At 71.0% G+C, this 57671-nt stretch carries 46 protein-coding genes (1 of these 46 only partly in view); 35 read left to right on the forward strand and 11 right to left on the reverse strand.

The window, feature by feature from the left end; genetic code table 11:
- Positions 1–529: PQQ-dependent sugar dehydrogenase (locus tag EAO72_RS34470; RefSeq protein WP_148022205.1), on the reverse strand; the 529-nt coding region annotated here is incomplete at its 3' end.
- 217 nt (positions 530–746) lie between these two features.
- Positions 747–1703 (reverse strand): aldo/keto reductase, encoded by a 957-nt coding sequence (locus EAO72_RS34475; RefSeq protein WP_187285414.1) that lies wholly within the window; start codon positions 1701–1703, stop codon positions 747–749.
- A gap of 113 nt (positions 1704–1816) precedes the next feature.
- Between EAO72_RS34475 and EAO72_RS34480 the strand changes: the two genes are divergently transcribed.
- The 7 genes from EAO72_RS34480 (at position 1817) to EAO72_RS34510 (ending at position 12192) form a co-directional block, all read left to right on the forward strand.
- Positions 1817–2779: a 2-hydroxyacid dehydrogenase gene (locus tag EAO72_RS34480; RefSeq protein ID WP_148020969.1), complete on the forward strand. Its 963-nt coding sequence runs from the start codon at positions 1817–1819 to the stop codon at positions 2777–2779.
- 185 nt (positions 2780–2964) lie between these two features.
- Positions 2965–5895 carry a putative bifunctional diguanylate cyclase/phosphodiesterase gene (locus EAO72_RS34485; RefSeq protein WP_148020970.1) on the forward strand — a complete coding sequence of 977 codons (2931 nt, stop codon included), beginning with the start codon at positions 2965–2967 and terminating at the stop codon, positions 5893–5895.
- 217 nt (positions 5896–6112) lie between these two features.
- Positions 6113–7969, forward strand: a complete 1857-nt coding sequence (locus EAO72_RS34490; protein WP_148020971.1) for an acetolactate synthase large subunit — start codon at positions 6113–6115, stop codon at positions 7967–7969.
- Positions 7970–7992: 23 nt separating this feature from the next.
- Entirely contained in the window at positions 7993–8520 is a 528-nt protein-coding gene (gene ilvN, locus EAO72_RS34495) for an acetolactate synthase small subunit (protein WP_148020972.1), read from the forward strand.
- Positions 8521–8628: 108 nt separating this feature from the next.
- Positions 8629–9630, forward strand: a complete 1002-nt coding sequence (ilvC, locus tag EAO72_RS34500) for a ketol-acid reductoisomerase (RefSeq protein WP_148020973.1) — start codon at positions 8629–8631, stop codon at positions 9628–9630.
- Between the two features lie 276 nt (positions 9631–9906).
- Positions 9907–11499 (forward strand): phosphoglycerate dehydrogenase, encoded by a 1593-nt coding sequence (gene serA, locus EAO72_RS34505; RefSeq protein WP_148020974.1) that lies wholly within the window; start codon positions 9907–9909, stop codon positions 11497–11499.
- Positions 11500–11577: 78 nt separating this feature from the next.
- Complete coding sequence (locus EAO72_RS34510) at positions 11578–12192, forward strand: TetR/AcrR family transcriptional regulator (RefSeq protein ID WP_148020975.1); 615 nt, start codon at positions 11578–11580, stop codon at positions 12190–12192.
- 91 nt (positions 12193–12283) lie between these two features.
- Here EAO72_RS34510 and EAO72_RS34515 read toward each other — a convergent pair whose 3' ends face one another.
- A complete protein-coding gene (locus EAO72_RS34515) occupies positions 12284–13426 on the reverse strand; it encodes a PucR family transcriptional regulator (RefSeq protein WP_148020976.1) in 1143 nt (380 codons plus the stop codon).
- A 189-nt stretch (positions 13427–13615) separates the two neighbouring features.
- Here EAO72_RS34515 and EAO72_RS34520 point away from each other — a divergent pair, with 189 nt between their 5' ends.
- Entirely contained in the window at positions 13616–14542 is a 927-nt protein-coding gene (locus tag EAO72_RS34520) for a proline dehydrogenase family protein (protein ID WP_148020977.1), read from the forward strand.
- A gap of 40 nt (positions 14543–14582) precedes the next feature.
- Positions 14583–16214: an L-glutamate gamma-semialdehyde dehydrogenase gene (gene pruA, locus EAO72_RS34525; protein ID WP_148020978.1), complete on the forward strand. Its 1632-nt coding sequence runs from the start codon at positions 14583–14585 to the stop codon at positions 16212–16214.
- A gap of 139 nt (positions 16215–16353) precedes the next feature.
- Here pruA and EAO72_RS34530 read toward each other — a convergent pair whose 3' ends face one another.
- From EAO72_RS34530 to EAO72_RS34540, 3 genes are read right to left on the reverse strand one after another with little or no spacing between them, the layout of a single operon-like run.
- A complete protein-coding gene (locus EAO72_RS34530; protein ID WP_148020979.1) occupies positions 16354–17559 on the reverse strand; it encodes a lysophospholipid acyltransferase family protein in 1206 nt (401 codons plus the stop codon).
- Positions 17556–18419, reverse strand: coding sequence for a phosphatidate cytidylyltransferase (locus EAO72_RS34535; RefSeq protein WP_148020980.1), 864 nt, complete (start codon positions 18417–18419; stop codon positions 17556–17558). The genes EAO72_RS34530 and EAO72_RS34535 overlap by 4 nt, the downstream gene beginning before the upstream one ends.
- Positions 18416–18988 (reverse strand): CDP-alcohol phosphatidyltransferase family protein, encoded by a 573-nt coding sequence (locus EAO72_RS34540; RefSeq protein WP_148020981.1) that lies wholly within the window; start codon positions 18986–18988, stop codon positions 18416–18418. The genes EAO72_RS34535 and EAO72_RS34540 overlap by 4 nt, the downstream gene beginning before the upstream one ends.
- A 521-nt stretch (positions 18989–19509) precedes the next feature.
- On the opposite strand from EAO72_RS34540, the gene EAO72_RS43505 reads away from it, so the two are divergent.
- Positions 19510–19641, forward strand: coding sequence for a hypothetical protein (locus EAO72_RS43505; protein ID WP_261991728.1), 132 nt, complete (start codon positions 19510–19512; stop codon positions 19639–19641).
- 26 nt (positions 19642–19667) lie between these two features.
- Here the strand turns inward: EAO72_RS43505 and EAO72_RS34545 are convergent, their stop codons facing one another.
- The gene (locus tag EAO72_RS34545; RefSeq protein ID WP_148020982.1) at positions 19668–21239 is read right to left on the reverse strand and encodes a purple acid phosphatase family protein; all 1572 of its coding nucleotides are present in this window, start codon (positions 21237–21239) and stop codon (positions 19668–19670) included.
- A gap of 130 nt (positions 21240–21369) precedes the next feature.
- Here EAO72_RS34545 and EAO72_RS34550 point away from each other — a divergent pair, with 130 nt between their 5' ends.
- From EAO72_RS34550 to cimA, 8 genes are all read left to right on the forward strand, one after another.
- Positions 21370–22410 carry a 3-isopropylmalate dehydrogenase gene (locus EAO72_RS34550; RefSeq protein WP_148020983.1) on the forward strand — a complete coding sequence of 347 codons (1041 nt, stop codon included), beginning with the start codon at positions 21370–21372 and terminating at the stop codon, positions 22408–22410.
- A 245-nt stretch (positions 22411–22655) separates the two neighbouring features.
- Positions 22656–23744 (forward strand): branched-chain amino acid aminotransferase, encoded by a 1089-nt coding sequence (locus EAO72_RS34555; RefSeq protein ID WP_148020984.1) that lies wholly within the window; start codon positions 22656–22658, stop codon positions 23742–23744.
- 180 nt (positions 23745–23924) lie between these two features.
- Complete coding sequence (ureA, locus tag EAO72_RS34560; RefSeq protein ID WP_148020985.1) at positions 23925–24605, forward strand: urease subunit gamma; 681 nt, start codon at positions 23925–23927, stop codon at positions 24603–24605.
- Positions 24602–26290 (forward strand): urease subunit alpha, encoded by a 1689-nt coding sequence (locus tag EAO72_RS34565; RefSeq protein ID WP_148020986.1) that lies wholly within the window; start codon positions 24602–24604, stop codon positions 26288–26290. The genes ureA and EAO72_RS34565 overlap by 4 nt, the downstream gene beginning before the upstream one ends.
- A 26-nt stretch (positions 26291–26316) precedes the next feature.
- Positions 26317–27318, forward strand: a complete 1002-nt coding sequence (locus tag EAO72_RS34570; RefSeq protein WP_187285415.1) for an agmatine deiminase family protein — start codon at positions 26317–26319, stop codon at positions 27316–27318.
- A gap of 3 nt (positions 27319–27321) precedes the next feature.
- Entirely contained in the window at positions 27322–27930 is a 609-nt protein-coding gene (locus tag EAO72_RS34575; RefSeq protein ID WP_148020988.1) for a TetR/AcrR family transcriptional regulator, read from the forward strand.
- A 97-nt stretch (positions 27931–28027) separates the two neighbouring features.
- The gene (locus tag EAO72_RS34580) at positions 28028–29359 is read left to right on the forward strand and encodes an MFS transporter (RefSeq protein ID WP_148020989.1); all 1332 of its coding nucleotides are present in this window, start codon (positions 28028–28030) and stop codon (positions 29357–29359) included.
- A gap of 277 nt (positions 29360–29636) precedes the next feature.
- Entirely contained in the window at positions 29637–31244 is a 1608-nt protein-coding gene (cimA, locus tag EAO72_RS34590; RefSeq protein WP_148020991.1) for a citramalate synthase, read from the forward strand.
- 57 nt (positions 31245–31301) lie between these two features.
- On the opposite strand, the gene EAO72_RS34595 is transcribed toward cimA, so the two are convergent.
- Positions 31302–33170 carry a lectin gene (locus tag EAO72_RS34595; protein ID WP_148020992.1) on the reverse strand — a complete coding sequence of 623 codons (1869 nt, stop codon included), beginning with the start codon at positions 33168–33170 and terminating at the stop codon, positions 31302–31304.
- Between the two features lie 291 nt (positions 33171–33461).
- Between EAO72_RS34595 and EAO72_RS34600 the strand changes: the two genes are divergently transcribed.
- The 10 genes from EAO72_RS34600 to EAO72_RS34645 all read left to right on the forward strand — a co-directional run bounded on the left by EAO72_RS34600 (position 33462) and on the right by EAO72_RS34645 (position 48494).
- Positions 33462–34436 (forward strand): LacI family DNA-binding transcriptional regulator, encoded by a 975-nt coding sequence (locus EAO72_RS34600; RefSeq protein ID WP_148020993.1) that lies wholly within the window; start codon positions 33462–33464, stop codon positions 34434–34436.
- Positions 34437–34598: 162 nt separating this feature from the next.
- Positions 34599–36275 carry an ABC transporter substrate-binding protein gene (locus EAO72_RS34605; protein WP_148020994.1) on the forward strand — a complete coding sequence of 559 codons (1677 nt, stop codon included), beginning with the start codon at positions 34599–34601 and terminating at the stop codon, positions 36273–36275.
- A gap of 34 nt (positions 36276–36309) precedes the next feature.
- Positions 36310–37377, forward strand: a complete 1068-nt coding sequence (locus tag EAO72_RS34610) for an ABC transporter ATP-binding protein (protein ID WP_148020995.1) — start codon at positions 36310–36312, stop codon at positions 37375–37377.
- Positions 37374–38354: an ABC transporter permease gene (locus EAO72_RS34615; RefSeq protein ID WP_148020996.1), complete on the forward strand. Its 981-nt coding sequence runs from the start codon at positions 37374–37376 to the stop codon at positions 38352–38354. The genes EAO72_RS34610 and EAO72_RS34615 overlap by 4 nt, the downstream gene beginning before the upstream one ends.
- A 5-nt stretch (positions 38355–38359) precedes the next feature.
- A complete protein-coding gene (locus tag EAO72_RS34620) occupies positions 38360–39337 on the forward strand; it encodes an ABC transporter permease (RefSeq protein ID WP_148020997.1) in 978 nt (325 codons plus the stop codon).
- Positions 39334–40347 carry an ABC transporter ATP-binding protein gene (locus tag EAO72_RS34625; protein ID WP_148020998.1) on the forward strand — a complete coding sequence of 338 codons (1014 nt, stop codon included), beginning with the start codon at positions 39334–39336 and terminating at the stop codon, positions 40345–40347. The genes EAO72_RS34620 and EAO72_RS34625 overlap by 4 nt, the downstream gene beginning before the upstream one ends.
- A 31-nt stretch (positions 40348–40378) precedes the next feature.
- Positions 40379–41797 (forward strand): GH1 family beta-glucosidase, encoded by a 1419-nt coding sequence (locus tag EAO72_RS34630; RefSeq protein WP_148020999.1) that lies wholly within the window; start codon positions 40379–40381, stop codon positions 41795–41797.
- A gap of 114 nt (positions 41798–41911) precedes the next feature.
- Positions 41912–43786: a discoidin domain-containing protein gene (locus tag EAO72_RS34635; protein WP_148021000.1), complete on the forward strand. Its 1875-nt coding sequence runs from the start codon at positions 41912–41914 to the stop codon at positions 43784–43786.
- 124 nt (positions 43787–43910) lie between these two features.
- A complete protein-coding gene (locus EAO72_RS34640) occupies positions 43911–46991 on the forward strand; it encodes a glycoside hydrolase family 3 protein (protein WP_148021001.1) in 3081 nt (1026 codons plus the stop codon).
- Positions 46992–47060: 69 nt separating this feature from the next.
- Positions 47061–48494: a hypothetical protein gene (locus EAO72_RS34645; protein WP_148021002.1), complete on the forward strand. Its 1434-nt coding sequence runs from the start codon at positions 47061–47063 to the stop codon at positions 48492–48494.
- Between the two features lie 203 nt (positions 48495–48697).
- Here the strand turns inward: EAO72_RS34645 and EAO72_RS34650 are convergent, their stop codons facing one another.
- Positions 48698–49498 carry an ALF repeat-containing protein gene (locus EAO72_RS34650; protein WP_148021003.1) on the reverse strand — a complete coding sequence of 267 codons (801 nt, stop codon included), beginning with the start codon at positions 49496–49498 and terminating at the stop codon, positions 48698–48700.
- A gap of 241 nt (positions 49499–49739) precedes the next feature.
- Here EAO72_RS34650 and EAO72_RS34655 point away from each other — a divergent pair, with 241 nt between their 5' ends.
- Entirely contained in the window at positions 49740–50339 is a 600-nt protein-coding gene (locus tag EAO72_RS34655; RefSeq protein WP_148021004.1) for a dihydrofolate reductase family protein, read from the forward strand.
- Between the two features lie 64 nt (positions 50340–50403).
- On the opposite strand, the gene EAO72_RS34660 is transcribed toward EAO72_RS34655, so the two are convergent.
- Positions 50404–52020 carry an adenosine deaminase family protein gene (locus EAO72_RS34660; RefSeq protein ID WP_148021005.1) on the reverse strand — a complete coding sequence of 539 codons (1617 nt, stop codon included), beginning with the start codon at positions 52018–52020 and terminating at the stop codon, positions 50404–50406.
- A gap of 254 nt (positions 52021–52274) precedes the next feature.
- On the opposite strand from EAO72_RS34660, the gene EAO72_RS34665 reads away from it, so the two are divergent.
- From EAO72_RS34665 to EAO72_RS34675, 3 genes are all read left to right on the forward strand, one after another.
- Positions 52275–52484 carry a hypothetical protein gene (locus tag EAO72_RS34665; RefSeq protein ID WP_187285310.1) on the forward strand — a complete coding sequence of 70 codons (210 nt, stop codon included), beginning with the start codon at positions 52275–52277 and terminating at the stop codon, positions 52482–52484.
- Positions 52485–52695: 211 nt separating this feature from the next.
- Complete coding sequence (locus EAO72_RS34670) at positions 52696–53571, forward strand: GH25 family lysozyme (protein ID WP_148021006.1); 876 nt, start codon at positions 52696–52698, stop codon at positions 53569–53571.
- Between the two features lie 143 nt (positions 53572–53714).
- Positions 53715–54851 carry a glycoside hydrolase family 3 N-terminal domain-containing protein gene (locus EAO72_RS34675; RefSeq protein WP_148021007.1) on the forward strand — a complete coding sequence of 379 codons (1137 nt, stop codon included), beginning with the start codon at positions 53715–53717 and terminating at the stop codon, positions 54849–54851.
- 180 nt (positions 54852–55031) lie between these two features.
- Here the strand turns inward: EAO72_RS34675 and EAO72_RS34680 are convergent, their stop codons facing one another.
- Positions 55032–55403 (reverse strand): winged helix-turn-helix transcriptional regulator, encoded by a 372-nt coding sequence (locus EAO72_RS34680; RefSeq protein ID WP_148021008.1) that lies wholly within the window; start codon positions 55401–55403, stop codon positions 55032–55034.
- Between the two features lie 96 nt (positions 55404–55499).
- On the opposite strand from EAO72_RS34680, the gene EAO72_RS34685 reads away from it, so the two are divergent.
- From EAO72_RS34685 to EAO72_RS34695, 3 genes are all read left to right on the forward strand, one after another.
- On the forward strand, positions 55500–56381 hold the full coding sequence (locus tag EAO72_RS34685) for an NAD(P)-dependent oxidoreductase (RefSeq protein ID WP_148021009.1): 882 nt from the start codon (positions 55500–55502) through the stop codon (positions 56379–56381).
- A gap of 122 nt (positions 56382–56503) precedes the next feature.
- Positions 56504–57547: an NAD(P)/FAD-dependent oxidoreductase gene (locus EAO72_RS34690; protein WP_148021010.1), complete on the forward strand. Its 1044-nt coding sequence runs from the start codon at positions 56504–56506 to the stop codon at positions 57545–57547.
- Positions 57544–57671 carry the 5' portion of an SAM-dependent methyltransferase gene (locus EAO72_RS34695; RefSeq protein ID WP_148021011.1) on the forward strand. Its footprint extends 511 nt past the window's final position, so 128 of the gene's 639 nt are visible here — the first part of the coding sequence; the start codon lies at positions 57544–57546; its stop codon lies off the right edge, out of view. Before EAO72_RS34690 ends, EAO72_RS34695 begins: the two co-directional genes overlap by 4 nt.

Below are 57671 nucleotides of genomic sequence, written 5' to 3' on the forward strand. Positions count from 1 at the left end.
GGATCGTGTCCGGGGCGCCCAGCAGCTGGCCCGGCGTCGTCCCGTCCTCGTCGTAGAGCATGCGGGCGATGCGGTTGTCCGACGCCGTGGTGAAGTACGCGTACACCAGGTGGTCCGTGCCGTAGTCGGGGGAGACCGCGAGGCCCAGCAGTCCGCCCTCGCCGGCCGGCGCCACCCCTGGGACGGTGCCCAGCAGCGTCTTCTTGCCGCTCTTCGCGTTGATCCGGGTGATCGTCCCCTTGTCGCGCGAGCCCACCAGCAGATCGCCGTCCGGCAGCTTCGCGAGACCCCACGGCGATTCCAGACCCTCCGTGAGGGTCGAGACCACCTTCACCGAGCCCTTGGCGGGCGGCAGACCGGCCGCGGGGCGCGAGGCGGACGGAGACGTGGACGGCGAGGCGGCCCGGCTGGAGGGGGCCGCGGGGGAGGCGGGCGGTGAACTCGCGCCCTGGCCCGCCGTGCTCTCGGCACCCTCCTGCGAGGAGCACCCCGCGGTGAGGATCAGGGCGCCGGCCGCCAGCACGGCCACCGCGCCCCGCCGCGCACCCCGGCCATTCCCGCGGGGCGTCGCGCGACGCCCCGCCGGTTCCCGCACAGATCCGAACCTCGCACCGCGCACAGCACCGACCCCTTCGACGACCGCCTGTCCCCTGTTCTTACACCGCGGCCGCACCCAGGGTTCCCGAAGCCCGGGTACTTTCTCGCTCGGCGATCAAACTTCACACGCCGACGCGGTGTACGGGCGCTCAGTCCCACGACTCCCGTGCGGCCGGGAGCCGTTCGATCTCGTCGAGGTCCCGGTCCGTCAGCGTCAGCCCGGCCGCCCCCGCGTTCTCGACGGCCCACCGCTCCTGCTTGGTCCCCGGCACGGGCACGATGTGGGGCCCCTGCCGCAGCACCCAGGCCAGCGCCACCTGCGCCGGTGTCGCCCCGTGCCGCTCCGCGATCCGCCGCAGCCCCACGACCACCGGCTGGTTCGCGGCCATCATCTCGGCGGTGAACCGCGGATGCCTGGCCCGCAGATCCTCCGGCTCGAAACCCTGCCCCGGAGTGAGCGTGCCCGTCAGATAGCCGCTGCCCAGCGGCATCGCGGCCAGCACCCCGACCCCGCGCGCCGCACACCACGGCACCAGCGCCTCCAGCGCCTGCGGGGACCACACGGAGAGCTCCGCCTGCACGGCGCTCACGGGAAAGACCTGCTGGACCCGCTCCAGCTGCCGGATCGTTTCGTCGTGCGTCCGCGCTCCCCGCCGGCGAGCGGCCCTGGCCCCGACCGCGGACAGCCCGAGCGCCCGGACCTTGCCCGCGTTCACGAGCTCCGCCATCGCGCCCCAGGTCTCCTCGACGGGCACCTCGGGATCGGCCCGGTGGAGCTGGTACAGATCGATCACATCCGTCTGCAGCCGCCGCAGCGAGGCGTCGCAGGCCCGCCGCACATAGCCGGGACGGCCGTTGGCCACGATGTGCTGATCACCCACCAGCAGACCGCACTTGGTAGAGAGGAAGGCCTGCTCACGGCGGCCCTTCAACGCCCGCCCCACCAGCAGCTCATTGGTGAACGGCCCGTACATGTCGGCGGTGTCGAACAGGTCGACACCCGCGTCGAGCGCCGCGTGCACCGCGCGCAGCGCCTCGTCACCACGCTGCCGCGAGGCGCTGTACGCCCAGCTCATCGGCATACAGCCGAGACCGACGGCGCCCACGGCGAGCGCCGCCGCACCGAGACTTCTGCGCTCCAACTCCCCGAACCCTCCCTCGCACCGCACCCCCAAAACTAACCTCTGCGCCCAGCCGGGCTTCGCATAGCCTCCTGACCATGACTTCCACCACGCGAACCGCCCCTGCCCCCGACGTATGGCTGCCCTTCCGGGCCGACGAGATCGAGGGACTGCCCGAGGGCCTCAACTACCGCTTCTGGGACGGGGGACCGGACTTCCCCGCCGACCCCGCCCACTGCGCCTTCTACGTCGTCCCCTACATGAAGGGACCGACGGTCGCGGTCCGCCCGCTCGACGGCATGAGCGGCGTCCAGGTCGTGCAGACGCTCTCCGCGGGCATCGACCATGTGGAGCCGGGCCTCGGGCTGTTGCCCGCGGGCGTACGGCTGTGCAACGCCAAGGGGGTCCACGAGGCGTCCACCGCCGAACTGACCCTCGCGCTGGTCCTCGCCTCGCTGCGCGGGTTCCCCGGATTCGTGCACGGCCAGGACAAGGAGGAGTGGCGGTCCGGCTTCTACCCCGCCCTGGCCGACAAGTCCGTGCTGATCGTGGGCTACGGATCGATCGGCTCCGCCATCGAGGACCGGCTCGCGCCCTTCGAGTGCGCGCGGGTGGCGCGCGTCGCGCGCTCCGCACGGACAACCGCACGCGGCCCCGTACACACACTCGACGACCTGCCCGCGCTGCTGCCAGAGTCCGATGTCGTCATCCTGTCCACCCCGCTGAACCCGTCCACACAGGGGCTGGTCGGCGCGGACTTCCTCGCCGCGATGCCGGACGGAGCGCTGCTCGTGAACGTGGCCCGCGGCGGTGTCGTCGACACCAAGGCCCTGTTGTCCGAACTCGAGTCCGGCCGGCTGCGCGCCGCCCTCGACGTCACGGACCCGGAACCGCTCCCTTCCGGCCATCCCCTCTGGCATGCTCCGAACGTCCTCATCACTCCGCATGTGGGCGGCAGCACCTCGGCGTTCCTGCCGCGCGCCAAGCGCCTGCTGGCCGGACAGCTCAGCCGTTTCGCCGCGGGAGAGCCGGTGCACAACGTCGTGCGCACCACCGGCTGAACACGCCACGGGCACCTTCCGTACCCCTGTGTGCCGACAACTCCGCAGGTCGTTACGGAGAGTAGAGGAACTATGTCCCTGCGTGACGAGTCTGGTGTATCGTCCCGAAAGGGGGGCTGCGCCGTGGAAGGGGCGGCGCCGGGGAGGAAGCCACACGCGAGGGGGGCGAGGGCGATGTACGGCCGATGGGCGAACGATCCGACACGGCAGGGCGGCCGACGGCGGCCGACGGTGCGTCCGGTGCGCCGGCGCCGCGGTCGTCCGGCGGCATCGGGGGCACCCCGGTGAGCGCGCCGGCGAGCGCCCGCGCGGCATTCCTGGCCCGTCGGCCTGCCGTCGGCCGGGCGCCCGCGATCATCCCGCGGCTCCTTCTCGGACTCGTCTGCGCCGCTTACGGGGTGGGTGCGGCCGTGGGCTGGGGCTCGGCGCGACTCGCCCTGTTCATGGGGGACTTCGGCCTGAGCGCGGCCGCCCTGGTCGCCGCCGTCTCCTGTTTCCTGTTCGCGCGTTCGGCCGACAACAGGTTCCGGCCGGCCTGGCTGCTGTTCTCGCTCTCCTCCCTGATGGCCGCGGCGGGCAACGCGGTCTGGGGCTGGTACGAGTGCGTGCGCGAGGCCGAGGTGCCCAGCCCCTCCCTGGCCGACCTCTTCTTCCTGTGCTTCGCGCCGCCCGCCATCGTGGGGCTGCTGGTCCTCGCCAAACGCCCCGTCACCCGGGCCGGCTGGGTCTGTCTGGTTCTCGACGCCTGGCTGATCGGCGGATCGCTGCTCACACTGTCCTGGAGCCTCGCCCTCGCCCACACCGCGCACCTCGCGGACGTGGAGGGCGCCAGCGTGGCCCGCGCGGCCCTCTCGCTGGCCTACCCGCTGCTCGACATCGTGCTGGTCTCCATGGTGCTCGCCCTGCACTTCCGGCGCTCCAGCGTCAACCGTGCCGCCGTGAACACCGCCATCGCCGCGCTGGCCCTCACGGTCCTGTGCGACGCGCTGTTCACCTCACCGCTGCTGCGCCAGACCTACCAGTCCGGCCAGTTGCTCGACGCCGGCTGGTTCGCCGGTTCGCTGCTCCTCGCGTACGCCCCCTGGGGCGTCGCCCGCGACGACGCCGAAGCCGACCGGCCCGTGTCCCGTACCGCCAGCCGCCCCATCTCCGGTTCGCTGGCCGCGCTCACGCCGTATCTGGCCGCCGCCGTCTGCACGCTGGGCATTCTCTACAACGTCATCGAGGGCCGCCGGGTGGACCGTGTCGTGGTCTTCACCGGGTGCACGGTGGTGCTCGCACTGGTCGTCCGGCAGGGCATCATGCTCGTCGACAACATCGCCCTCACCCAGGAACTGGCCCAGAAGGAGAACCACTTCCGCTCCCTGGTGCAGGGCTCCAGCGACGTCATCATGATCGCCGCCCCGACCGGCATACTCCGCTACGTCAGCCCCGCCGCCGCCGGTGTCTACGGGCGCGAGGCGGAAGACCTCGTCGGCGCCGAGCTCTCCTCGATCATCCATCCCGAGGACCTCGGCCGGGTGGTCCACGAAGTGCGGAAGTTCCTCGCCGCCCCGCCCGAGGAGGAACCCACCACCCGCATCGAATGCCGCTTCCGCGCCGGCACGGGCGAATGGCTGAACGTCGAGTCCACCGTCAACCGCCACCAGGGCGGCCTGATCCTCAACAGCCGCGACGTGACCGAACGGGTCCGCCTGCAGGCCCAGTTACAGCACAACGCGGAGCACGACCCGCTCACCGACCTGCCCAACCGCGCGCTGTTCACCGCCCGGGTCCGCCGGGCCCTCGGCGGCCGGCGCGCGGGCGACGCGGGAACCGCCGTGCTCTTCATCGACCTGGACGGCTTCAAGGCGGCCAACGACCGTTTCGGCCACCAGGCCGGCGACGAGCTCCTGATCCAGGCCGCCCGCCGCCTCCAGGAATCCGTCCGGTCGGGGGACACCGCCGCCCGCCTCGGCGGCGACGAGTTCGCCGCCCTCATCGTCGGCGACGGCGGACGCGACCAGACGGCCCGTGAGTACCAGGTCCACGAGATCGCCGACCGGCTGCGCCTCACGCTCTCCCAGCCCTACCGCATCGGCGCCGGCGAGGTCCGGGTCACCGCGTCCATCGGCGTCGCCTTCGCCGAGCCCGGCATCGCCCCCAACGACCTCATGCGCAACGCCGACCTGGCCATGTACCGCGCCAAGGCGGGCGGCAAGGACCGCGTCGAGCTGTACGCCCCGCAGATGCAGGCCGAGGTGGTGCGCCGCTCCGAGCTGGCGGCCCGGCTGCGCACCGCCCTGCGGGACGGCGAGTTCGCGCTGCTGCACCAGCCCGTGGTCCATCTGGCCAGCGGCACCGTTGCCGCCGTCGCCGCCCAGGCCCGCTGGCGCTCCGCCCAGGGCATCCTCTTCACACCCGCCGAGTTCCTCCGCGTCGCCGAGGACAGCGACCGCACCGCGGAACTGGGCCGCTGGCTCCTCGAAGAGGCCGTCGAGCAGGCCGCCGACCGGTCCAGGGCCGGCCACCAGGTCTCCGTCGCCGTCAGGCTCTCGGCCCGCCGACTGCTCGACAAGGGCCTGCCGTTCGGCTCCGTCGAGGCGCTGCTGACGCGGTACGGGCTGCCGTCCGGGGCCCTGATGATCGAGGTCGCCGACAGCGACCCCCGGGTCTCCTTCGACGAACTGGAACAGCGCCTGGTCGCCCTCCGGCGCCTCGGCGTGCGCATCGCGCTCGACGGCTTCGGCAGCGGGTACGCCGCGATCAACGCCCTGCGCCGGCTCCCCATCGACGTACTGAAACTGGACCGGGGCCTGGTGGAGGGCGTCGTCGAGTCCGCCCGGCTGCACAAGATCACCAGCGGGCTGCTGCGGATCGCCTGCGACCTCGGTATGCAGTCCGTGGCCGACGGTGTCGACGTCCCCGAACAGGTACTCGCCCTGCGCGCCATGGGCTGTACGCACGGCCAGGGAATGGCCTTCTCCGGGCCGCTGGACGAGTACCGGCTGCGCCGCGCCCTGGTCCGCGGCGAGTTCCCGGTGCCCGGCAACCCGGCCGTTCAGCCGGTCCTCGCGGGCGGCTCCGTCCCCCTCCTGACCGGCTCACATGCTGAGACGCCCGTCCCACCCACTTGACACGTCGAGTGCGTCGGAGAGAGGGTCAATGCCATGCGCACCCGAATTCTCGTACTTGGAAAGCGCGTCGGCTGAAGCAGAGTTCCTCGATGACACTCTGCAGACCGCACCGACGCGCTCCCCTCGCTTGCCTCACGGCACGAGGGGTTTTTTGTTGCACCGGCACCACGCAAACCATCGCAAAACACTCGCAAAAACCCTCAGCTTCGAGAAGAGAATGCCGATGACCGAGCAGGCCACCGGGGCCCACCATCCCCAGCCGCGGGCCCGTAACGGCGGATCGTCGTCCGCCACCGTTGAGCACGTCACGGGCGCGCAGTCCCTCATCCGTTCTCTCGAGGAAGTCGGGGCCGACACCGTATTCGGCCTCCCTGGCGGTTGCATCCTTCCGGCGTACGACCCGCTGATGGACTCCACCCGGGTCCGCCACATCCTGGTCCGCCACGAGCAGGGCGCGGGTCACGCGGCCACCGGTTACGCGCAGGCCACCGGCAAGGTCGGTGTGTGCATGGTCACCTCGGGGCCGGGCGCCACCAACCTGGTCACCCCCATCGCCGACGCGGCCATGGACTCCGTGCCCATGGTGGCCATCACCGGCCAGGTGGCCTCCGGCGCCATCGGTACGGACGCCTTCCAGGAAGCCGACATCTGCGGCATCACGATGCCGATCACCAAGCACAACTTCCTGGTCACCCGCGCCGAGGACATCGCGCACACGATCGCGGAGGCCTTCCACATCGCCTCCACCGGCCGTCCGGGACCGGTCCTCGTCGACATCGCCAAGGACGCCCTCCAGTCGAAGACCACCTTCAGCTGGCCGCCGGTCATGGACCTGCCGGGCTACCGCCCGGTCACCAAGCCGCACGCCAAGCAGATCCGTGAGGCCGCCAAGCTCATCACCCAGGCCAAGCGCCCGGTGCTGTACGTGGGCGGCGGCGTCATGAAGTCCGGGGCCACCGCAGAACTCAAGGTGCTGGCCGAGCTCACCGGAGCGCCCGTCACCACCACACTGATGGCGCTCGGCTCCTTCCCCGACAGCCACCCGCTGCACGTGGGCATGCCCGGTATGCACGGTTCGGTCACCGCCGTCACCGCGCTGCAGAAGGCCGACCTGATCGTCGCCCTCGGCGCCCGGTTCGACGACCGCGTCACCGGCAAGCTGGACAGCTTCGCCCCGTACGCCAAGATCGTCCACGCCGACATCGACCCGGCGGAGATCGGCAAGAACCGCGCGGCCGACGTCCCGATCGTCGGTGACGCCCGCGAGGTCATCGCCGACCTCGTCCAGGCGGTCCAGGCCGAGCACACCGAGGGCCACACCGGCGACTACGCGGCCTGGTGGAAGGACCTGAACCGCTGGCGCGAGACCTACCCGGTCGGCTACGACCTGCCGGAGGACGGCAGCCTCTCGCCGCAGCAGGTCATCCAGCGGATCGGTGAACTCGCACCCGAGGGCACCATCTTCGCGGCGGGCGTCGGCCAGCACCAGATGTGGGCCTCGCACTTCATCCAGTACGAGCAGCCCGCAACCTGGCTGAACTCCGGCGGCGCCGGAACGATGGGCTACGCGGTCCCGGCCGCGATGGGCGCCAAGGCCGGCATGCCCGATCGCACGGTCTGGGCGGTCGACGGCGACGGCTGCTTCCAGATGACCAACCAGGAACTCACCACCTGCGCGCTCAACAACATCCCGATCAAGGTCGCCATCATCAACAACGGCGCCCTCGGGATGGTCCGCCAGTGGCAGACCCTGTTCTACAACCAGCGGTACTCCAACACCGTGCTGCACTCCGGCGCCGACACCGACGGCAACGCGGCCAAGGGCACCCGGGTGCCCGACTTCGTCAAGCTGTCCGAGGCCATGGGCTGCTACGCGATCCGCTGCGAGGACCCGGCCGACCTGGACAAGGCCATCGCCGAGGCCAACTCGATCAACGACCGCCCGGTGGTCATCGACTTCATCGTCCACGAGGACGCCATGGTGTGGCCGATGGTCGCCGCCGGTACCTCGAACGACGAGGTCATGGCAGCCCGCGGCGTCCGCCCCGACTTCGGCGACAACGAAGACGACTGAGAGACAGAGAGAGACCGACTTCCATGTCCACCAAGCACACGCTCTCCGTCCTGGTCGAGAACAAGCCCGGTGTCCTCGCCCGGATCACCGCCCTGTTCTCCCGCCGCGGCTTCAACATCGACTCGCTCGCGGTCGGTACCACCGAACACCCCGACATCTCGCGCATCACCATCGTCGTGAACGTCGAGGACCTGCCCCTGGAGCAGGTGACCAAGCAGCTCAACAAGCTGGTCAACGTCCTGAAGATCGTCGAACTCGAGCCGGCCGCTGCGATCCAGCGCGAGCTCGTCCTGGTGAAGGTCCGCGCCGACAGCGAGACCCGCTCCCAGATCGTCGAGATCGTCCAGCTGTTCCGCGCCAAGACCGTGGACGTCTCCCCGGAGGCCGTCACGATCGAGGCGACCGGCGGCGCCGACAAGCTGGAGGCGATGCTCAAGATGCTGGAGCAGTACGGCATCAAGGAGCTCGTCCAGTCCGGCACCATCGCCATAGGGCGCGGCGCGCGCTCGATCACCGACCGGTCACTGCGCGCCCTCGACCGCACGGCGTAAATCATTCCGGGTCGCGCCGCGCCGCTCGCATGGCGAGACCCGAAAACGTAACTGACGCACCCCGCCGTACGGTGGGACGCAACACCTGCACACCAAGGAGAAGACCCAGTGGCCGAGCTGTTCTACGACGACGATGCCGACCTGTCCATCATCCAGGGCCGCAAGGTCGCGGTCCTTGGTTACGGCAGCCAGGGCCACGCCCACGCGCTGTCGCTGCGCGACTCGGGTGTCGACGTCCGTGTCGGTCTGCACGAGGGCTCCAAGTCCAAGGCCAAGGCCGAGGAGCAGGGTCTGCGCGTGGTGACCCCGTCCGAGGCCGCCGCCGAGGCCGACGTCATCATGATCCTGGTTCCGGACCCGATCCAGGCCCAGGTCTACGAGGAGTCCGTCAAGGACAACCTCAAGGACGGCGACGCGCTGTTCTTCGGCCACGGCCTGAACATCCGCTTCGGCTTCATCAAGCCGCCGGCCGGCGTCGACGTCTGCATGGTCGCCCCCAAGGGCCCCGGCCACCTGGTCCGCCGCCAGTACGAGGAGGGCCGCGGCGTCCCGTGCATCGTGGCCGTCGAGCAGGACGCCTCGGGCAAGGGCCTGGAGCTCGCCCTCTCGTACGCCAAGGGCATCGGCGGCACCCGCGCCGGCGTCATCAAGACGACCTTCACCGAGGAGACCGAGACCGACCTGTTCGGTGAGCAGGCCGTCCTCTGCGGTGGCACCGCCGCCCTGGTCAAGGCCGGTTTCGAGACCCTGACCGAGGCCGGCTACCAGCCGGAGATCGCGTACTTCGAGTGCCTCCACGAGCTGAAGCTCATCGTGGACCTCATGTACGAGGGCGGCCTGGAGAAGATGCGCTGGTCCATCTCGGAGACCGCCGAGTGGGGCGACTACGTCACCGGCCCGCGGATCATCACGGACGCCACCAAGGCCGAGATGAAGAAGGTCCTCACCGAGATCCAGGACGGCACCTTCGCCAACGCCTGGATGGCCGAGTACCACAACGGTCTGCCCAAGTACAACGAGTACAAGAAGGCCGACAGCGACCACCTGCTGGAGACCACCGGCCGTGAGCTGCGCAAGCTCATGAGCTGGGTCAACGACGAGGACGCGTAACACCGAGGCCCGAAGGGGCGGATCCGCGGATCCGCCCCTTCGGGCTTCCGCCCTGCTTCACCGCTGGAAGAGGCGGCGTCGTACGTGTGTACAAGTCGTCCAGCCTCTTGTGGGTGATCCTTCCAACGGGGCGCAGTATGCGTGCTCGCGCATGACTACACTTCTCCACACATACACGCGTCAGGCCCACAGTGTCGTGCGTCTTCCACGCGGCAAGCCCCTCCACCGCCTGCGGCCGTCGGGACGGCCGTCCGCACTGGATCTGTGAGGACTCACGTGAGCTCGAAACCTGTCGTACTCATCGCTGAAGAGCTGTCGCCCGCCACGGTGGACGCCCTGGGACCGGACTTCGAGATCCGGCACTGCAACGGCGCGGACCGCGCCGAGCTCCTCCCCGCGATCGCCGATGTCGACGCCATCCTGGTGCGCTCCGCCACCAAGGTCGACGCCGAGGCCATCGCCGCCGCGAAGAAGCTGAAGGTCGTGGCCCGCGCGGGCGTCGGTCTGGACAACGTCGACGTCTCCTCGGCCACCAAGGCCGGCGTGATGGTCGTGAACGCACCGACCTCCAACATCGTCACCGCCGCCGAGCTCGCCTGCGGTCTGCTCGTCGCCACGGCGCGCAACATCCCCCAGGCCAACACCGCGCTCAAGAACGGCGAGTGGAAGCGCTCGAAGTACACCGGCGTCGAGCTGAGCGAGAAGACCCTCGGCGTCGTCGGCCTCGGCCGCATCGGCGTCCTGGTCGCCCAGCGCATGTCGGCCTTCGGCATGAAGATCGTCGCGTACGACCCCTACGTCCAGCCCGCGCGCGCCGCGCAGATGGGCGTCAAGCTCCTCTCGCTGGACGAGCTGCTGGAGGTCTCCGACTTCATCACCGTGCACCTCCCCAAGACCCCGGAGACGCTCGGCCTGATCGGCGACGAGGCGCTGCACAAGGTGAAGCCCTCGGTGCGCATCGTCAACGCCGCACGCGGCGGCATCGTCGACGAGGAGGCGCTCGCCTCCGCCCTCAAGGAGGGCCGCGTCGCCGGCGCCGGTCTCGACGTGTACACCAAGGAGCCCTGCACGGACTCCCCGCTGTTCCAGTTCGACCAGGTCGTCTGCACCCCGCACCTCGGCGCGTCCACGGACGAGGCCCAGGAGAAGGCCGGGATCGCGGTCGCCAAGTCGGTGCGCCTCGCGCTCGCCGGTGAGCTCGTGCCGGACGCGGTCAACGTCCAGGGCGGCGTCATCGCCGAGGACGTCCGTCCCGGCCTCCCGCTCGCCGAGAAGCTCGGCCGGATCTTCACCGCGCTCGCGGGCGAGGTCGCGGCCCGACTCGACGTCGAGGTGTACGGCGAGATCACCCAGCACGACGTGAAGGTGCTCGAACTCTCCGCGCTCAAGGGCGTCTTCGAGGACGTCGTCGACGAGACCGTGTCGTACGTGAACGCCCCGCTGTTCGCGCAGGAGCGCGGTGTCGAGGTCCGCCTCACCACCAGCTCCGAGTCGCCCGACCACCGCAACGTGGTCACGGTCCGCGGCACGCTGGCCGACGGCCAGGAGGTCGCGGTGTCCGGCACGCTGGCCGGTCCCAAGCACCTCCAGAAGATCGTCGCGATCGGCGAGCACGACGTGGACCTGGCACTGGCCGACCACATGGTCGTCCTGCGGTACCAGGACCGTCCCGGCGTCGTCGGCGCGGTCGGCAAGATCCTCGGCGAGGCCGGGCTGAACATCGCGGGCATGCAGGTGTCCCGGGCCGACGTGGGCGGCGAGGCGCTGGTCGTCCTCACCGTCGACGACGACGTCCCGGCGTCGGTGCTGACCGAGATCTCGGCCGAGATCGGCGCGGCCTCGGCCCGTTCGGTGAACCTGACCGACTGAGTCCTTCCCGCAGTCTCCGTACCCGGCATCTAGACGCGCGTCTTACACATGCGTCTGCATGCCGGGTACGCTGCTGTCATGGGACATCGTGAGGATCTGCTCGAAGGCGCGAAGCGCTGCCTGCTGGAGAAGGGGTACGCCCGGACGACGGCACGCGACATCGTTGCGGCCTCCGGGACGAACCTCGCGTCCATCGGCTACCACTACGGCTCCAAGGAGGCCCTGCTCAACCTCGCCTTCCTCAAGGTGACGGAGGAGTGGGGCGATGTGCTGACCAAGGACGGCGAGGCGGCCGAGGTCGCCGAGAACGCACCCGCGGCCCCTCTCGACCAGTTCCGCGAGACCTGGGAGCGGGTGATCGGGAGCTATGAGCAGACCCGTGCCGTCTGGCAGCTCCAGATGGAGGTCATCTCCCGGATCGACTCCGACCCCGAGCTCCAGAAGGCACTCGCCGGGCCGCAGCAGGAGGGCCGCAACGGGCTCGCCGAGAACATGCTGGGCATCGACCCCGAGGCCGAACCCGAGAAGGCCCGGGTGGCCGGCCTGTTCTGTCAGGCGCTGCTCGCGGGCGTCATGGTCCAGTGGCTGATGGACAGCGATTCGGCGCCCTCGGCCCAGGACCTCACGGACGGCCTGAAGGCGGTCCTGGCGGGCCGGGCCGACGCCGCCGCCGCGGGCAACACCCCCCACTGACCGCCGCCCGCCGCCGCAAGGCCCTCCGCGGACAGGGGCCCGCCACTGCGAAGGCCCTTCTCCGACCGCCGCCCGCCGCCGGCCCGCCCCTTCAGAGCCGGGCGGCCTTCAGCGCCATGTGGAGCAGCAGCCGGTCCTCGCCGTCGTTCAGATCCAGGCCGGTGAGCTGCTGGACCCGGGAGAGGCGGTAGTACAGCGTCTGCCGGTGGATGCCCAGCTCGCCCGCGGTCCGGGACGCCTGGCCCGCGCAGTCGAGGAACACCTCGGCGGTGCGGGCCAGGTCCCGTTGGGCCGGGGCCAGCAGGGGGCGGACCGTGTGGTCCGGCTGGGTGTCCCGGGCGAGCGCGGTCAGCAAGCGGTACGGGCCGATGGCCGACCATTCGGCGACCGGGCCGAACCGTTTCTCCGCCGCGGCCGCCCGGGCCGCGGCCGATGCCTCGTGCCAGGCGTCCGCCAGCTCCGCCAGGCCGCGGCGGGGGACCGCGATCCCCGCGGTGGCGCCGGGCCCCGCCGAGCCGCGCAGCCGGTCGGCGGCGGTGAGGGCCGGGTCCAGGACGTCGTGCGACCGCAGCCGAACCAGCGCGGCCAGGGCCGGGGCCCCCGCGCCGCCCGGGAAAGGGGCGCCGGACAGGGCCGCCGCCGACGGCACCGTCCGCACCGACGGCGGGTCGTCCGGCCACGGGGTCACGCACACCACGGTGTGCAGCCCCTCCGCGTCCGGCCCGAGCGCCTCGGCGAGCGCGGCCACCGCCATGTCGCGCTGCCAGCCGCGCCCCGCCGTGAGGACCGCCCCGAACTCCCGGGACAGATCCGTGCCCGCCCGCGCCTCGTCGGAGAGCAGCGCACCGATCCGGGCCGCCACGTCCATCGCCGCGTCGAGCTGCTGGTCGGTCGGCCCGGGATCGGCGTCCAGCAGCCAGACGTAACCGAGCACGACGCCCCGATGGCGTACGGGCAGACAGATCCGGCCCCGGTAGACACCGGCCTCCGGGGCGGCCGGGATGCGGACGGGGCCGGTGGCGCGGGTGATGCCGAAGTTCTCGAACCAGGCGCGGACCGCCGGGGTCGAGCGGCGGGTCAGGATCGAACGGGTGCGGACCGGGTCCATCGCCGTGTCGTCGTCGCTGTCGTGGGCCCCGAAGGCGACCAGGCCGAAGTCCCGGTTCTCCAGCGTCGCGGGGACGCCGAGCAGCGCCGAGATCTCGTCGACCAGCTCCTGGTAATCGCCCTTCACCCGGCCATTCTCGCACCCCTTCAGACATATGTCTGAGATCCAGGGCACGGATGCGTGACAGCTGTCGATGGCACAGGATCGGAGGGATCCTTAGATTTCACGGTGGTTCTCCGTGCTGTACCGCTTCTGTTCCCTATCGGGCACTTGTGGCGGTTCGGCCTTCGTCCGTACTTTCCGTGGAGGTGCCCCGTGCTGGGTCCCGTGATTCTCGCCGCGTCACGCAGCGACAAGATGCGCCGTTTCATCTCGGCAGCGCCGGGCACGAAGCAGGTCGTCGACCGGTTCATCGCCGGTGAGACGGTCGCGCAGGTCGTCCCGATCATCGAGGACGCCGCCGACAAGGGCCTCGAAGTCACCCTCGACGTGGTCGGCGAGGACATCACCACCCCCGAGCAGGCCGCCGCCGCGCGCGACGCCTACCTGGAGCTCATCGGCCGCCTGGAGAAGCTCGGCCTGGGCACGAAGGCGGAGATGTCCGTCAAGCTCTCCATGTTCGGCCAGGCGCTGGAGGGCGGCCACGAGCTGGCCCTCGCCAACGTCCGCCCGGTCGTCGAGGCCGCCGCCGCGATCGGCACCACGGTCACCCTGGACGCCGAGGACCACACCACTCTCGACTCGATGTTCGCCATCCACGAGGAGCTGCGGAAGGACTTCCCGCAGACCGGATGCGTCATCCAGGCCTACCTCTTCCGCACCGAGGACGACGCCCGCCGCCTGGCCGCCGCGGGCAGCCGCGTGCGCATCGTCAAGGGCGCCTACAAGGAGCCCGCCTCGGTCGCGTACCAGGACAAGGCCGAGATCGACAAGGCGTACGTCCGCATCCTCAGGACGCTGATGGAGGGCGAGGGCTACCCGATGATCGGGTCCCACGACCCGCGCCTGATCGCCATCGCCCAGGAGCTGGGCCGCAAGGCCGGCCGCAAGCTCGACGAGTACGAGTTCCAGATGCTGTACGGCATCCGCAGCGACGAGCACGTCCGGCTCGCGGCGGAGGGCCACCGGATGCGTGTCTACACCGCGTACGGCACCGACTGGTACGGCTACTTCATGCGCCGCCTCGCGGAGAAGCCGGCCAACCTGCTGTTCTTCGGCCGCTCCATCCTCACCAAGGGCTGAGCCCCCTCCACCCCTCTCTTACTGAAGGAGCACGGTAACCATGGACGCTGTCACCCAGGTCCCCGCGCCGGTCAACGAGCCGGTCCACTCCTACGCCCCGGGCTCCCCGGAGCGCGCCCGCCTGGAGGCGAAGCTCAAGGAGCTCGGCCAGAACCCGATCGACCTGCCGATGACCATCGGCGGAGAGAAGCGGATGGGTGGCGGCGAGCGCTTCGACGTCGTCCAGCCCCACAACCACAAGTCCGTCATCGGCACCTACGCCGCCGCCACCGAGCAGGACGCGCAGGACGCGATCGACGCCGCCCTCGCCGCCGCCCCGGCCTGGCGCGCGATGGCCTTCGACGACCGCGCCGCCATCATCCTGCGCGCCGCCGAGCTGCTCTCCGGCCCGTGGCGCGAGACGCTGGCCGCCTCCACGATGCTCGGCCAGGGCAAGACCGCCCAGCAGGCCGAGATCGACTGCCCCTGTGAGCTCGTCGACTTCTGGCGCTTCAACGTGCACTACGCGCGCCAGATCCTGGCCGAGCAGCCCCCGGCGAACTCCGCCGGCGTGTGGAACCGCATGGACCACCGCCCGCTGGAGGGCTTCGTCTACGCGATCACGCCGTTCAACTTCTCGGCCATCGCGGCCAACCTGCCCACCGCCCCGGCCCTCATGGGCAACGTGGTGGTCTGGAAGCCGTCCCCGACGCAGACCCACGCCGCCGTGCTGCTGATGCAGCTCCTGGAGGAGGCCGGCCTGCCCAAGGGCGTCATCAACCTGGTGACCGGCGACGGCATCGCCGTCTCCGAGGTGGCCCTGAACCACCGCGACCTGGCCGGCATCCACTTCACCGGCTCGACCCCCACCTTCCAGCACCTGTGGAAGACGGTCGGCAACAACATCGCCAACTACCGCACCTACCCGCGGCTCGTCGGCGAGACCGGCGGCAAGGACTTCGTCGTCGCCCACCCGTCGGCCGACCAGGCCGTCCTGAAGACCGCGCTGACCCGTGGCTCCTTCGAGTACCAGGGCCAGAAGTGCTCGGCGTCCTCGCGCGCCTACGTCCCGGCCTCCATCTGGAACTCCGGTTTCAAGGAGAAGTTCGCGGCCGAGGTCGACTCCATCACGATGGGCGACGTCACCGACCTGTCGCACTTCATGGGCGCCGTCATCGACGACCGCTCGTTCGCGAAGAACAAGGCCGCCATCGACCGCGCCGCGGCCGACCCGGCGTGCACGATCATCGCGGGCGGCACCTACGACGACTCGGTGGGCTACTTCGTCCGCCCGACCGTCATCGAGTGCAGCGACCCGTCGAACGAGGTCTTCACGACCGAGTACTTCGGCCCGATCCTCGCGGTCCACGTCTACGAGGACGACAAGTTCGACGAGATGCTGGAGCAGATGGAGTCGGTCTCCGACTACGCCCTGACCGGTTCCGTCATCGCGAACGACCGCGCCGCGGCCGCGTACACGATGGAGAAGCTGCGCTACGCCGCGGGCAACTTCTACATCAACGACAAGTCGACCGGCGCCGTCGTCGGCCAGCAGCCCTTCGGCGGCGGCCGTGCCTCGGGTACGAACGACAAGGCGGGCGCCCCGCAGAACCTCCAGCGCTGGACCCTGACCCGGGCCATCAAGGAGACGCTGGTCCCGCCGACCGAGTACACCTACCCCCACCAGGGCTGAGAGGGCGGCGGGAGGACTCTGACCGGGTCACCCGCCACCTTCCGGGGCGCCGCCCTCCCGGCGCCCCGGCCACGCACTCCGCCTCCCGACCGGTTCCCCTGCCGGCCGGGAGGCGGTTTCCATGTCCGCTGCCGCGGCTTCAGCCCCACCCGTGCACGATCAACGCCAGCCCCGCCGCGAACCCGCCGCCCAGCAGCACCAGGTAGCGGCCGTACTGGCGGCGGTGGCGGCGCAGCAGGAGGCCGAAGCCCGCGAAGGCGAGGCCCACCGTCAGGGTGCGGGAGCCCCGGGCCACCGCCGACGCGGCGAGCCAGTCGAGCGCGGGGACGTCGGCGCGGCCCGCCTCGGCGCCGTACACCTTGAACGGGATCCCGTTCCACGGCTGGTGGCGCACCGCCGACGCACCCTCCAGCGCCAGTTCGTGCCGGACCTCCGCCCGCATCCGGTCCGTCGTCAGCGGCGCGGGCGGATGAACGCCCGCCGAGGCCAGGTGCAGGGCCAGCAGCCCGCCCGCCAGGCTGCCCGCCAGCGCGCCCAGCGACATCTTCAGCGCCGCCCGCGGCACCGCCACGCACACCGCGCCCAGCAGCAGCTCCGGCATCAGCGGCCAGCTCAGCGCCTCCGCGAACGCCCAGCAGAACGCCAGCGGCACGCCCCAGCGCGAGGTGACGACCGCTGCGATCCGGCGTCGCGTCGCGGAGTCCTTCAGCGGCTCGGCGACCGTACGCGCGTGCAGCGCCACCACCGCGTCGCGCGCCTCCTCCGGGGACACGGCGGACGGCAGCGGCTCACCGATCGTCACCCGGACCAGCGACGAGCGCAGCCGCCCGTGCTTGGGCAGCAGCCGGTCCGTGCCCGCGATCCCCACCGGAACCACCGGCACCCCCGCCTCCTCGGCCAGGACCAGCGCGCCCCGGTGGAAGGAGCCCAGGGCGCCGTCCTTCGCCCGGGTGCCCTCGGGGAACAGCACGACCGCGCGGCCCGCCCGCAGCTCACCGGCCATCGTGAGCAGGTCCTCCATACCTCCGCCGCCCCGCCGCACGGGGAAGCCGGACGCCAGCCTGCGGCAGATCCGCCGGCGCCAGGGCGAGGCGAACCAGTAGTCGGCCGCTGCCCCGATCGCCGGGCTGTGCCGGGCGTCGAGCGCCGCGAGGAGGGCCGCGGTGTCCGCGTGCGAGGAGTGGTTGGCGACCACCACACAGCCGCCGTGCGGCAGCCGGCCACGCCGTTCGACCCCGCCGGTGAGGCTGAGCACGCCCCACCACAGTCCGCGCCGGAGCACGGCGCCGAGGCGGGAGCGGCGCGGGAGCACCGCTCGGGCCGGGAGGTTCAGGAGCGTACTCATCGCGTCATCACCGTCGCCAGGAGAAGGGCCACCAGGAGGGAGTCGATCCGGTCGAGCAGGCCGCCGAAGCCGGGCAGCCAGCTGCCCGCGTCCTTGACTCCCGACTCGCGCTTGACCATGGACTCGATCAGATCGCCGAGCACACAGCCACCGATCACCGCCGCCCACAGGGGGAGGCTGAACGCGCCGAGCACCAGCAGGAGTCCGGCCGTCGCGACGGCCGCGCCGAGCACGCCCGCCCAGGTCTTGTTGGGCGAGAGCGGCGACAGCGGCCGGGCGAGCGGACCGCGCCGGCCCAGCGCCGTACCGCCGCACCAGGCGCCGACGTCGCCCAGTGCCACCGCGAGGCCCACGGCCACCGCGGTCTCGCCGAGCGTTACCAGACCGGTCAGCGCGACGGGGATCCACAGCAGCCCGAACGCGGTCCTGGCGGTACGGGTGAAGCCCGCGCGGTCGTCCCCGGCCAGCACGGACGGCAGCGCGGCCGCGACCAGCAGGAGCGCCGCCATCCGCAGGTCGAGGAGGTCCGGCGCCAGCCAGGCCGTCGCGGGCAGGACGACCGCGGCGGCGGCCAGCACGACATGGTCGCCGCGCCTCAGCCCCGCCATCCGGACGAACTCGCTCGCCGCGATCACGCCGAGCCCCGCGGCCAGCGCGTACGTACCGCCGCCGCCCAGGAAGTACGCCCCCAGGAAGACGGGCGCGACCAGGGCCCAGGTCCGCCACCGCCTGCGCAGCTCGGCCCGCATCCGCACCTTCGAGGGAAGGACCGCGACCGCGACCCCGCCCGCACCCAGCACACCCGCGACCAGCGGCACCGCGCGGGCGGCCGCCTCCTCGGCGATCAGGACGGTGCTCATGCCAGTTCCCTCCACAGCCCGGCCAGCCGGAGCGCCGCCGTGAGCAGCGAGCCGGCGGCGATCACGATCAGTACCGGTACGGTCCAGCCGCTCGCCGCGGCGACCACGACCAGCAGGCAGCGCTCGGTCTTGCCGACCGGCCCGCCGTTGCGCCGGGGCGCCCCGGCCGCCGCGCCGGCCAGCGACACCCAGGACGGCAGCGTCGCCGCGAGCGCGGTGACGGCGACCAGCCACAGCGGGGCGAGCGCCAGGAAGCCCGCCAGGACGACCAGGTCCGCGATCCGGTCGCCGAGCTCGTTGAGCACCGCGCCGCGCCGGGTCGTGCGGCCCGTGTCGCGGGCCAGTGCCCCGTCCAGGTTGGCGAAGGCGAGCCGGGCCGCCAGCAGTACGGCGACCGGAAGCGCGGCGATGCCGGTGGGCAGCCAGGCGAGTGCGGCTGCGCCGCCGGCCGCGGCGACGACGCCGGCGGCGGTGAGGGTGTCGGGCGACACCTCACGGCGGACCAGCGAGGCGCGGAGACCGGAGAGCCGGTCCGCGTACCAGGGCTTGAGAGCGTAGAGGCCGTTCATGGGACCAACTCTTGTCCGCCGCACAGTCTTTCGACACGGTCCGGGTACTCACCTGCCGGCTGAGTACCCGGTGGGGAGACCGGTCCGACCCGGCACACCGCGCACACCGGCCGGCCGGCCCCGGTCGCCCGCGACGGCATCCGCGCCCTCGTGGACACCGCGTGCGCGGGCGCGTTCAGCGAGGACGACCGGGACCACGCGCTCCGCGGCCTCCGGGTCCGTCCGGGCACTCGTCAGGGAGCTGAGAGTGAGCGGCGGGCGAGCCGGCGTAAACCTCCGTCTCAGATAGTAGGAAGTCCGAGTAATTGTGGAGACAGACCGGCACGGCTGCCTTAGCTTTGTAGAAGCCGAACGTCTCGCTAGATCAAGCGACTGGCGGTCGTGAGCGCGCGCCCCGAAGCAGGCAACCCCTGCGGCGTCTGCTCCCCGCCCCTTCCGGCACCTCGAAATCCCTGATCTCGACATCACGTTCACGATTTTTCGATCTCGAAATCCTCGCGATCTCAAGGAGTCGATCCACCATGGCCGAGACCACTGTCCGCCGCCGCGTCCGTCACACCCACCGCCCGACCGAGTCGGAGCGGCAGAATGCCGCCGCCGCCCTGCAGCGTGCGCTGGACCGCAGGGACAACGGCGGCTCCACCGGTCACTGAACCGGGCCGCGCCTCCGTCCGGCCGCTCAGCCGCGGCCGATCTCGAAGTGGTCGATGCGCTCGCCCGACTCGGCGAGCGCGGTGACCTTCATCCGTGCGTCGCGTCCGGTCTCCACCTCCACCGCGAGGAACGAGAATCCGGTGTACCGCACCCGCGACCACTCCACGGTCTCGACGGCCTTCCCGCCGCCCTTGACCACGTGGTACGTGTCCACGCTCTCCCGGTCCGCGACATGGCCCTCATAGCTGTCGGGCGCGGGGAAGTCGTACAGCGCCTTGCCCGCGCCGCCCGCGGTGACGTACACGATGCCGTCCCGCGTCGGATCGGTGCGCTCGCCGATCGGGACCTTGCGCTGGACCGCGTTCTTCAGGATGGCGTCGGTGCGCTCGTAGACGTGGTTGTGCCCGTTGATGACCAGGTCCACCTGGTGCTTCTCGAAGAGCGGCACCCAGGCCTCGCGCACCCCGCCGTCCGAGGCGTGCGCGTTCGTCGTGGAGAAGGCGCAGTGGTGGAAGAAGACCACCAGGAAGTCGATGTCGTGGCGGGCCCGCAGCTCGCCGAGGCGCCGGTCAAGCCAGCGGGTCTGCTTGCCGCCGCTGATGCCGAAGTTGGCGGGGATCTCGTACGAGACGTCGTTGGCGTCCAGCGCGATCACGCCCACGTTGCCGTGCACGAAGGAGTAGGCGCCGGGTTGGTTCACCGGGTCCGGGCCGTTGTCCGGCAGGGTCCAGCGGGCGTTCTGCCCGCCGTAGCCGTCCGGCGAGTACCAGGCCTCCATGTCGTGGTTGCCGGTCGTCACCATCCACGGCACGGTCTTGGAGACCGTCTCGGTCTGGGCCAGGAACTGGTCCCAGGTACGCGCGTCGTACGTGTCGCTCGTCCGGCCGGAGCCCGACGGGTCGGCGTAGCAGATGTCGCCCGCGTGCAGGTGGAAGGCCGGGTTCTGGCCCAGGATCAGCTGGTCGTTGCCGAGCGCGTGGTAGCTGACACCCTGGTCGCCGAAGGCGGTGAAGGTGAACTTCGCGGCGCGCGAGGGCGCCGTGGTGAAGGTGCCGAGCGTGCCCAGGTTGCGGGGGTCGGCCGGGTCGAAGCCGTCGTGGCCGACGCCGTAGTAGTACGTCGTGCCGGGCTTCAGCCGCTCCAGGGCCGCGTGTACGTAGAACTGCTCGGCGGCCGCGATCTTGCCGTCGTTCAGCAGCGGTGTGGTGAGGTGGCGCACCTCGGCGTCGATCTTCCGGCTCAGCGCCCACGGCTTGAGGCCGATCCGGATGTACGGGCGGCGCACCGCGAACGGGATCTGCCAGGAGACCGTCATCTGCGTCTTCGGGTCGGCGCCGTACGCCAGGTGCCGGCCGAACGGGGCGACCAGCGAACCGTCGACCCGGGTGGAGCTGTGCGAGGTGATCACCGACGGTGCCGCGTACGCGGGGGAGGAGGCGAGCGAGGTACCGAGGCCCGCGCCGGCCACGGCCGCGGTCGCCACACCCGTACGCAGCACACCGCGTCGCGTCAGCCGGGTGCGGAGGTAGTCGTGCTGCTCGGCCATGCTCATGCGGTCGGCGAGCTTCTCGGGGATACCGAAGCGGGGGATGTCCATGGGCGACAACCTCCACCCGCTCCCTGACGGCATGCCGTCGGGTAGGTGAACGGTACACGTACAGCTGTCCATGTGTCCGTATAGTGGACGCGACATGTCATGGGGTGGGACGCGCAGTATCGTGCCGGACATGGCACCCAGCATCAATCTCGCAGTGATCCCCGGTGACGGCATCGGCCAGGAGGTCGTGGCCCAGGGACTCAAGGTCCTCAACGCTGTCCTCCCGCAGGACGTGAAGCTGGAGACCAAGGAGTACGACCTCGGCGCCCAGCGCTGGCACCGCACCGGTGAAACCCTCCCGGACGCGGAGCTTGAGGCGCTCAAGGGCCACGACGCCATTCTGCTCGGTGCGATCGGCGACCCGTCCGTGCCCTCCGGTGTGCTGGAGCGCGGGCTGCTGCTGAAGCTGCGTTTCGCCTTCGACCACTACATCAACCTGCGGCCGTCGAAGCTGTTCCCGAACACGTCGACCCCGCTGGCGGGCAGCCCGGAGATCGACTTCGTCGTCGTCCGGGAGGGAACCGAGGGCCCGTACACGGGCAACGGCGGTTCGCTGCGGACCGGTACGGAGCACGAGGTCGCCACCGAGGTCAGCCTCAACACCGCCTTCGGTGTCGAGCGCGTCGTCCGTGACGCATTCGAGCGGGCCGCCGCCCGGCCGCGCAAGAAGCTGACGCTGGTCCACAAGAACAACGTCCTCGTCTACGCCGGCCACCTGTGGAAGAACACCTTCGACAAGGTCGCCGCCGAGTACCCCCAGGTCACCACCGACTACCTGCACGTCGACGCCGCGACGATCTTCTTCGTCACCCAGCCGGAGCGCTTCGACGTCATCGTCACCGACAACCTCTTCGGTGACATCCTGACCGACCTCGCCGCCGCCATCTCCGGCGGTATCGGTCTGGCCGCGTCCGGCAACATCAACCCGACGGGTGCCTTCCCGTCGATGTTCGAGCCGGTCCACGGCACCGCGCCCGACATCGCGGGCCAGGGCAAGGCCGACCCGACCGCCACGGTCCTCTCCGTCGCCCTCCTGCTGCGCCACCTCGGCTACGAGGCCGAGGCCGTGCGCATCGAGGAGGCCGTCTCCGCCGACCTCGCGGAGCGCGACGGGACCGCCCGCACCACCGACGAGATCGGCGACGCGCTCGCGGTACGCGTAGCGGGCTGATCCGACGACTCCCTTACGAAGCCGCCGGGTCGCACACGCACCCGGCGGCTTCTCCTGTGCGGCCCCGGGTGTCACCATCGAACCCTGGACCGCATTCACGTCATTTCGTGCACGGCCACCCGCGAGAGATAATCGAACGGGACCGTGGCTTGCCGCGAAGCTCGGACGTCCTAGCACCTGTCGTCCGGCAGGAGACGGCGTGGACGTGGTCCTACACACACAAAACCGGTGAAGGACACGCACTCATGACGACGCCCACGATCGAGCTCAAGCCCTCCTCGAACCCGCTGTCCGACGCGGAGCGCGAGGCGATCCTGGTCAAGCCCGGATTCGGCCGCTACTTCACCGACCACATGGTGACGATCAAGTGGACCGAAGGCCGCGGCTGGCACGACGCCCAGCTCGTCCCGTACGCGCCGCTGTCGATCGACCCCGCCAACATGACGCTGCACTACGGCCAGGAGATCTTCGAAGGTCTCAAGGCCTACCGCCAGCCCGACGGCACGGTCGCCACCTTCCGCCCCGAGGCCAACGCCGAGCGCTTCCAGCGCTCCGCGAACCGGCTCGCCATGCCGGAGCTGCCCGTCGAGACGTTCGTCGAGGCCTGCGACGCGCTGGTCAAGCAGGACGCGGCCTGGGTCCCGGCCCACGGCGGCGAGGAGTCGCTGTACCTGCGGCCCTTCATGATCGCGACGGAGGTCGGGCTCGGTGTCCGTCCGTCCAACGAATACCTCTTCCTGGTCATCGCCTCGCCGGCCGGCGCCTACTTCCCCGGCGGTGTGAAGCCCGTCTCCATCTGGCTCTCCGAGGACCGCGTCCGCGCCGTCCCCGGCGGCATGGGCGACGCCAAGACCGGCGGCAACTACGCCGCGTCCCTCCTGGCCCAGGCCGAGGCCGCCGCCAAGGGCTGCGACCAGGTCGCCTACCTCGACGCCGTCGAGCACAAGTGGGTCGAGGAGCTCGGCGGGATGAACCTGTACTTCGTGTACGGGAACAAGATCGTCACCCCGGCCCTGACCGGCTCCCTGCTCGCGGGCATCACGCGTGACTCGCTGCTCAAGCTCGCCGGCGACCTCGGCTACGAGCCCGAGGAGAGCCGCGTCTCCATCGACCAGTGGCGCGACGACACCGCGAACGGCACCCTCACCGAGGTCTTCGCCTGCGGCACCGCCGCCGTCATCACCCCCGTCGGCGTCGTGAAGAGCGCGGGCGGCGAGTGGACCCAGGGCGACGGCACGCCGGGCCCGGTCACCATGCGGCTGCGCGAGCGCCTGCTGGACATCCAGCGCGGCACCGCCGAGGACGCCCACGGCTGGATGCACCCGCTCGGCTAGGGCGCGTTGTGAGAGTCCCGCAGTCGCCGTAGGCAGAAGGGCCGCGTCCGCCGGGCGCGGCCCTTTTTGTGCGCCGCCTTTAGAGCAGCGCTCAAACTCGTCGGCCGAAAGGGGTTCCTGCTCCTTTGTCAGCCGGTTAGAGTGCTGCTCAAACGCTGCTCGACCTTGAGGTGCCCCGTCATGCGACTGACCCCCACCGAGCGCGATCGGCTGCTGCTGTTCGGCGCCGCCGAGCTGGCGCGCGCCCGCCGGGCCCGCGGTCTGAGGCTGAACGTCCCCGAGGCCACGGCCCTGATCGCGGACACCGTCTGCGAGGCCGCCCGCGACGGGCGCCGGCTCGCCGAGGCGATCGAGGCCGCCCGCGGAGTGCTGGGCCCGGACGACGTGCTGCCCGGGGTCGCCGACATCGTCACCGAAGTCCATGTGGAGGCCGTCTTCGACGACGGATCGCGGCTCGCCGTGGTTACCCGGCCCCTGGGCGAGGGCCTCGGGGACGAGGCGCCCGGAGCCGTGGTCCCCGGACCCGCCACGCCGGAAACGGAGCCCTCCGTGCGCCTGGCCGTCCACAACACCGCGACCGTCCCTGTCTCCGTGACCTCGCACTTCCACTTCTTCGAGGCCAATCCGCGGCTCGACTTCGACCGGGCGGCGGCGTACGGGACGCGGCTGTCCGTGCCCGCGGGCTCCTCGGTCCGCTTCGGGCCCGGCGAGTTCGTCGAGGTGGGCCTGGTGCCCATCGGCGGCGACCGCGTCGCGATCGGGTTCGCCGGGCTGGTCGACGGCCCGCTCGACGCGCCCGGCGCGCGCGAGGAGGCGCTGAGGCGCGCGGTGGCCTGCGGATACCTGGGGGCGGAGCGATGAGCATCGACCCGTACGAGTACGCCGCCGTGCACGGCCCGCGCGCCGGTGACCGGGTCAGGCTCGGCGACTCCGGGCTGACCGTCCGGGTCGAGTCGGACGCCCAGAAGCCGGGCGACGAGTTCCTCGCCGGATTCGGCAAGACCGCCCGCGACGGCCTCCACCTCAAGGCCGCGGCCGTCCGGGAGACCTGCGACGTGGTGATCAGCAACGTGCTGGTCATCGACGCCGTGCAGGGCATCCGGAAGGTGTCGGTCGGTATCCGCGAGGGCCGGATCGCCGCGATCGGCAGGGCCGGGAACCCGGACACCCTCGACGGGGTGGACGTCGTCGTCGGCACGGGCACGTCCATCGTGTCCGGCGAGGGCATGATCGCCACGGCCGGTGCCGTCGACACCCATGTCCACCTGCTCTCGCCGCGCATCATGGAGGCCTCGCTCGCCTCCGGCGTGACCACGGTCATCGGGCAGGAGTTCGGCCCGGTCTGGGGCGTCGGCGTCAACTCGCCCTGGGCGCTGCGCCACGCCTTCAACGCCTTCGACGCCTGGCCGGTCAACATCGGCTTCCTGGGCCGCGGTTCCTCCTCCCACGAGGCACCGCTCGTCGAGGCGCTCGCCGAGGGCGGGGCCTGCGGATTCAAGGTCCACGAGGACATGGGCGCCCACACCCGCGCCCTGGACACCGCGCTGCGCGTCGCCGAGGAGTACGACGTCCAGGTGGCCCTGCACAGCGACGGGCTGAACGAGTGCCTGTCCGTCGAGGACACCCTGCGCGTCCTGGAGGGGCGCACCATCCACGCCTTCCACATCGAGGGCTGCGGCGGCGGCCACGTCCCCAACGTCCTGAAGATGGCGGGCGTGCCGAACGTCATCGGCTCCTCCACCAACCCCACGCTCCCCTTCGGCCGGGACGCGGTCGCCGAGCACTACGGGATGATCGTCTCCGTCCACGACCTGAAGACGGACCTCCCGGGCGACGCCGCCATGGCCCGGGACCGGATCAGGGCCGGCACGATGGGCGCCGAGGACGTGCTGCACGACCTCGGGGCCATCGGGATCACCTCCTCCGACGCCCAGGGCATGGGCCGGGCCGGGGAGACCGTCCGCCGCACCTTCGCCATGGCCGGGAAGATGAAGGCCGAACTCGGCCCGATGGACGGCGACGGGCCGGGCGACGACAACGCCCGCGTGCTGCGCTACATCGCCAAGCTCACCATCAACCCGGCCATCGCCCACGGCCTCGCCCACGAGATCGGCTCCATCGAGACCGGGAAGCTCGCCGACATCGTGCTGTGGCGGCCCGAGTTCTTCGGCGCGAAGCCGCAGCTGGTCCTGAAGTCCGGCTTCCCCGCCTACGGCGTCACCGGCGACCCCAACGCAGCCACCGACACCTGTGAACCCCTCGTCCTGGGACCGCAGTTCGGTGCGTACGGGGCGACCGCCGCCGATCTCTCGGTCGCCTTCGTCGCACAGGCCGCCACCCAGCTGGGCGCGGACGCCATGCCGACCCGCAGACGCCGTGTCGGCGTCCGGGGCACCCGCGGCATCGGCCCCGCCGACCTGCGCCTCAACTCCCGCACCGGAACGGTCGACGTGGACGGACGCAGCGGTCTCGTCACCCTGGACGGCGACCCGCTCAGCTCCGGGCCCGCCGACTCGGTCTCCCTCAACCGGCTCTACTTCCTGTAAGGAACCGCACTCCCGTGACCTTCCGCATGCCGCCCGAATGGGCCCCGCACGAACGCACCTGGATGGCCTGGCCCGGCCCCAACCCCACCTTCGCCTCCGCCGCCGAACTCGACGAGGCCCGCCGCGCCTGGGCCGCCGTCGCCCACGCCGTCCGCCGCTTCGAACCCGTCACGATGGTCGTCGGCCCCGGCCAGGAGGACAGCGCCCGCGCCCTGCTCGGCCCCGGCATCGAGCTCGCGGTGCGCCCGCTCGACGATGCCTGGATGCGCGACATCGGCCCCACCTTCGTCACCGACGGAAGCGAACTCGCCGCCGTCGACTGGACGTTCAACGGCTGGGGCGCCCAGGGCTGGGCCCGCTGGGAGCGCGATCGGCACATCGCCCGTTCCGTCGCCGAGCTCGCCGGCGTCCCCGTGCACGGCTCACCGCTCGTCAACGAGGGCGGCGCGATCCACGTCGACGGCGAGGGCACCGTCCTGCTCACGGAGACCGTCCAGCTCGGCAGGGAACGCAACCCCGGCTGGAGTCGCGCGGACGTCGAGGCCGAGGTGCACGCGCGCCTCGGCACCCGGAAGGCGATCTGGCTGCCCCGCGGCCTGTCCGGCGACTACGGCACGTACGGCACGCTCGGCCACGTCGACATCGTCGCCGCCTTCGCCCGCCCCGGCACCGTCGTCGCCCACGTCCAGCCGGACCCGGCCCACCCGGACCACGCGATCACCCGGGAGACCGTCCGTATCCTGCGCGCCGCCACCGACGCGAAGGGACGCCCGCTGGAGGTCGTGGAGGTCCTGGCGCCCACCGTGCTGCGGGCCGGCGGGGAGTGGGTCGACTACTCCTACATCAACCACTACCTCTGCAACGGCGGCGTCGTCCTGTGCGCGTTCGGCGACCCGCGCGACGAACTCGCCGCCGGAATCTTCCGCCGCCTCTTCCCCACCCGTACGGTGACACTCGTCGACGCCCGCGCGATCTTCGCCGGGGGTGGCGGCATCCACTGCATCACCCAGCAACAGCCCAAGGTCTGAACCATGCCCACCGCCCCGCGCAGCCGCAACACCGCACCGCCCCGCGAGGACGTGCTCGCCGCCGTCATGGCCACCGTCGCCGCACGCGGCCTCGACGGCCTCACGATGGCCGGGCTCGGCCGCGAGGTCGGCATGAGCAGCGGCCACCTCCTCTACTACTTCCGGACCAAGGACGAGCTGCTGCTCCAGACGCTGGAATGGAGCGAGAACCGGCTCGGGGCCGAGCGGCGCGGTCTGCTGTCCCGGCCCGGACCGGCCCGTGAACGCCTCGACGCCTACATCGCCCTCTACCTCCCCGAGGGTCCTCGCGACCCGCACTGGACGCTCTGGCTGGAGGTCTGGAACCGCTCGCGCGACGCCGACGACAGCGCCCGCGCCCGTCAGGCCGCGATCGAGGGCGCCTGGCACCGCGACCTGGTGGCGCTGCTCGCCGAGGGCGGCTCGCGCGGCGAGTTCCGCCGGGTCGACGCCGAGCGCTACGCGACCCGGCTGCGCGCCCTGCTGGACGGCTTCAGCGTCCATGTGGCGGTCGGTCTTCCCGGGACCGGTCGGGACCAAGTGCTGGACCGCGTAGGGGAGTTCATCGAGGAGTCGCTGAACCTGGCCGGTTGACGTCACCCGCGCGTGAACGCAACGTACGTAAGTACGCGCGATCGTTGCGCCCTGCACCCTTGTTGGACTTCCCGCAGTTCGGGCACGGTGTCCCACCATGGGACGAGAGCAGTGGAAGAAAATCTGGGTCGGCTCGGCCGGCAACATGGTCGAGTGGTTCGACTGGTTCGTGTACGCGACCTTCGCGGTGTACTTCGCGGATTCGTTCTTCCCCGAAGGCAACGAGACCGCCAACCTCATGAACACCATGGGCATCTTCGCCGTCGGCTTCTTCATGCGGCCGGTCGGCGGCTGGCTGCTCGGCAGGATCGGTGACCGCAGGGGCCGCAAGGCCGCGCTCACCCTGACCGTCACCCTCATGTCGGCCTCCGCGGTGCTGATCGCGATCGCGCCGACCTACGACGTCGCCGGGTACGGCGGCGTCGCCGTGCTGATGGTGGCCCGGCTGCTCCAAGGACTGTCCGTCGGCGGCGAGTACGCCGCCAGCGCCACCTACCTGACCGAGGCCTCCGCACCCGAGAAGCGGGGCTTCGCCTCCAGCTTCCAGTACGTGTCCATGACCGCCGGACAGCTCGTCGGCCTCGGCCTCCAGATCCTCCTGCAGCGCAACATGTCCGAGGCGGCGCTGCACAGCTGGGGCTGGCGCATCCCGTTCGTCGTCGGCGCGCTCGGCGCGGGCATCGTCTTCTACCTGCGCCGCTCCATGCTGGAGACCGAGGTGTACGCCGAGTCCGGCGCCGCCGAACAGCAGGACCGCGGCACGCTGAAGGTGCTGTGGCAGCACCGGCGCGAGGCCTTCCTCGTGATGGCGCTCACCATGGGCGGCACCGTCGCCTACTACACGTACACGACCTACCTCACGAAGTTCCTCTCCAAGAGCGCCGGCATGGAGAAGTCCACCGCCTCGCTCGTCAGCTTCTGCGCCCTGTTCGTCTTCATGTGCATCCAGCCGCTGGCCGGGATGCTCTCCGACCGGATCGGCCGCCGCCCGCTGCTGATCACCTTCGCGATCGGCTCGACCTTCCTGACCGTACCGATCATGACGATGCTGAAGCATGCGGACACCTTCTGGCCCGCGCTCGGCCTCGCGCTCCTCGCGCTGCTCGTGATCACCGGCTACACCTCCATCAACGCCTGTGTGAAGGCCGAGCTCTTCCCGACCGGCATCCGCGCCCTGGGCGTCGGCCTCTCGTACGCCGTCGCCAACGCGCTGTTCGGCGGGACCGCCGAGTACGTGGCGCTGTGGTTCAAGAACGCCGGCGTCGAGTCCGGCTTCTACTGGTACGTCGCGGGCTGCGCCGCGGTCTCGCTCGTCGTCTACCTGACCATGCGCGAGACCCGGGACATCGATCTGAACCGGGTCGCCGCCGTGCGGGCAGGGGAGAAGGCGTCGACCGCCGGAGCGACGAGCGTCACGCCCGCATCCTGAGACGGGCCGGGCACGGAAGCGGTCCTGTGTCAGACTGCTTCCGTGTCCTCGTTCGTCATGATTATTGGCAACAGGCGCGCCGGTCCGCAGTGACCGTCCCGTACCACCACGTACGGCACGGCCACCGTGCCCCAGACCCGCGCGCAGACCTCTCGCACCCGCGAGGGGTTTTTTGTTTTCCGGCCCTCACCACCGGCCGGGACGAGGCACGCGGGATGATGGGGGCAAGTGGAGTCAGATCGTCCGGATCCACTCATCCGACAGGAGTCAGACCAGCATGACCACCAAGGCCAAGCCCACCGACGACAGTTTCCATGTCTTCGACACCACGCTGCGCGACGGTGCCCAGCGTGAAGGCATCAACCTGACGGTCGCGGACAAGCTGACCATCGCCCGGCACCTGGACGATTTCGGCGTCGGTTTCATCGAGGGCGGCTGGCCGGGTGCCAACCCCCGCGACACCGAGTTCTTCGCCCGCGCCCGCCAGGAGATCGAGTTCAGGAACGCCGAGCTGGTCGCCTTCGGCGCGACCCGCAGGGCCGGCGGCAAGGCCGCGGAGGACCCGCAGGTCAAGGCGCTGCTGGAGTCGGGCGCCCCGGTGATCACGCTGGTCGCCAAGTCGCACGACCGCCATGTGGAGCTCGCCCTGCGCACCACACTGGAGGAGAACCTGGAGATGGTGCGCGACACCGTCTCCCACCTGGTCGCCCAGGGACGCAGGGTCTTCGTCGACTGTGAGCACTTCTTCGACGGGTACCGCGCCAACGCCGAGTACGCCAAGGCCGTCGTCCGGGCCGCGTCCGAGGCCGGCGCCGACGTCGTCATCCTCTGCGACACCAACGGCGGGATGCTCCCGGCCCAGATCCAGGCCGTCGTCGCCACGGTCCTGGCCGACACGGGCGCCCGCCTCGGCATCCACGCCCAGGACGACACCGGCTGCGCCGTCGCCAACACCCTGGCCGCCGTCGACGCGGGCGCCACCCACGTCCAGTGCACCGCCAACGGCTACGGCGAGCGGGTCGGCAACGCCAACCTCTTCCCCGTCGTCGCCGCGCTGGAGCTCAAGTACGGCAAGCAGGTCCTGCCCGAGGGCGCGCTCGCGGACATGACCCGCGTCTCGCACGCCATCGCCGAGGTCGTCAACCTCACACCCTCCACCCACCAGCCCTACGTCGGCGTCTCGGCCTTCGCGCACAAGGCCGGGCTGCACGCCTCCGCGATCAAGGTCGACCCCGACCTGTACCAGCACATCGACCCCGCGCTGGTCGGCAACACCATGCGGATGCTCGTCTCCGACATGGCGGGCCGCGCCTCCATCGAGCTCAAGAGCGTGGAGCTCGGCATCGACCTCGGCGGCGACCGCGAGCTCATCGGCCGCGTCGTCGAGCGGGTCAAGGAGCGCGAGCTCCGGGGCTACACCTACGAGGCGGCCGACGCCTCCTTCGAGCTGCTGCTGCGCGCCGAGGCCGAGGGCCGGGTACGCCGGTACTTCCGCATCGAGTCCTGGCGCGCGATCGTCGAGGACCGCCCCGACGGCACCCACGCCAACGAGGCGACCGTGAAGCTCTGGGCCAAGGGCGAGCGCATCGTCGCGACCGCCGAGGGCAACGGCCCGGTCAACGCGCTCGACCGGGCCCTGCGCGTCGCCCTGGAGCGGATCTACCCGCAGCTCGCCAAGCTGGAGCTGATGGACTACAAGGTCCGCATCCTGGAGGGCCGGACCGGCACCGACTCCACCACCCGTGTCCTGATCACCACCGGCGACGGCACGGCCGACTGGTCGACCGTGGGCGTCGCCGAGAACATCATCGCGGCCTCCTGGCAGGCCCTGGAGGACGCCTACACCTTCGGGCTGCTGCGCGCCGGGGTCGAGCCGACGGAGTAGGGCGGGCACACGGCGGCCGCGGACCGGCCCGGTCCGCGGCCGCCGTGCACGCGTCCGCTACCCGAGGTGCCACTTCTGGTTGGCCGCCCCCGTGCACGTCCAGATCTGGGTGCGGGCCCCGTTCGCCGTCGACCGGTCGGTCACGTCCAGGCACTTGTCCGAGGCCGTGTTGACGACGTCGCCCGTCGAAGCGTCGTACGTCCAGCGCTGCGCCCCTGTGCCGTTGCAGGTGTACAGCTGAACCTTCGCCCCGTCCGCCGTCGAGCCCGAGGCCACGTCCAGACAGGCCCCGAGCGTACGGATGGAGCCGTCGCTGCCGACCGTCCAGCGCTGGTTGGCCGCGCCCGTGCAGTCCCAGAGCTGGACGGGCGTGCCGTCGGCGCCGGTGTTGCCCGTGGCGTCGAGGCACTTGCCGCCCGGGCCGGACAGGGCGCCCGACGAGGCATCCGCCCCGGACTGCGTGCCCGACCAGGTGAAGGTCGCGGAGGTGCGCGCCGGGAGCGAGTAAGTGAACTTGCTTGCGCCCCAGTTGACGGTCATCTGCTGGACGGACCCGCCGCCGTTGTACGCGATCAGCGCCTTCGAGCCGTCCGGGTTGCGCCAGGCGACGTTGGGCACGGTCGAGCTGGCGGTGGAGGAGATCCGGGAAGCGCCCGGTCGGACGAACTTGGTCAGGTGGCCCATCGTGTAGTACTCGACGGTGTAGTCGACCTGTCCGCTCCTGCTGTCCCCGTGGTGCACGGTGATCAGCCCGTCGCAGGTACCGCAGCCGCCGTTGTGCGGGCCGCGGTTCTGGTCCACCGCCAGGGACCACTTGGTCACCGACTTCGCCCAGTTGCGGGTGTAATCGATGATGTTCATCATGTCTTCGCGCTGCTGGTCGGCGATCCAGGTGCCGCCGGAGTGCTCCGTCTGGAAGGCGTCCATCGACGGGTACTGGTTGTGCACCGCCGTCTGCTTCGCGATGTCGCCGCCGTAGCCGTGCCAGGCCACCCCGCCGAAGTTCGGGTGGTCGCGCACCGCCGCGTCGTCCACGGTGGCCGCCGCGTACGCGTCGTAGGTGTCCCAGTTCCAGTCGTGCGCCAGCACCTTGGTGGCCAGCCCCGCCGAGGCCAGCTCGGGCAGCAGCTCGCTCTTGGTGAAGTAGGCCAGTCCGGAGCCGTTCCAGCTCATCGAGGGGTAGCCGCCGCAGCACGTCGGCTCGTTCTGCGCGGTGACGTAGTCGACCGGCACGCCCTGGTCCCGGTAGGCCTGGAGGTACTTCACGAAGTAGTCGGCGTACGCGCCGTAGTGCTCGGCCTTCAGCCAGCCGCCGTTGAGCTGTCCGTTGTCCTTCATCCAGGCCGGGGCGGTCCAGGGCGAAGCCACCGTGGTCAGCGCCGGGTTGAGCTGCCTGGCCTGTTTCGTCAGCGGCAGCACGTCCTCCAGATCGTGTGCGATCGAGAAGTGCGCGAGCGACGGGTCGCTCTGCCCGGCTGGCATGTCGTCGTAGGTGTACCCGTACCGTGCCAGGTCCGAGCCGCCCATCGGGTTGCGTAGGAACGAGAGCCCGATGCCCTCCGTGGGGGAGAAGAGCTTCTTCATCGTGGCGTCGCGGGTCGCCTGGCTCAGCGCCCCGCTGCTCTTCATCAGGTACGCCGCGGTGTCGGTGAACGAGGCGCCGCCGCCGGTGAAGGTCTGGTACCGGGTGTTCTCGTCGACCGTGATGTTCGTGCCGCCGCCCCCGGTCCCGGCCCCGAACGCGACCGGGGTCTGGGCCTCAAGACCCCGGGTGACATGCCGGCCGCCCGCGTCGTCCGTGGTGGTCAGGGTGATGTTCACCGTCTCGCCCGCGGCCTGCGCGGTGCCGGACGAGAGCCCCGTGAGGCCGGCGGTCGTGAGCACTGCGGCGAGCAGGGCCCTGAGCGCCCTTCCTGAACGGATCATGGCTGATGCCTTCCTCGGCGGGAGCGTGGGGGACGTGCCGTCGGACGAGACGGGAGTGAACTGCTCTTACGTGCCCACGTCAAGAGTTTGCGCGTTCAGGACTTGAACGCAAGCGCGTTCCAGGCCACCCCTGAGATGGGTACGGACCAATCTCGACGTGAAGTATTGACGGTCGTGTTCCAGCGGGGTTAACTCACGCCACCAACGCCGGTACCGGTTCCGGAACCGGTTGCGGTACCGGTTCCGTTGCCGGTCCGGCCGCTCTGTCCTGCTGTGTCCTGGAGGTCCCCGATGCGTGTCACCATCGCTGATGTCGCCCGCGAGGCCGGCGTCAGCAAGACGACCGTGTCCCGGGTCATCAACACCAAGGGCGAAGTGGACGGTTCGACGGCCGCCCGTGTTCGTGAAGTGATCGCACAGCTCGGCTACGTACCCAGTTCGGGCGCCGTCGGTCTGGCCCGCGGCAGCAGCCGTACGGTCGGCATGCTGGTGCCCTCGCTGACCTGGCCGTGGATGGGTGAGGTGCTTCAGGGGGTCGTCGACACCGTCGAGGCCGCCGACTACGGGCTGTTGCTCTTCACCTGCAACCGCGGGGCCGAGTCCGTGGAGCGCTTCACCAGCCAGGTGTCGGCGCGCGCCTTCGACGGACTGGTCGTGGTCGAACCCGAGAACACCCTCGACCACCTCACCGCACTGCACCGCGCCGGTCTGCCGATCGTGCTGATCGACGATCGCGGCCACCACCCCGAGTTCCCCTCCGTCGTGACCACCAACCACGAAGGAGGCGCGTCGGCCGCCCGCCATCTGCGGGACGCCGGCCGCACCAGGCCCGTCGTCATCACGGGCCCCGAGCACTTCGGCTGCGTACGCGACCGGCTGGAGGGATTCGTCTCCGTCCTGCCCACCGAACTCGTCGTCCGCGGAGACTTCACCGAGCGCTGCGGCCGGCTGGCCGTGGAGGAACTCCTCGCCTCCGGCACGGAGTTCGACTCGGTCTTCGCGCACAACGACATCACGGCGGCAGGCGTGCTGCGGGCCCTGCGCGCCGCGGGGCGGACCGTGCCCGGCGATATCGCGGTGGTCGGATTCGACGACATCCCGATGGCCGAACACACCGAACCGCCCCTGACCACCGTGCGCCAGCCCACCCGGCAGATGGGTGAGACGGCCGCACGGATGCTGCTCTCCCACCTCGGCGGCACACCCGTGCCCGACGCACCGCTCGTGCTGCCCACCGAACTGGTCGTGCGCCACTCGGCGCCCTAGCGACGCGGGCCCGCCCGGCCCCGCACCGCACCCGCAGAACCCGTCTCGCCGGCCCCGTACGCACCCGCAGAACCCGCACCGCACCCGCACCGCCCGTACCCGGCGCGCCGAGCGCTGCCCGTTTCCGGTCTCCCAGACCCGCCAGTCCCTCCTGGAGTCGCCATGTCCGCACGCCGTCACCACACGCTCAGAGCGGTCGCGCTCGCCACCGCGGTGGTCGCGCTCGCCGCCGGATGTTCGTCAGCCAACTCGAACCGCAACAAGAGCGGCAGCGGCGCCACGGGCGTCCTGAACATCGGTAAGCCGGACGGGCCGCAGACGAACAACAGCAACCCGTTCCTGGCCACCTCGGCCGGCGCCACCCTCGGCTACCGCTTCATGATCTACGAGCCGCTGGCGATGACGAGCCAGATCCGGCCCTCCGCCAAGGCCGACCCGTGGCTGGCGACGGACTGGAAGTGGGAACTCAACTACACCAAGGTCACGTTCACGCTCGACGACAAGGCCAAGTGGGCGGACGGCAAGCCGCTGACCGCCGAGGACGTCGCGTTCACCTTCGACATGCTGAAGAAGCACCCGGCGCTCAACGCCGACGGCATCGCGTGGGGCGGGGTCGAGGTCCAGGGCAAGAAGGTCGTCCTGACCTTCGACGACTCGCAGTACGTCAACCAGAACAAGATCATCCAGCAGTTCATCGTGCCCAAGCACATCTGGGAAGGCGTCAAGAACCCGGAGACCTGGCCCAACCGCACGCCCGTCGGCTCGGGCCCGTACAAGCTGAAGACGTTCACGCCGCAGACCACCACGCTGACCGCCACGCCCGCCTACTGGAAGGGCACGACGAAGGTCAAGGAGCTGCGCTACAGCACCTACAACGACAACAGCGCCGCCACCACCGCGCTGGCCTCCGGCAAGCTGGAGTGGTCGTTCGTCTTCATGCCGAACTACAAGCAGCTGTTCATCTCCAAGGACCCGAAGAACCACAAGCTGTGGTTCCCCTCCGGGCTCGGCATCCACGGTCTGTGGTTCAACACCACCCGCAAGCCGTTCGACAACCCGGCGCTGCGCAAGGCCATGGCGATGGTCGTCGACCGCAACGCGATCTACACCCAGGCCGAGGCGACGCTCTACCCGGAGATCACCAACCCGACCGGCATCCCGCTGCCCGCCGGTGAGTCCTTCCTCGCCCCCGAGTACAAGAGCGCGACCACGAAGCCGGACGTCGAGGGCGCCAAGAAGGTCCTGGAGAAGGCCGGCTTCACGCTCAGCGGCGGCGTGCTGAAGGACCCGGGCGGCAAGGCCGTGAAGCTCACCTTCACCGACCCGGCCGGCTGGAACGACTACATCACCGGCCTCGCGATCATCAAGGACAACATCAAGAAGATCGGCATCGAGGCCAAGGTCAAGACGCAGACGGCCGACGCCTGGACCGCCGACGTGGCCAACGGCAACTTCGACGCCACGCTGCACTGGACCAACAGCGGCGCGACCCCGTACGACATGTACCAGAACATCATGGACGGCGCGCTGCTCCAGCCCATCGGCAAGCCTTCCCAGCAGGGCAACTTCGGCCGCTTCAAGAGCACCGAGGCGACCGAGGCGCTGAAGGACTTCGCCAGTGCGACCACCGACACCGCTCGCACCGCGGCGATGAACGCCCTGCAGAAGATCATGGTCGAGCAGGCGCCGATGATCCCCACCGCGGCCGCGCCCATCGGGGCCGAGTACTCCACCAAGAACTGGGTGGGCTGGCCCACCGAGGCCGACCCGTACGCCGACCCGCAGCACACCCAGCGCTCCGCGCTGGAAGTCGTGCTGAAGCTCAAGCCGTCCAAGTAGGCCGTCAGGCAACCCAGGGATCCAGGTACCGGCCATGTCCGAACAGACAGAGAACAACCACGTCGTGCTCGAAGCACGCGGAGTCACCAAACACTTCGCCGTACGGCGCACGGGCCGCGACCTCGTCGCGGGCAGGCGCCGCAGCGTCCACGCCGTCGACGACGTCTCGCTGCAACTGCGGCGCGGGACCGTCACGGCGCTGGTGGGGGAGTCGGGCTCCGGTAAGTCGACCGTCGCCAGGCTGCTCGCCCAGCTGTACCCGCTCACCGCGGGCGAGATCCACCTGGGCGGGCAGGCGGTGAAGGCCGGACGTGGCCGGTCCTTCCGCGGTTACGTACGCCGGGTCCAGCTCATCTTCCAGGACCCGTTCGCCTCGCTGAACCCAGTGCACACCGTGCGCTACCACCTCACCCGCGCCCTGAAGATCCACGGCCGGGCGGGCACCGGCGAGGCGGAACTGGAACAGAACCTGACCGCTCTGCTGAACCGCGTCCAGCTGACTCCTCCTCATCAGTACCTGGACAAGTTCCCGCACGAGCTGTCGGGAGGTCAGCGCCAGCGCGTGGCCATCGCCCGCGCGCTCGGCGCCGACCCCCAGGTCCTCCTCGCCGACGAGCCCGTCTCGATGCTGGACGTCTCGATCCGGCTCGGGGTGCTCAATCTGCTCAAGGACCTCAAGGACCGCATGCACCTCGCGATCCTCTACATCACCCACGACATCGCGTCGGCCCGCTACTTCGCGGACTCCACGCTCGTCATGTACGCCGGCCGGATCGTCGAGGGCGGCGACAGCGAGACCGTCACCCAGCGCCCCGCCCACCCCTATACCCAGCTGCTGATCGCCTCGGCACCCGACCCCGACCGGGCCGTCGRCGAGGAGGAGCAGGAGGAGACCGGCAGCGGCGAGCCCCCCTCGCTCATCGATCCGCCGGCCGGCTGCCGCTTCCACCCCCGCTGCCCCAAGGCCATGGAGCGCTGCCGCACCGAGCTGCCGCCGCGCTTCGACCTGGCCGACGGCCAGTGGGCCGCCTGCTGGCTGTACGACCCGGCCGCCGGCGACACCGCCCCCGACGACCACGAGAAGAAGGAGGCTGCGAAGTGAAGTTCCTGCTCCAACGGCTCGCCTTCTACCTGGTCACCGCGTGGGCCGCGATCACCATCAACTTCCTCATCCCGCGGATGATGCCCGGCGACCCGGTGCAGTCCCTCATGGCCCGCTTCCAGGGACAGCTGGACACCAACGCCATCGCCTCGCTCCAGGCCCTCTTCGGCCTGGACAAGGACCAGTCGATCTGGCAGCAGTACACCGACTACTGGGGCCATCTGCTCGACGGCGACCTCGGCCTGTCCTTCACCTTCTTCCCGACCCCGGTGAGCGAGGTCATCGCCCAGTCGCTGCCGTGGACGCTCGCGCTCGTCGGCATCACCACGCTGATCAGCTTCGTGCTCGGCACCGGCATAGGGGTCTTCACCGGCTGGCGGCGCGGTTCCTGGATGGACAGCCTGCTGCCCGTCACCACGTTCATCTCCGCCATCCCGTACTTCTGGCTCGGCCTCATCGCCATCTCGCTGTTCGCCGTGAAGTGGCCGCTCTTCCCGGCCGCCGGCGGCTACGACAACTCGCTGGTGCCCGCCTTCGACTGGCCGTTCATCTCCAGCGCGCTCTACCACGGCGCGCTGCCGGGCCTCACGATCGTGCTCAGCGCGGTGGCCGGCTGGATCCTCGGCATGCGCAACATGATGGTGACGGTGTCGAGCGAGGACTACGTCATGGTCGCCCAGGCCAAGGGCCTCTCCGAGCGCCGGGTGATGTTCGGGTACGCCGCCCGCAACGCGATCCTCCCCAACATCTCCGGCTTCGCCCTCTCGCTCGGCTTCATCGTCGGCGGCACGCTCCTGGTGGAGATGGTCTTCTCCTACCCGGGCATCGGCTACCAGCTCTTCCAGGGCGTGGGCGCCAAGGACTACCCCCTCATGCAGGGCGTCTTCCTCATCATCACGCTCTCCGTCCTCGCGGCGAACCTCCTCGCCGACGTGCTCTACATGGTCCTCGACCCCCGTACCCGAAGGGAGGCGTAGGGCTCATGGCCGTCATCGCATCCGAGGCCGCCGTCCTCGACGCGTCCGAGACCCCGGCAGCCGGCAAGCGCAGGTTCCGCTTCCTGCGCGGCCGCAAGACCGTCGTCGGACTCTGCATCCTGCTGTTCTTCGTGCTGCTCGCCGTCATCGGCCCGTGGATCGCCCCGTACGACCCCGACACGATGAGCAACGAACTGCTCCAGCCGCCCTCCGGATCCCACTGGTTCGGCACCACGCAGACCGGTCAGGACGTGCTCTCGCAGATCCTCGTCGGCACCCGCGGCGTCCTCGTCGTCGGCTTCGTCGCCGGCATCATCGCCACGATCCTCTCCGTGCTGATCGGCGTCAGCGCCGGCTTCCTCGGCGGCACCGCCGACGAAGTGCTCTCGCTGCTGTCCAACGTCTTCCTCGTCATCCCCGGACTGCCTCTGATCATCATCATCGCCAGCTTCGTCTCCGACACGGGCGACCTCCTGATCGCCGCCGTCATCGCCCTCACCTCCTGGGCCTGGGGCGCCCGCGTGCTCCGCGCCCAGACGCTCTCGCTGCGCCGCCGCGACTACGTCGAGGCGGCCCGCGCCACCGGTGAGCCGACCTGGCGGATCATCTTCTTCGAGGTCATGCCGAACCTGACCGCCGTCATCGCCTCCGGCTTCGTCGGCACCGTCATCTTCGCGATCCTCTCCGAGATCACGCTCGCCTTCATCGGCGTCGCCGACATCTCCAACTGGAACTGGGGGACCGTCCTGTTCTGGGCGCAGTCCAACCAGGCCCTCGCCCAGGGCGCCTGGTGGTGGTTCGTCCCGGCCGGGCTCTGCATCGCGCTGCTCGGCATGTCGCTCGCCCTCATCAACTTCGGCATCGACGAGTTCGTCAACCCGCGCCTGCGCACCGAGACCGGCGGCTCCCGCAAGGTCCGCATGCGCGTCGGCTTCACGCCCGTGGCCCGTACCGGCACGTCCAAGAAGGAGCCCCGCCCATGAGCGAGCCCGTCCTCACCATCAGCGGCCTCAACGTGGACTACGGGACCGGTGATGACGCCGTACACGCGCTGCGGGACATCGACCTCACCCTCCACCGCGGCGAAGTCCTCGGTCTCGCGGGCGAGTCGGGCTCCGGCAAGTCCACCCTGGCCTACGCCGTCACCCGCCTGCTCTCCCCGCCCGGCGTGATCACCGGCGGCGAGGTCCACTACCACCAGCGCGACGGCCGGGCACTCGACCTGCTGACCCTGTCGGCGCCCGAACTGCGCGCCTTCCGCTGGCAGGAGCTGTCGATCGTCTTCCAGGGCGCGATGAACTCCCTCAACCCGGTGCACACGGTCCACAGCCAGCTCACCGACGTACTCCAGGCACACCGCCCGGAGATGAGGAAGAGCACACGCACCGCACGGGCCGAGGAACTCCTGCGTCTCGTCGGCATCTCCGCCGACCGGCTCGGCGCCTACCCGCACCAGCTCTCCGGCGGCATGCGCCAGCGCGTGATGATCGCGATGGCCCTCGCCCTGGAACCCGAGATCGTCATCATGGACGAGCCCACGACGGCGCTCGACGTCGTCATGCAGCGCCAGATCCTGCGCCAACTGGTCAAACTCCGCGAGGAACTCGGCTTCTCCGTCGTCTTCATCACGCACGACATCTCCCTCCTCATCGAGTTCTCCGACCGGATCGCGATCATGTACGGCGGCAGGATCGTCGAGGAGGCCGGCGCGGCCGACATCTACCGCGACCCCCGCCACCCGTACAGCGACGGACTGCTGCACTCCTTCCCCGCGCTGCACGGCCCCCGCCGCGAACTCAGCGGCATCCCGGGCTCGCCCCCGCACCTGTCCGCGATGCCGGCCGGCTGCGCCTTCCACCCCCGCTGCGCCAAGAAGGTCGAGGGCTGCGACACCCACGTCCCGGTGCTCGCGGCGCCGGACGGGGACGGCTCCCGCGCGGTGGCCTGCTGGCTCCACAAGGAAGCCCCGGCCCCGGCTGCCGCCCGCCCGTAGCGCCGTACGCCCCGCACACCACAGGAGAACCATGAACCCCGTCACCCCTCAGGCCTACGCCCGCGAGATCGCCGCCCTGGCCGTACCCGGTCTGCCCGCCGACTTCCGCTGGGGCGTCGCCACAGCCGCCTACCAGATCGAGGGAGCGGCGGCCGAGGACGGCCGGACGCCGTCGATCTGGGACACGTACTGCGGGGTGCCGGGCATGGTCGTCCGCGGCGAGAACGGTGACGTGGCCTGCGACCACTACCACCGGATGCCCGAGGACGTCTCGCTGATCGCCGGCCTGGGCGTCGACACGTACCGCTTCTCGCTGGCCTGGCCCCGCATTCAGCCGGGCGGCCGCGGGCCCGCCAACGCGAAGGGCCTGGACTTCTACAAGCGCCTGGTCGACGAGCTGGACGCCAAGGGCGTCACCCCGTGGATCACCCTCTACCACTGGGACCTGCCGCAGGAGCTGGAGGACGCGGGCGGCTGGCCCGCCCGTGACACCGCGTACCGCTTCGCGGAGTACGCCGCCCTCGCCTACGACGCACTGGGCGACCGGGTGAAGCACTGGACCACGCTGAACGAGCCGTGGTGCTCGGCGATGCTCGGCTACGCCTACGGCAACCAGGCCCCCGGCCGGAAGAACTTCGGCGAGGCGATCCACGCCGTCCACCATCTGCTGCTCGGCCACGGCCTCGCCTCGCAGTACCTGCGGGAGCAGGCCGCCGCACGCGGCAACGACCTCGAACTCGGCATCACCCTCAACCTGGGCACCGCGACGCCCGAGACCGACAGCCACGAGGACGCCGAGGCGGCCCGCCGCGCCGACGGACTCGGCGCCCGCCTCTACCTGGACCCGGTCGTCAAGGGCGCCTACCCCGAGGACATCGTCGCCGACCTCGCCGCCCAGGGCGTCGAACTCCCGGTCCAGGAAGGCGACCTGGCAGCCATCTCCACTCCGCTGGACGTCCTCGGCGTCAACTTCTACCGTGGCTCGCTCTTCTCCGGCGTGACCGAGGAGGGCGCGGTGCGGGGCGCCGACGGCCTGCCCGTCACCCGTGTCGTCGAGCGCGACCTGCCCCGTACCGCCATGGACTGGGAGATCACCCCCACCGCCCTCACCGACCTGCTCGTCCGTCTGGAGAAGGACTACGGCCTCCCGACGGTCATCACCGAGAACGGCGCCGCCTTCGACGACACCGTCTCCGCGGACGGCTCGATCCACGACGCCGACCGCACCACCTATCTCGCCGACCACATCGCCGCCGTCGCCGACGCCCGCGCCCAAGGGGCCGACGTCCGGGGGTACTTCGCCTGGTCGCTGATGGACAACTTCGAGTGGTCCTACGGCTACGACAAGCGATTCGGCATCGTCCGCGTCGACTACGACACGCAGGTGCGGACGCTCAAGGACAGCGCCAAGTGGTACCGCGAAACCATCCACCTCACCCGCAACGCGTAGCCGCGCCCGCGCGTGCGTGGCCGAGCCCTGTCCGACCCTGATCCGCCGGACCGGCCCGGCCRCGCMCGCGCGCGTGGCCGCGCGGACCCCATGGATACGAACGGGAGCCCCACCGTGCCCTCTCGTACGACTCTGGCAGCCACCACCGCCGCACTGATCGCCCTCGCCGCCCCCATGGCCTTCGCCGCCCCGGCCGCACCCCGGCCGGCGGCGCGGGCCGCGGCCTGGGACACCGACCGGGCGGCCGCCGCCCACGCCGCCGACCCCGGCTCCGTCACCGCCTCCGGCAGCGAGAACGAGGCCACCGGCCCGGGAGCCGCGGCGGACGGCGACGGCGCCACCCGCTGGTCCAGCGACTTCGCCGACGACGCCTGGATCCGGGTCGACCTCGGCTCGGTCATCCGGATCAGCCAGGTCACCCTGGACTGGGAGGCCGCCTACGGCAAGAGGTACGTCCTGGAGGTGTCCAGGAACGGCACCGACTGGACCCCCTTCTACACCGAGGACGACGGCACCGGCGGCAGCGTCACCGCACACACCTACCCGCAGGAGGTCACCGGCCGCTACGTCCGGATGCGCGGCATCCAGCGCGCCACCGCCTGGGGCTACTCCCTGTACTCCTTCAAGGTGTACGGAGGCGAGCAGGCCCCCGCCTCCACGACCCGGACCAACCTCGCCCTGAACCACCCCGCGTACGGCGACCTCTACCAGCACGCGGGCAATTCACCGGCCTACGTCACCGACGGCGGCTGGCCGGCCGACCTCAAGGCCGACCAGTCGCGCTGGTCCAGCGACTGGAACGCGGACCGCTGGGTCGGCGTCGACCTCGGCGCCACCTCCACGATCGACACGGTCGACCTGTACTGGGAGGCGGCCTACGCCGTCGACTACCGGATCCAGGTCTCCGACGACAACCGCACCTGGCGCACTGTCCACCAGCTCTCCGCCGCCGAGGTCGCCGCCCGCCGCGCCGACGTGAAGGCGCCGGGCGAGGCCGCCGGACGCCACGACACCATCACCCTGCCCACCCCCGCCACCGGCCGCTACGTCCGGATGCTGGGCGTGGAGCGCCGCTCCTTCTACAACCCCGCACCGTCCACCGCCCAGTTCGGCTACTCCCTCTACGAGTTCCAGGTCTGGGGCACCGGCGGCAGCGCCGACGCCGCCTACCCGGCCCTGCCCAAGGACCCCGGCGGGACGTACCGCACCACCTTCTTCGACGACTTCACCGGCTCGGGCCTGGACCGCTCCAAGTGGCGGGTGGTGCGCACCGGCACGGAGATGGGCCCCGTCAACGGCGAGTCGCAGGCCTACGTCGACTCGACGGACAACATCCGCACCGAGAACGGCGCCCTCGTCCTGGAGTCGAAGTACTGCAAGGCGTGCACCCCCACGCCGGGCGGAACCTTCGACTTCACCTCCGGCCGGGTCGACACCAACACCACGTTCGACTTCACGTACGGCAAGGTCAGCGCCCGCATGAAGCTGCCGGTCGGCGACGGCTTCTGGCCCGCCTTCTGGATGCTCGGCAGCGACGTCGACGACCCGTCCGTCTCGTGGCCCGGCTCGGGCGAGACGGACATCATGGAGAACATCGGCTACGGCGACTGGACCAGCTCCGCCCTGCACGGCCCCGGCTACTCGGCCGACGGCAACATCGGCAAGCAGCAGACCTACCCGGACGGCGGCCGCGCCGACGCGTGGCACACCTACGGCGTCGAGTGGACGCCCGAAGGCATGACGTTCACCGTCGACGACCGGGTCGTCCAGACGACCTCCCGGCAGAAGCTCGAATCCACCCGCGGCCAGTGGGTCTTCGACCACAACCAGTACGTGATCCTCAACCTGGCCCTCGGCGGGGCGTACCCCGCGGGCTGGAACAAGGTCACCACGCCCTACTGGGGCCTCCCGCAGTCCAGCGTCGACCGCATCGCGCAGGGCGGCGTCAAGGCGGAGATCGACTGGGTGCGCGTCGAGCAGAAGAAGTAGCCCGCCGGCGGAAGAAGACCACCGGACCACCACCCCCCGCACCTCCAGGTCACACCCCTACCCGCGCGCGGCACAGCGTCCACACCGCCGTGCCGCGCGCGGCCACCGCACCGAGGAGCCGCACATGCCACCCCGCACCCGTCACCGGGCGAGACCCGCGACCGCCGCACTGGCCGCCGCGACCGTCCTCGCCGGCCTGCTCGCCGGCGCCGTTCCCAGCGCGGCGGCGCCCGTCGCCGCCGACGAACCCGCCCCGGTCGCCATCGACCGCTTCGAGGGCGAGGTTCCCTTCGCCAACCAGCCCGCCGAGGGCATCTTCACCTGGGGCGGCGACGCCGACGATCCGCCCACCCTGGCGCTGAAGGAACGCACGGACGCCCCCGAGGGCGCCAAGGTCCTCGAAGGCTCCTACGACATCAGCGGCTACGGGGGGCTCAGCCACGACTACGCGGCCGATCAGCCCGCCCACGACTGGTCCGCCCACAAGGGCATCCGCTTCTGGTGGTACGGCCAGAACACCGCGCCCCTGCCGCCCGGTTCGGGCAAGAAGATCAGCTTCGAGATCAAGGACGGCGGCGCCCACGGCGAGGCCTCCGAACTGTGGACCACCTCCTTCACCGACGACTGGGAGGGCTGGCACCAGGTCGAGATCCCCTTCGCCGACTTCACCTACCGCGGCGACTACCAGCCCGTCGGCGGCATCGACCAGGTCCTCGGCCTCGACGAGATGTGGGGCTACGCCCTTACCCTGCCGCCCGGCGGCCCCGGCACGTTCGCCATCGACGGCATGGAGCTGTACGGGAAGGCCGACGCCGCCCTGAAGGCGAGCGTCGTCACCGACGCGGCCGTGCACCCCGTCACGCAGGGCGAGACCGCCGGCATCGACCTCTCCGTCTCCACGACCGGTTCGCTCCCGCTCGACGAGCCCGTCACCGTCGCGTACGAGACGAAGGGCGGAAGCGGGGCGTCCGGCACCGACTACACGCCGGTCAGCGGTACGTACACCTTCCCCGCGGGCACCGCCTCCGGCACCACGCACCGGGTCTCCGTCACCACGAAGAAGATCACCGGAGCCGCCTCCGCGAAGACGGTCCCGCTCGAACTCACCGTCACCGGCGCCAAGCCGCCGAAGGAGAACCCGCAGGTCGTCATCGACGCCCACGGGCTGCCGTACCAGAACCCGAAGCTGCCGGTGAAGCAGCGGGTCGCCGACCTGCTCGCCCGGATGTCGCCCGCCGAGAAGGCCGGCCAGATGACGCAGGCCGAGCGCAACGCGCTCAGCTCGCAGGGCGACATCGCCACCTACGACCTCGGCTCGCTGCTCTCCGGCGGCGGTTCCGTCCCCACGCCCAACACGCCCGCCGCGTGGGCGAAGATGGTCGACTCCTACCAACTGCGCGCCCGGGCGACCCGGTTCCAGATCCCGTTGATCTACGGCGTGGACGCGGTGCACGGCCACAACAACGTGATCGGCTCGACGATCATGCCGCACAACGTCGGACTCGGCGCGACCCGCGACCCGAAGACCGTCGAGAAGACCGGCGCCGTCACCGCGAACGAGGTGCGCGCGACCGGCATCCCGTGGGACTTCGCCCCCTGCCTCTGCGTCTCGCGCGACGACCGCTGGGGCCGCGCCTACGAGGCGTACGGCGAGGACCCGGCCCTCGTCGAGTCGCTGGAGACCGTGATCCAGGGCATGCAGGGCGCCGCGTCCGGGAAGGACCTGGACCGCAACGACAAGGTGCTGGCCACCGCCAAGCACTACGTCGGCGACGGCGGCACGGAGTACGGCTCCTCGACCACCGGTTCCTACCCCATCGACCAGGGCATCACGAAGGTCACCCGGCAGGAGCTCGAAGCCGTCCACCTCGCGCCGTTCGACGACGCCGTCAAGCGCGGGGTCGGCACGGTCATGCCGTCGTACTCCTCGCTCGACATCCTCGGGGACGACGAGGGCCCGGTGAAGATGCACGCCAACGCCGCGATGATCAACGGTGTGCTGAAGGACCGGATGGGCTTCGAGGGCTTCGTCATCAGCGACTGGCAGGCGATCGACCAGATCCCCGGCGACTACGCGAGCGACGTCCGTACCTCGGTCAACGCAGGACTCGACATGATCATGGTGCCGACGGCGTACAAGGACTTCACGAGGACGCTCCAGGACGAGGTCACCGCGGGCCGCATCACCCGGGCCCGGATCGATGACGCCGTCACCCGCATCCTGACGCAGAAGTTCAGGCTGGGCCTCTTCGAGAAGCCGTACGCCGACACGTCCAACCTCGACAAGGTCGGGTCCGCCGAACACCGCGCCGTGGCCCGCGAGGCCGCCGCCAAGTCCCAGGTGCTGCTGAAGAACGACGGCGGCGTGCTGCCGCTGAGGTCCACGCAGAAGGTGTACGTCGCCGGCTCCAACGCCGACGACATCGGCAACCAGGCCGGCGGCTGGACCGTCAGCTGGCAGGGCTCGTCCGGCAACATCACCCCGGGCACCACGATCCTGTCGGCCATGAAGAAGGACGCCGCCTCGGTCACGTACTCCAAGGACGCCTCGGCCGCCACGGACGGATACGACGTCGGTGTCGTGGTCGTCGGCGAGACCCCGTACGCGGAGGGCATCGGCGACGTCGGCAACGGCCACGACCTGGAGCTGTCCGCCGCCGACAAGGCCGCGGTCGACAAGGTCTGCGCCGCGATGAAGTGCGCCGTCCTGATCGTCTCGGGCCGCCCGCAGCTCATCGGCGACCGGCTCGACGGCATCGACGCCCTGGTGGCCTCCTGGCTGCCGGGCACCGAGGGCGACGGTGTGGCCGACGTGCTCTTCGGCAAGCGCGCCTTCACCGGACAGCTTCCGGTGACCTGGCCGAAGTCCGAGGCGCAGCTGCCCATCAACGTGGGCGACGCGGCGTACGACCCGCAGTTCCCGTACGGCTGGGGCCTCACCACGCTGAAGAAGCCCCCGGCCGGCGGCGAGCTGACGCTCGGCGCGCTCGCGCTGGCCGCCCAGGTCGCGGAGCGGACCGGCCTCGGCCGGACGGACGTGGGCCGGACCATCGTCGGCCAGGCCCGGCTGCTGGTCCAGCAGAAGACCGGCGGGAAGGTGACGGAAGCGGTGGCCAAGCCGTTCGCCGACGCCGACCACCTGCTGCTCACCGGTGACCTGACCGGTGCGGTGGCGAAGCTGAGGGCGGCGTACCGGGCCGCCTGACGCGTGCGGGCGGGCGGCGAGGGCAGCCGCCCGCCCGCGTTTTACACTCTTTTGGGTTAGCTTGGAACCATGCGGAACAGGTCGTTCCCCACGTTCATGGTCCCGGCGTTCCTCGCGGGACTCCTCCTTCTGCTGTCGGCGGCCGCCCTGCTCCTGGCCCCCGCGGCGACCGGCGCGGCCACGGCCGCGACCACTGCCTCTACTGCCTCTACTGCCTCCACGGTGGACGAGGTGGCCCAGGCGCTGCGCAAGAGCCCCGTCTACGTCGATCCGGCAGCGGCCGGCCAGCTCTCCCGGGGGCAGGCCGACGCCCTGACGAAGAAGATCAAGGACGCGGACAAGCCGGTCTTCGTGGCCGTGCTGCCGCAGAGCGCCGCCTTCCCCGAGGACAGCGTGCTCCGCACCCTGCGCACCGATACCGGAATCACCGGCGTCTACGCGATCCGCCTCGGCGACGGCTTCAACGCGGGCGCCGACCCGCAGGTCATGTCGCAGCAGGCGGTCCGGAACCTCACCGCGGCCGTGAAGACCCCCGGCGCGGACACCTCCGCCGCGACCCAGCTGAACGCGTTCGTCGACCGGGCCGTCGAGCAGGCCCGGGGCAGCGCCCCCAGCTCCTGGGGCGGCACCTCGTCCGACAGCGGTTCGGCAGGAGCCGGGCTGATCGTCCTGGGCGCGGTGGTGGTCGCGGGCGGCGCGGTCGCCTACACGATCGTGCGCCGCAACCGGAAGCGCAAGGAGGCCGAGGAGCAGGCCGCGCTGGACAAGCTCCGGGTCGTCGTGGACGAGGACATCACGGCCTACGGCGAGACCCTGGACCGGCTCGACTTCCATCCCGCGGAGCCGGGCGCCGACGACACGATGCGCGCCGACTACGAACGCGCCCTCGACTCCTACGAGAGCGCGAAGTCCCGGATGGCGCAGGCCCGGCACCCGTCCGACGTGCGCGGGGTGACCCAGGCCCTGGAGGACGGCCGCTACTCGCTCGCGGTCCTGGATGCCCGCCGCTCGGGCGGKGAGCTCMCCGCCCGCCGCCCGCCCTGCTTCTTCGACCCGCGCCACGGGCCCTCGGTCGCCGACGTCCACTGGACGCCGTCGGGCGGCACGGCCCGCGAGGTCCCCGTCTGCGGCGCCGACGAGATACGGCTGCGCAGCGGCGAGGACCCGATGAGCCGCACCGTCGACATGGGCGACGGCAGCCGGCGCCCGTACTGGGAGGCAGGACCGGCCTACGGCCCCTGGGCGGGCGGCTACTTCGGCGGCGGCCTGCTCCCGGGTCTGCTGGTGGGCACGATGCTCGGCTCGATGCTCTCCACACCGGCGTACGCGGCGGAGTACGGCGGCGGCGACTTCGGCGGTGGCGACTTCTCCGGCGGCGACTTCTCCGGTTCCGACTTCGACTCGTCCGGCTTCGGCGGCGGCTTCGGCGACGGGGGAGGCGGCGGATTCGGTGACGGTGGCGGCTTCGGCGGGGGCGGCGACTTCGGCGGCGGCAGTTTCTGAGCACGCGCCGTCTGAGCACGCGCCGTCTGAGCGCGCCGTCTGAGCGCGCGCCTTCTGAGTACGCGGTGAAGTGCCGTCGGCCTGAGTACGCGGTGAAGTGGCGCCGGTCCGGTCCGGCCGAAGGCCCCGCGACGGTCCACGGACCGKCGCGGGGCCTTCGGCGTCAGCCCGGGCGGCGCGCCACCTGGAGGAGCGTGCCGCGATCAGCCGTCGATCTCGTACTGGCCGACCGTCCGGAAGTGGCGCAGGGCCTCCGGGCTGCCGTCGTCCAGGACGGTCTGGATGGCGGCGTACATGGCGTCGCTGATGTCCGGGTCCGCGAGCATGCGGACGATGTAGACCGAGTCGTCCTCGGCCTGGGCGAGTCGGTAGCCCGTCCATCGGAAGGAGCTCAGGGCTTCGGGGGTGCGGGCGTCGAGGGTGTCGTTGGCCGCCCGTATCACCCTCTTGTCCCCGTTCTGCGTGGCGGCGCCGAGGATGCGCAGGACCGCCACGGTGTCGTCCTCGGCCTGGGCCAGGGCGTACCCCGTCTCCAGGAAGGCACGCAGGGCTTCGGGGGCGCGGGTGTCGAGGAGGTTGTCGGCCTCCCGCATCACCCTCTTGTCCCCGTTCTGCGTGGCCACGCCGAGGATGCGCAGGACGGAGACGGTGTCGTCCTCGGCCTGGGCCGTGCGACAGCCCGTCTCCAGGAACGCGCGCAGGGTGTCCACCGTGCCGCCGAGCGCCTCGTTCGCCTCGCGCAGGACGCCCTTGCCGGCGTTCACGTCCGCGAGGACGCCCTGGATCGCGGCCCGGAGTTCGGCCTCGGTCATCTCGTCGACGGGGGTACCGGTGCCGGACGGGACGGCAGGACAGGCCGTGGCCGGTGTGGGTGTCACGGGCGTGGTGGACAGGGCGGATGCGGCCGGCGCGGGCGCGCCGGCGGCGAGGGCCGGGGCGGCGAAGAGGAGAGCGGGCGTCAGGGCGGCTGCGGCAACCAGCAGTGCGGCGCGGGTCGGTCTCATGGGTGTGCCTCCAGGCTCGTGTGTCCGTCGGGATGAAGGATCCACGTGGTGCATACGGAGATCAACAGCCCTCGGCGGCAAGGAACTGACGGCAACTGTTGCCGGGCCCGCTCCTGTTGCGGAGATCCGGTATCGGCGGCCGGCCCGAAAGGCACCGCGATGGTGCGCGATGACTTTCGGGCGGCATGGCAGTCTCACTTCCCATACACCTGAACCGCGGTCCACGAGGAGAGAGAGCCACATGCGCATCGTCATCAGCGAGTTCATCAGCCTGGACGGCGTCGTACAGGCGCCGGGCGGTGCCGAGGAGGACACGGACGGCGGCTTCGCGCACGGCGGCTGGTCGCACCCGTTCTTCGACCCGGAGGTGGTGGGCGGCGCCTTCGACGACGCGATGAGCTCGGCCGAGGCGCTGCTCTTCGGCCGCCGCACCTGGCAGACCATGGCTGCGGCGTGGCCCGGGCGGGCGGGCGATCCGTTCGCCGACCGGATGAACGCGATCGCGAAGTACGTCGTGACGGACACCCTGGGCGACGACGATCTGACGTGGAACAACACCGCGCGCGTCCCCGGCAAGCAGTTCGCCGAACGGATTCGGGAACTGCGCGCGAAGGACGGCGGGAACCTGCTGGTCATGGGCAGCCCCACGCTCGTACGCAGCCTGCTCGGCGAGGGGCTCGTGGACGAACTCCGGCTCGTGATCATGCCCGTGCTGCTCGGCGGCGGGAAGTCGATCTTCCCGGCGGACGGGGGGCTGCGCACCCTGGAACTGGTCGCGCACGCCACCAGTGACGCGGGCGTGCGGGTGTGCACGTACCGGACGGCGGCGGCGAAGGACTGAAGGTGGGAAAGGGAAAGGGGTGCGGGGCCGCGGCCCCGCACCCCTTGATGACGTGTGCCCGGGGTCAGCGGCGACCGGTGTGCGCGCGCTCGAAGGCGGCGAAGGCCGTCTCCTGGCGCCACTGGGTCGCGGCCTTCGGGTTGTCGCCGAGGTAGCGGGCGCAGCGCGCGCCCGGGTGAGCGTCGCCGGGCCGGCTGCCGGCGCAGGCGGCGACGGTGCGGTAGCCGGAGGGCGCGGAGCCGGCGGCCCACAGGCTGCGGCCGTCGCGGAAGGCGTACTCCAGCGAGGCGCGGGCCAGGTCCTTCAGCTCGGTGTAGCCGAGGTCGTACGTCTGCGCGGCGTACTGGTACTCGTGGCTGATGTTGATCCGCGAGACACCCGGGTCGTCCGTGGACAGGACGACGGGGACGCCGTAGCGGCGGTACGCGTTGAACGGGTGGTCGTCGCCCGCGATGCCAAGGATCTGCTTGTTGCTGGAAAACGGCACCTCGACCGCGACCTGGCGCCGTGCCATGGTCCGGGCGAGCCGCCGCCAGTCGTCCTCGTGGACCAGGTCGACGCCGTGCCCGATGCGTTCGGCGCCGGCGACGAGGACGGCCTCGCGGATGTGGAAGGTCAGGTCCTCGGGCTTGACCAGGCCGGGGGCCAGTTCACCGGCGTGCAGGGTGAGATGGGCGTCCGGGTACTGGCCGCGCAGGTACTGCAGCATCCGCATCTGGAGGCTGTAGTTGCTCAGCGAGCTGTCCCAGTCCTCGGGCTGGACGAGGTTGACCGCGACGAACCTCGGATCGCGCTCGGCCAGCCGCAGGCCGATCGCCATCTGCGTGAACACCCGCGCCGGGGAGCTTCCCCGGGAGACCTGGGAGACCCAGCGGACGGGCAGGCGGCAGCCCGGGTCGGGGCGGTTCGTGTCGCAGTGTGCGGTGGCCCGGAACTGCGCGTTGGCGTCATCGGCCTCCTTGACCGCCTCGTTCACGACCCGGTCGAGCTGCCCGCCGGCGAGGAGCTTGCGGTGGAAGGCGGCCAGGTCGGCGTCGTAACCCACCGCGTCGGCAAGCTTCTTGGCGCTGTCCGAGGCCGGGGTGACCATGGTCTCCAGATAGAACTGGTTCTGCTTCACCACGGTGTTGGCCACATCGGCCAGGAGCTTGCCGCGGTCCCACGTCGCCAGGCCGAACTTGCCGAACGTGTCGAAGAAGTGGTCGTGCCCGGACTGGTCGGCCGGGAAGTCCTGCATGGACCAGGCCCGGATGATCCGCTGCCGGAAATCCGCGTCCGTCCGCGCGTCGGCCGCGGGCCGCGTGCCCGTGGCGCAGGGCGGCGCGACGGCCGTCATCGTCGCGTCGATGCACAGGCCCCGCTCGATCGCGAGCTGGATCAGATACTCCGTCGAGGCAGCACCCGACAGATGGTTGTGCAGATCGCCGCCCTTGGGCAGCGCTTCGAAGAACGCCTTCAGCCGCTCGGGCCTGCCCTGCGAGGCGTTGAGGTACGCGGCGGTCCCGCGCTCGGCGGCCGTCACCTCGCGGGGCGAGGTGAACCCGGCGGCCGAGGGCGACGCGTCGTTGCCCGGCGCGGCCTCGGCGGGGAGCGCCGGGAGCAGCGTCAGTACGGCGAGTGAGCCGAGCCCGGCCAGGAGCGGGTACTTGGGACGGCGTGCCGTCCGGATGGTTGAGGTCACCGCCGAATGATCGCGTCGGTTCCGATGGATATCACCCGAATCGCGGCCGGGACCGGACACGTCCACTCGATCGAGTGGGGGGACCGCCTCGTCTTCACCCTCCCTACGTGACCGCCGACGTGCACACCGCCAGGGTCCCGGAGTGCCAGGACCCTGGATGAACAGCGACGCGCCCTCGCCGGAGCCCCGGCAGCGCCGCCACCCTCGCCTCGTGGGCTGCGGCGCTCCGCCCCGGCGGGCGGCGGCTCCTGATCGTGGCGAAGGAGGGGACCGGTGACGGGGTGGTCGACGATCTACTCGGCAGCGGTCTGCGCGTGTACGGGGCGGAGTTCACCGCGGACGAGCTCCGTGCGGCCGCCGGGGAGGCGGGCTTCCGCGTCGACGACTGCGCAGTCCGGGAGGCGCGCGATGACGAGATCCGGACGCGTCGCATCTGTCCGGTGGCGACGCGCGGCACGGCCTGAGCCCGGACGTGCGCACATCGATGCGGAAACTTCTTTCACGCGCCGGTCGTTTGCGCAGCTCATCGGGACATAGGGAGGTCTGGACCACTAACGGAGAACGAAAACTATTTACCGCGCGTGCGCTCCTGTGGCTGACTATGTCGTGTTCCCGACAACTGGACGCGCGTAGAACGTCGCGGAATCACATCCCCCCACAAGCAGGAGGCCACCCATGTTCCCCAGGAGCATCTCCGTCAAGTCCGCCCAGAGACTCACCGTGGCCGGCGTCGTCGCCACGAGTGCCGCGTTACTCCTCGGTCTGATGTCCGGCACCGCGTCGGCGACGCCCGTTCCGGACAACCCCGTGCCGTACGGCAAGGGGTACATGGGTGTGGGCTACCTCCAGGACGGCAGGGACTTCAAGCCCGACACCCGCCAACCGCACCTCGGGGCGCAGGCGGACGCCAACCTCAAGGCGAACCCCGAGGGCATCGACGTCTCCGGCTGGCAGGGCGGAATCAACTGGAGCTCGGTGCGCGGCGCGGGCATCGAGTTCTCCTGGATGAAGGCCACCGAGGGCCTGACGTACAAGGACTCGACGTTCAGTGCCAACTACCTGAACGCGTACAACGCCGGGGTCATCCGGGGTGCCTACCACTTCGCCCGGCCGGACGTCTCCGGAGGCGCGGCCCAGGCGGACTTCTTCGCGAGCAACGGCGGCGCCTGGTCCCGGGACAACCTCACGCTTCCCGGCGTGCTGGACATCGAGGGCACCTGCTACGGCTACTCCCAGGCGAGCATGCGGCAGTGGGTCCTCGACTTCTACAACAGGTACAAGGCCCGCACCGGCCGTGACGTCGTGATCTACACCAGTCCGAGCTGGTGGAACACCTGCACCGGCGGCTGGAGCGGCATGTCCGCCCTCAGCCCGCTGTGGGTGGCGAACTGGACCACCGGAACCCCCAGCATCCCCTCGGGCTTCCCCTACTACACGGTCTGGCAGTACACCTCGACCGGCGCGGTGAACGGTGTCTCGGGCAACGTCGACCGCGACCGGTTCAGCGGTGACCGCTCCCGCCTGCTGGCGCTGGCCAACAACACCGCGTGACGCCGGACACCGGACGAGGATGACCCTGCCGGGGCCCGGTCCCGCGCGAGGTGGCGGGCCGGAGCGGCCGTAACCGGCTGCTCCGGTCCGCCACCCTGCCGGGGTCCGGCCCGGTTCCACGACAGTTCGCGAAGGAGTACGTCATGGGCTCGACCCCACCCCTCAGCAGGCGCGGCGCCCTCATCGCCGGAGCCGCGGCCCTGGCCGGCGGGCTGGCACCGACGGCCGGTCAGGCGGCGGCCGTACGCGCGCCCGAGGGCGCCGGCCCCCGGGCTGCGGCCCTGACCCCGCAGCAGCGCGCCGCGCAGTGCGTCATCCACTCCTACGCCGGGCTCACGCCGCCCGCCTCCCTGATGAACGCCATCGAGGAAGGGCGCACGGCCGGTGTGATCTTCTTCGGCGAGAACATCGAGAACCTGAGCCAGATCGAGAGCGTCGTCCGGTCGATGAACGCGGCGCACGCCTCGTCCCCCGTGCGGGCCCCGCTGCTCCTGATGACGGACCAGGAGGGCGGGGTCGTCCGCCGCCTGCCGGGGGAGCCCGTCATGTCCGCCAAGGACGTCGGCGCCTCCGCCGACCCGGTGCGGTGGGCCGGCTTCACCGGCAGCGGTGCGGGGATGAACCTCGCGGGTGTCGGCATGAACGTCAACCTCGCCCCGGTCCTCGACGTCTACCGCAAGAACGGCGACTTCACCGACCAGTACGAGCGGTCCTACAGCAAGTCCGCCGCCGCGGTCGCCAGTTGCGGATCGGTCTTCATCACCGCCCAGCAGAGCGCCGGTGTCGCCGCCACAGCCAAGCACTTCCCCGGCCTCGGTCCCGCGTCGGCAAGCCAGAACACGGACCTCCGCCCCGTCACCCTCACCACCTCCGCGGCCACCCTGCGCAGCGTGGACGAGGCGCCGTACCGGGACGCCGTCGCGGCCGGCGTCAAGCTCGTCATGCTGTCCTGGGCCGTCTACACCGCCCTGGACGCCGACCGGCCCGCCGGTCTCTCCCCGGCGGTCGTCGCCGAGCTGCGCGACCGGCTCGGCTACACCGGCGTCACCATCACCGACGCCCTGGAGGCCGGCGCCCTCCAGTCCTTCGGCGGTACGTCGCAGCGCGCCGTGGCGGCAGCGGCCGCGGGGATGGACCTGGTGCTCTGCTCGTCCCGCAGCGTCTCCCAGGGCGACGAGGCGGTGGCGGCCCTGAGCGACGCACTGGCGTCCGGCGCGCTCGACGGCGCGGACTTCGACGCCGCCGCCGCGCGCGTCAACGTGCTGCGGGCCGGGCTGTGACACGCGGACCACCGCGTCGCCCCGCCGGACGTTGGACACTGTTCCAGAGCTCGCCCTCGCGCCAGCTCTCGTCGCCCGCCTCCCGCAAGGTGACGCGTCGTCCGGGCCGGTCGAGGAATCCGTGGTCGATCATCCGAAGAGACGACTGATCGCGGTTCAGTGACCCGTGAACGATGCCGGTCACAGCCCGGGGCCTGCCTTCTCCTCCGGCCCTCGACCGGTCGGCCGCTCGCGCCCCCAGGCGGCCAGCGGCCGGAGCGCGTCGTTGAGACGTCTCCCGTCCTCGGTCAGCGAGTACTCGACGCGAGGCGGCACCTCGTCGTAGGAGACGCGGTGCACGACACCGTCCGCTTCCAGCTCACGCATGTGAGAGGCCAGCACCTTCTCGGTGATCCCCGGAATCAGCCGACGCAGCTCGCCGAAGCGACGGCAGGGGTGCTCGTGGAGCGCCCAGAGGATCAGCACCTTCCACTTGCCGCCGATCACCTCCATCGCGGTGTCGATCCCGCAGACGTGTCCGGCTGGTGCGCCCGGCCGGTTCAGCGTTGTCATGCCCCACCCTTCCGACGTGCTTGCTCACCTCGGGGTAACCACCCACTGTCAAGTGCGTACTTGATCGCCCTCGGAGCTGCGACCAGCCTAATCGGCATGGCACTGAACACTGTTGAGAAGACTCCCGTCACGCTGCTGGGCCTCGGCGCGATGGGCACCGCGATGGCCCGTACCTGGCTTGCCGCCGGCCACCCGCTCACCGTCTGGAACCGCACCCCGGCCCGCGCAACGGCGCTGGCCGCCGAGGGGGCAAGGGCCGCGGACACCGCCGGTGAGGCGGTCGCGGCGAACACCCTGGTCGTCGTCTGCCTGTTGGACGACGCCTCGGTCGACAAGGTGCTGGCCGGCACCGACCCGGCCGGCAAGGACCTGGTCAACCTGACCACCAGCACCCCTGCCCAGGCCCGCGCCCGCGCCGAGTGGGCCCGCGAGCGAGGCGCCCGCTACCTGGACGGCGGGATCATGGCCGTCCCTCCGATGATCGGAGTCCCGGAAGCCGGCGGCTACGTCTTCTACAGCGGCTCGCCAGAGTTGTTCGAGCGGCACCAGCAGACCCTGGGCGTCCCGGCCGGCACGACCTACGTCGGCGAGGACGCGGGATTCGCGGCCCTGCACGACGTGGCCCTGCTCAGCGCCATGTACGGGATGTTCGCCGGGTCCGCGCACGCCTTCGCCCTGATCCGCAAGGAGGACATCGACCCCGCGGCGCTCGCCCCGCTGCTCGCCGACTGGCTCGTCGCGATGGCTCCGGCAGTTCACCGGACCGCCGACCAGTTGCGGAGCGGTGACCACACCAAAGGTGTCGTCTCCAACCTGGCCATGCAGGTGGCCGGCACGCCGACCTTCCTGAGCACTGCCGAGCAGCAGGGAGTCAGCCCCGAACTGCTCAGGCCCTACTTCGAGCTGATGCGGCGCCGCCTGGCCGAGGGCAGCGGCGAGGAGGACCTGACGGGTGTGATCGACCTGCTGCTGCACTGACCGGCCACGTGCCGCCCCGGACGCGGCCGTGCTGGTCTCGGAGCCGGTTTGCTGCTCCGGCAAGGAAGTTTGCCGAATCCGGACCGGGCCCGCACCATCTTCCGTAGATGGAGGTGTTTCGCATGAGCGACATGACGCAGACGTACGACGTAGTGGTGATCGGCGGCGGGGCCGCCGGTCTGAGCGGGGCGTTGTCCCTGGCGCGGGCCCGGCGTTCCGTGCTGGTGATCGACGCGGGCAGCCCGCGCAACGCACCCGCGTCCCACGTGCACAACTACCTGGGCCGGGAGGGCACCCCGCCCTCGGAGCTGGTGGCCATCGGCCGCAAGGAGGTGGCCGGGTACGGTGCCGAGATCGTCGAAGGCGAGGTCACATCGGCCGAGAAGCTGCAGGGCGGGGCCGGATTCCGTGTCGTACGGGGGGACAAAACCGCCGTGACGGCGCGCCGCCTGCTCGTCACCACCGGGCTCGTCGACGAGCTGCCGCCGATCCCCGGCCTGGCCGGGCGCTGGGGGCGGGACGTGCTGCACTGCCCGTACTGCCACGGCTGGGAGGTCCGGGACGCGGCGATCGGCATCGTGGCGCTGACACCGATGGCGGTGCACCAGGCGCTCCTCTGGAGGCAGTGGAGCGCCGACGTCACCCTCTTCCTGCACAACGGGCCCGAGCCGGACGACGAGGAGTACGAGCAGCTGGCGGCGCGGGGCATCGCCGTGGTGGACGGGGGGGTCACCGGGGTCGAGACGGACGACGGCCGTCTCACCGGCGTACGGCTGGCCGGTGGCCGGGTCGTTCCGCGCGACGCCGTCGTGGTCCAGCCGCGGTTCACGGCGCGTTCCGGGGTGCTCGACGGCCTCGGGCTGCGCGCCACGCCGCTGGAGATGGGCGGGCACACCCTCGGCACGTACATCGCGGCCGACCCGACCGGGGCGACGGAGGTGCCCGGCGTGTGGGCGGCCGGTAACGTCGCCAGCCTGATGGACCAGGTCATCGGCGCCGCCGCCGCGGGGCTGAAGGCCGGCGCTGCCATCAACGCCGACCTCGTCACCGAGGACACCGGCCGCGCGGTCGAGGCCCGCCGCGCGCCCTTCTCGGCGGAGGCCGAGCGCCAGGTCTGCGAGAAGACCCTCGGACACCGCCGTCACGGACTCCAGGAGACACGATGACCCACGACAGCACCGACGCCGCAGCCTCCGACGCCGAGCTCTGGGACGAGCGCTACCGCGAGAGCCACCGGATCTGGAGCGGGAATCCCAACACCGCCCTCGTCCGGGAGGTGGAGGGCCTGAA

Source organism: Streptomyces sp. OR43, assembly GCF_008042275.1.
Classification (GTDB): Bacteria; Actinomycetota; Actinomycetes; order Streptomycetales; family Streptomycetaceae; genus Streptomyces.

What these genes read in the sequence shown, in the direction of transcription:
- EAO72_RS34480 (WP_148020969.1), top strand. Translation starts at nt 1,817, where the DNA reads ATGACTTCCACCACGCGAACCGCCCCTGCCCCCGACGTATGGCTGCCC.
- EAO72_RS34485 (WP_148020970.1), top strand. Translation starts at nt 2,965, where the DNA reads ATGGGCGAACGATCCGACACGGCAGGGCGGCCGACGGCGGCCGACGGT.
- EAO72_RS34490 (WP_148020971.1), top strand. Translation starts at nt 6,113, where the DNA reads ATGCCGATGACCGAGCAGGCCACCGGGGCCCACCATCCCCAGCCGCGG.
- ilvN (WP_148020972.1), top strand. Translation starts at nt 7,993, where the DNA reads ATGTCCACCAAGCACACGCTCTCCGTCCTGGTCGAGAACAAGCCCGGT.
- EAO72_RS34510 (WP_148020975.1), top strand. Translation starts at nt 11,578, where the DNA reads ATGGGACATCGTGAGGATCTGCTCGAAGGCGCGAAGCGCTGCCTGCTG.
- pruA (WP_148020978.1), top strand. Translation starts at nt 14,583, where the DNA reads ATGGACGCTGTCACCCAGGTCCCCGCGCCGGTCAACGAGCCGGTCCAC.
- EAO72_RS34530 (WP_148020979.1), bottom strand. Translation starts at nt 17,559, where the DNA reads ATGAGTACGCTCCTGAACCTCCCGGCCCGAGCGGTGCTCCCGCGCCGC.
- EAO72_RS34535 (WP_148020980.1), bottom strand. Translation starts at nt 18,419, where the DNA reads ATGAGCACCGTCCTGATCGCCGAGGAGGCGGCCGCCCGCGCGGTGCCG.
- EAO72_RS34540 (WP_148020981.1), bottom strand. Translation starts at nt 18,988, where the DNA reads ATGAACGGCCTCTACGCTCTCAAGCCCTGGTACGCGGACCGGCTCTCC.
- EAO72_RS43505 (WP_261991728.1), top strand. Translation starts at nt 19,510, where the DNA reads ATGGCCGAGACCACTGTCCGCCGCCGCGTCCGTCACACCCACCGCCCG.
- EAO72_RS34545 (WP_148020982.1), bottom strand. Translation starts at nt 21,239, where the DNA reads ATGGACATCCCCCGCTTCGGTATCCCCGAGAAGCTCGCCGACCGCATG.
- EAO72_RS34550 (WP_148020983.1), top strand. Translation starts at nt 21,370, where the DNA reads ATGGCACCCAGCATCAATCTCGCAGTGATCCCCGGTGACGGCATCGGC.
- EAO72_RS34555 (WP_148020984.1), top strand. Translation starts at nt 22,656, where the DNA reads ATGACGACGCCCACGATCGAGCTCAAGCCCTCCTCGAACCCGCTGTCC.
- ureA (WP_148020985.1), top strand. Translation starts at nt 23,925, where the DNA reads ATGCGACTGACCCCCACCGAGCGCGATCGGCTGCTGCTGTTCGGCGCC.
- EAO72_RS34565 (WP_148020986.1), top strand. Translation starts at nt 24,602, where the DNA reads ATGAGCATCGACCCGTACGAGTACGCCGCCGTGCACGGCCCGCGCGCC.
- EAO72_RS34570 (WP_187285415.1), top strand. Translation starts at nt 26,317, where the DNA reads ATGCCGCCCGAATGGGCCCCGCACGAACGCACCTGGATGGCCTGGCCC.
- EAO72_RS34575 (WP_148020988.1), top strand. Translation starts at nt 27,322, where the DNA reads ATGCCCACCGCCCCGCGCAGCCGCAACACCGCACCGCCCCGCGAGGAC.
- EAO72_RS34580 (WP_148020989.1), top strand. Translation starts at nt 28,028, where the DNA reads ATGGGACGAGAGCAGTGGAAGAAAATCTGGGTCGGCTCGGCCGGCAAC.
- cimA (WP_148020991.1), top strand. Translation starts at nt 29,637, where the DNA reads ATGACCACCAAGGCCAAGCCCACCGACGACAGTTTCCATGTCTTCGAC.
- EAO72_RS34595 (WP_148020992.1), bottom strand. Translation starts at nt 33,170, where the DNA reads ATGATCCGTTCAGGAAGGGCGCTCAGGGCCCTGCTCGCCGCAGTGCTC.
- EAO72_RS34600 (WP_148020993.1), top strand. Translation starts at nt 33,462, where the DNA reads ATGCGTGTCACCATCGCTGATGTCGCCCGCGAGGCCGGCGTCAGCAAG.
- EAO72_RS34605 (WP_148020994.1), top strand. Translation starts at nt 34,599, where the DNA reads ATGTCCGCACGCCGTCACCACACGCTCAGAGCGGTCGCGCTCGCCACC.
- EAO72_RS34620 (WP_148020997.1), top strand. Translation starts at nt 38,360, where the DNA reads ATGGCCGTCATCGCATCCGAGGCCGCCGTCCTCGACGCGTCCGAGACC.
- EAO72_RS34625 (WP_148020998.1), top strand. Translation starts at nt 39,334, where the DNA reads ATGAGCGAGCCCGTCCTCACCATCAGCGGCCTCAACGTGGACTACGGG.
- EAO72_RS34630 (WP_148020999.1), top strand. Translation starts at nt 40,379, where the DNA reads ATGAACCCCGTCACCCCTCAGGCCTACGCCCGCGAGATCGCCGCCCTG.
- EAO72_RS34640 (WP_148021001.1), top strand. Translation starts at nt 43,911, where the DNA reads ATGCCACCCCGCACCCGTCACCGGGCGAGACCCGCGACCGCCGCACTG.
- EAO72_RS34650 (WP_148021003.1), bottom strand. Translation starts at nt 49,498, where the DNA reads ATGAGACCGACCCGCGCCGCACTGCTGGTTGCCGCAGCCGCCCTGACG.
- EAO72_RS34655 (WP_148021004.1), top strand. Translation starts at nt 49,740, where the DNA reads ATGCGCATCGTCATCAGCGAGTTCATCAGCCTGGACGGCGTCGTACAG.
- EAO72_RS34670 (WP_148021006.1), top strand. Translation starts at nt 52,696, where the DNA reads ATGTTCCCCAGGAGCATCTCCGTCAAGTCCGCCCAGAGACTCACCGTG.
- EAO72_RS34675 (WP_148021007.1), top strand. Translation starts at nt 53,715, where the DNA reads ATGGGCTCGACCCCACCCCTCAGCAGGCGCGGCGCCCTCATCGCCGGA.
- EAO72_RS34680 (WP_148021008.1), bottom strand. Translation starts at nt 55,403, where the DNA reads ATGACAACGCTGAACCGGCCGGGCGCACCAGCCGGACACGTCTGCGGG.
- EAO72_RS34685 (WP_148021009.1), top strand. Translation starts at nt 55,500, where the DNA reads ATGGCACTGAACACTGTTGAGAAGACTCCCGTCACGCTGCTGGGCCTC.
- EAO72_RS34690 (WP_148021010.1), top strand. Translation starts at nt 56,504, where the DNA reads ATGAGCGACATGACGCAGACGTACGACGTAGTGGTGATCGGCGGCGGG.